This is a genomic window from Bradyrhizobium sp. Kon58 (genome assembly GCF_055807455.1).
This window is the reverse complement of the sequence record NZ_JBVVOT010000041.1, coordinates 1-52034: the sequence shown is the minus strand read 5'-3', so window position 1 is coordinate 52034 and position 52034 is coordinate 1. Positions and strand designations below refer to the sequence as shown.

Sequence of the window (52034 nt, the reverse complement as noted above, 5' to 3'; positions counted from 1 at the left end):
ATCTCCTTGATCGTCTTGCCCTTGATGAAGTGCTCGCGCCTTATCCGGGCAATCGTCTCCACGATCAGCATCCCCAAGCGCGTCGATGTTCTGTTCGCCATCGAGCGCGAGATCAACAGACTTCCTGCGCAGGAGCGTTTGCGTGTGCGCCAGGAACGTAGCCGCCCTTTGATCGTCGAGTTGGAGGCGTGGTTGCGCGAGCAGCGCGCCAAGCTCTCCAGGAACAACGACACGACCAAAGCGATCAATTACTGCCTCAGCCGCTGGGGTGCATTTAGCCGCTTCCTTGATGACGGACGGCTTTGCATGTCGAACAATGCTGCTGAGCGTGAGCTACGGTCGGTCGCCGTGGGACGAAAAAATTGGACCTTCGCCGGGTCGGATGAGGGCGGCCGGCGTGCGGCTGCCATCTACAGCCTCATCGCCACCGCCAAGCTCAATGACATCGATCCACAGGCTTGGCTTGCCGACGTGCTGGCCCGTCTCCCGGATCATCCCGCCAAGCGCATCCACGAACTCATGCCCTGGAATTGGCGATCTCAGAACCTCGCTCACGCCGCATAAGCGCGGTCAGCCATCCGCTCAAGATGCCTAACCAGGGGCCATCACCGGATGCGTACGTTCAATGACAGGCTAATCGCCTTGTTGAGATGAACACGAACGCCGTGAGTTTCGCTCCTCTCATCTCGGCTCAGTGCCCCGGAGGTCGATCTGCAGCTGCGGTCCGACTGCGCTCAAACTGCGTCTCGCCAGCGCTTCCGCCTTCAGCGCCTTGGCGAGAGGGCTACGGTGTTGCAGTGACCTGCCTCAGTCCGTCGGCGCCGACCCAGCGGGCTCCTCGAACTGGCCGTAGAGGGCGTCGAGAAGAAGACGAATTTGTTCTGATCGAATATTCGTTTGCTACCCGGCTGCGAAGGTAACGTCCAATGCGAGGGTGGATTAGACAATGATAAACCTTGCCAGGATGGGGATGACCTTTTAGAGCTCGGTTAGCGTGGCTTCCCTTTTCGGCGAAACGCCGTGCGGCTCCAGTGCTTGTCTGTTGATTTATAACGGACGGGGCAGTGGATGCCGATCACGCGTTGGAGATGGCCGAGATCGAGTACTTGAGTTCGTCGAAGTAGGCCACCGGGGCGTCCGCTTGCCCACTCCAGCGCAAATGCGCGGGTCAGGAGACCTGGGCCCGTCGAAAGCCAAACCAGATCGGTATCGCCGCGGTTCATGGCCGCGGTGCCCATATCGAGGGCGCGGACGATGACAGGGTGCTCCGGCGTCACGGCGATGAAATTGTTGCCGATCGAACCGTAGTTCTCCTGATGCAGTGCCAGTGTCGCCTCTGGATGAAGATAGCTGTCGATCGGTGCAAGGGATCGGTCGTCGGCATCCGCATAGATGCCGCCTCGCGCCGCAAGCCAGGCGAGGCGGAACAGGTCGGCCTGTTGAGCCGGTACGACGGCGCGATCGTAGGCACGAAGGACCTGCACACCGAATTCACGCCTGAGGAATTCTCTCGCGCTGTCATTATCGAAACAAGTCCAGCGGTGACTTGGGTTGAATTCCCGCCACGATCCCATCAGCTCAGTCACATCTTTCGGCGGATCCCGATCCCAGAATTGCACGATGTGCCGCGGGATTGGACTCTGAGCTCCCGGATCCGATTTTGGCGGTATTGCAAATCGGCCATTTTGGCGCAGCGCGATCGCCAGAAGCATCGCAGCTGGCGTGTAGTCCGGATAAGCCGCGAGCATCGCTCGCAATCGGCCGAATTGAACTGCGGGATCGCCAGACATGATGCTTTGCAGTTCCGCCAAGGCATCGGCATCCAGGACGAACTCGTCGAGCAATTGTCCGACGTGATTTTGCGACGGGCTGAGGGACTGACCTTTGAGGAGAAGCGAGGATCTGCTGACACGAATGAAGTTCGCGAGCGCTTTCCGTGATGTATCGATGTCGAGGCTCATCAATGCCGCGCGCGCGAGCTCGAAATGGGCCCATGCATCGCTGGGATTGAGGCGAATGGCCTCCTGATAGGCCGGGATCGACTCGCCGTAGGCGAATCTGGCCTCGGCAAGCTGCCCGCGAAGCAACTCGACCCGCGCGTGGTCGGTTACGCTCGAGGCCGGCGTCGGGCCATTCAACTCCTGCTCGGCCAGCACGTAGTCGCCGGTCATGGTCGCAATCTGGACCTTATGCGACCAGAGCCAGAAATTTGGACGCGGCGCCTCGGCCAAGGCCTGATCGATCGTCTCTTGCGCCCGGGTCCATTCTCGCAGTTGGCGCAGCAGCTCGATTTCCATCCCAGCCATCTCGGGATGCGATCCGAGCCGCTCACGAGCTTCTGCGATCAAGCGGAAAGCTTCATCGCGCGAGCCCGCTTCGAAAGCAGCTCGCGCACCGCCAAGCCATGCCCAAACATTTGTAGGATGTGCGGCCGCTGCGCGGCGATAAATCTCCAGGGCCCCTTCCGCATCGTCGCTTTGCATGGCCAATTCGGCGAGCCCGATTAGGGCTCCGACGTGATCGGCCTCGGCGATAAGGGCTTGATCAAGCCATTGTGTCGCAAGCTGCGGGCGGCCGAGCGCACGCTCCTCGCTCGCCGCTTCAACCATCGCCTGGGCATTGTCCGGGTGATGGGCGATCAGCTGCTTGAACACCACCAGCGCCTCGTCCCGGCGGTCCTGCCGGCGCAGCAGCTGCCCGCGTTGCATCAACGCACGCGCTTCCGTGGGAGCCGAGGCAAGCACTCGATTGATGACCGCGGCACTCTCGTCCAGCTGGCCCAGATCTCTCAGCTCGACGGCCACATCAAGGAGCCGCATTTCGTTGGCTGGCTCAGCAGCCGCCGCCCGGCGGAACGACGCGAGCGCGGCATCGCGATCTCCGCGCCGCCGATGAATGTTGCCGAGAGCCCCGTAACTCTCGGCGTGATCGGGCTGGCTGGCGATGACCTGCAAGAACAGCTCGGCCGCTTCGTCCAGCCGGTATTGGGCGTCAAGCAGATGACCAAGCGCCACGCGGGCGCCGCCATGGCCTGGTTGTGTGGCCAGCACCTCGCGCAGGGCTGTCTCGGCCTGATCTAACTGCCCCAGGCGGCGAAGTGCGTAGCTAAGGCCAACCAAGGCCGACGGATTCCCCGGCGCGCGCGTAAGCGCTTCCCGGAAACGCTCAACCGCTTCGGTCGGCCGGCCGAGCTTCAAGAGCACGTGACCGGCCTCGATGGGCGCGTTCGGATGCGCCGGATCGTCTCCCTTGGCCGCATCAAAAGCGGCCAAGGCCTCGTCGCTGTGTCCGGCGCTTCGGAGCGCATAGCCCAGTCCAAGGTGCAACTCTCGTGATGCCGGCCAATCCCTCAGGGCGTCCCGGTATTGGGCGGCGGCGTCGTCAAAACGTCCGAGATTTCGCAACGAATTGCAGATCTCTTGCCGAATATAGAGTGCCCTTGGATCGACATCGCGAGCACGGTTGAAACAGTCCAGCGAAGCCCCATGGTTGCCGCGGTCTCGCTCGCTGATGCCAAGCGCGTGCAGCGACCCGGCATTTGTGGGTTGCAGGTCAACCGCACGCCGGAACGCCTCTGCAGCAGGGTCAAGCCTTGCAGCCTTGCGATGCAGCCAGCCCATCGCGACCCATGCACTGGCATTCGCAGGCTCCTGCTCCAGGACTGCGGTCAAGACCTCGAGGGCCTCGTCGAGGGCGTCGATGTCACGAAGAATATGACCGAGTTCTATACGATAAGTAATGTCGGTGGGGTCAACCGTAATGAGCTTTCGAAACGTTTCAGCCGCTTCCAGATTGCGGCCCGATTGCTTCAACAGCCGCGCGAGAGCCGAGATATGTCCCGCATTTGATGGGCCCTGCTCGATGACGTCTTGCAACAGGGCAATGGCGTTGTCGATACGGTTGGTATCGCGAAGGATGTTCGCAGCCTCGACCTTCGCGGCAGTGTTCGTGGGGCTGGTCTTTGCGGCCGACAGGAACGCGTCAAGCGCCTGATCGCTGCGGCCCAGCGATTTCAAAGTGTAACCGAGCCCCATGGATGCGCCCGCATGACCGGGCTCGAGTTCGAGGACGCGCTGAAAGCAGCGCTGGGCCTCCGCGAGATCACGTAGATGCCTAAAGGTGTGACCCAAGCCGATCAGGCCTGACTTGTTGTCGGCATCAAGCGCAAGGCCGCGCTCGAAGGCATCCCGTGCCTCGGGGATCTGGACGAGGTGAAGATGATCATAACCGCATTCGATCGCAGCGGTTACGTTCGAAGGGTCAGCATCGGTTGCTCGGGCAAACGCCGCCAGCGATCCGACACGATCATTGGCTTTCCGGAGTTGCCGGCCTTGCTCGATCAAGCTCCGCGCAGTTTCGGCGGCGTCGGGAGCTGAAAGTCCGGCCAACTTCTCGGTTGCTTCGCTATTTTCTAATGGACCTTGCATCGAATGACTTAGATGAGGGGAGCCAATATGGCGGATCATCGAACCTATTTAACACGGCCCTAGCTGAGGAAAATGGACCGGCGTCAGAAGGTTAATTGCGGCCATGAAAATGAACTTTACGTTCGGCTCTACCATGAATAGAGGATTGATATACCCAAAAACGGGATTGGACTTAATACTAGCAGGGGGACTGAATGGCGGTGCATCACTCGGTGACCGCCGTATACCGCCTGTAAGCTGGAAATGAATGCCGACAACCCTCGGGATCATTGTTCCCTATCGCGACAGGTCGGAACACCTTGCGGCACTCATTCCGCACTTACTGGCCTTCTTTGCTCGGGACACGCTCTGCTCGACAGTTGCCGTCCGGATTATGGTTTCAGAGCAGGCCGGCAATCTTCCCTTCAATCGCGGTTTCGTTAACGACGCTGGATTTCAGGCAATAGCGCCGGACGTCGATTATGTCTGTTCCCATGACGTAGACCTCTTGCCCGAAGAGGCGGACTATCGCCTGTCAGAGAGGCCTGCGATGGCGATATCAGACGGGCTCAACTCTAGCTTCACCCCGGAATTTGTTCGGCAGCTTTTTAGCGCAGTCGTTTTAATGAGCAAGGAGCACTTTAGCTCGCGAATGAACGACTATTGGGGATGGGGATTCGAGGACGTGGATCTTCGAGAGAGGCTGCTGCGGGTTGGGTGCAGCACCGAGCATCGCCCGGGTCGCTTCAGGCGCTTAGCTCATGTTGATGCCGGAAGCTTTCCGGATGGCGAACCCACGCCAGCGCATGTTAGAAACAGACTTCGTTATGTGGACCTTTGGTTTGAGCAAGTCGCGCAAGGCTTCATTCGCAAGCGCAAAACTGATGAGTTCTGGAAGCGCGATGGTTTATCGAATTTAGCGAGCATTCAGAAGGTGCATTCGCGGCGTCACTTGGAGCACAGCGGCAAAATTGTTGTGGAGCACATCTTGGTTGAACCCCTCCATCAGCCGCAACCGGCAGAGGGCTAAAAAAGTCAGCTTAGGACTGATGCCGCAGATCTAAAGCTTTATGCCTACGCGCTTGGCCGTATAGCCCCGCTCCAAAATTGCGGCCCACCACGGCTTATGATCGAGATACCACTTCACGGTCTTCTCGATTCCGCTTTCAAAAGTTTCTTCGGCGCCCCAGCCAAGTTGTCGCTCGAGCTTTGAAGCGTCGATTGCATAGCGATGATCGTGGCCGGGACGGTCAGTAACAAACGAAATGAGCCGACGGCGCAATCCATCGCTTGTAGGGGCCATGTCATCAAGAAGGTCACAGATTGTCTGGACGACCTGCAGATTGGTACGTTCGTTACGGCCACCGACGTTATAGGTCTCGCCGATGTTGCCGCGTTCGAGAACCGTGGTCAAAGCCTTGGCATGATCCTCGACATAGAGCCAGTCGCGGATATTCTTGCCATCGCCATAGACCGGCAACGGTTCGCCGGCGAGACCCTTGATGATCATGTGCGGGATCAGCTTCTCCGGAAAGTGAAACGGCCCGTAATTGTTCGAACAATTCGTCACCAACGTCGGCAGATCGTAGGTCTCCCGCCAGGCGCGTACCAGATGATCAGACGAAGCTTTGCTGGCAGAGTAGGGGGAGTTCGGGGCGTAGGCTGTCGTCTCCGTGAAGAGCCCCTCATCGCCCAGCGAGCCGAAGACCTCGTCGGTGGATATGTGGAGGAAGCGGAACGTCGCACGCTTCTCGGGAGACAGGGTTCGCCAATGGCGTAGGGTCTCCTGCAGGATCGTGAAAGTACCTACGATGTTGGTCTGAACAAATTCATCTGGACCATCGATTGAGCGGTCGACATGGCTCTCGGCGGCGAGATTCATCACCGCGTCGGGTTGATACTTCTCGAACAACTTGCGAAGTGAGGCGCCTTCGCAAATGCACTGCCTCTCGAACTGATAATGCGGATTGCCTTCGGCGCCAGGTAAGGAGTCGAGATTAGCCGCGTAGGTGAGCTTATCGATGTTGACAACGCGCGCATGTGTATCGCGCAACAGATGTCGCACCACGGCAGAGCCGATGAAGCCGGCCCCCCCAGTCACGAAGATCGTTGAGCCTTTGAAGCGCATCTGGAGCGCCCTCCGTGATTGAAATTACTGTTGGAAAGAGCGAGCAACCGATTTCAAGTATTCCCCGTAACTACTCTTGGCTGTCTTCTCTGCCACTTTCTCGAAAGCTTTCAGAGAGATGTAGCCCTGCCGCAAGGCAATTTCCTCGGGGCAAGCGACCCGCAAACTCTGGCGCTGCTCCAGGATCTGTACGAAGTGACTGGCCTCCACGAGAGAGGCATGCGTACCCGTATCAAGCCACGCAAATCCGCGCCCGAGCACCTCGACAAAGAGATCACCGCGCTCGAGATAAGCGTTGTTGACGTCGGTGATTTCGATTTCTCCGCGGGCGGACGGCTTCACATTCGCGGCGATGTCCAGGACGTCATTGTCGTAGAAATAAAGGCCCGTAACCGCCACGTTAGATTTGGGTTGCTTGGGCTTTTCCTCAATTGACAACGCTCGGCCGGTGGTATCGAGCTCGACGACACCATACTGCTCCGGCGTGTTCACGTAATAGCCAAACACCGTCGCGCCCTTTTTTCGAGCCCCGGCGTGGGCGAGCATCTCTGGAAGGCCATGGCCGTAGAAGATGTTGTCGCCTAGGATCAGGGCGACCGAATCCTGGCCTACAAATTCGCGGCCAACGATGAAGGCGTCAGCCAGTCCACGGGGAGCGTCCTGGCTTTCGTATGAGAACCGTACGCCGATGTCTGATCCGTCGCCGAGCAGGCGTTGAAACAGAGGTTTGTCCAGAGGGGTCGAAATGATCAGAATGTCGCGAATACCCGCCAGCATCAGCGTGGAAAGGGGATAATAGATCATCGGCTTGTCGAAAACCGGAAGCAATTGCTTGGATACAACGGTGGTCACGGGGTAGAGGCGCGAGCCAGTTCCGCCGGCGAGTATGATGCCCTTCATGGCCCTCTCACAAATTTACCAATTAAAACGTATCAGATGGAATAGCCGGCACAAGTTCGCTATAGATCTAGAGTAAACAAGGTTTTCGAGCCCCTCATATATCACAATGAATGTTATTGCGACTACGCTTCCTGAGGTTTTGGTTATTGAACCCAAGCTATTTGGCGACCAGCGGGGCTTTTTCCTCGAAACCTACCGGTTCGACCGCTACGCCGAACACGGTGTCAGCCGCCCGTTCGTGCAGGATAACATGTCGCGGTCGTCCTATGGGGTGCTTCGCGGCCTTCACCTACAAAACCCCTCGACACAAGGCAAGCTCGTCAGTGTCGTGCGGGGCACGGTATTGGATGTTGCCGTAGATGTCCGTGTTGGAAGTCCGAATTTCGGGCGGCATGTGGCGGTTGAACTTAGCGAGGAAAATCGCAGGCAATTGTGGGTGCCTCGAGGTTTCGCGCACGGGTTCGCGGTGCTGTCTGAAACGGCGGATTTCTTTTACAAATGCGATGATCTCTACAGCCCAAAGGACGAACTTGTCGTCCGATGGGATGATCCCGCCATCGGGATCGATTGGGGCATTCCCAACCCGTCATTGTCGCCGCGTGACGCGGAGGCGCCTTTGCTCGCGGACGTGAAGAATTTGCCGACTTACGGGCAAGTGTAATGCGAATCCTTCTGACCGGGACCAGTGGGCAGGTTGGTGGAGCGCTGTTGCCTCTGCTGAATACTTCACACGTGGTCTTGGCGCCGCAGCGTGCGGAACTCGATCTTTCTCGGCCTGAGACCGTAGCTGAAGCGTTAGATGGTCTAGCGCCCGACCTCATCGTTAATCCAGCTGCTTACACAGCTGTCGACAAGGCTGAGGATGAGGCAGAACTCGCTCTGCGCGTGAACGCAGCATCTCCCGCCGCCATGGCCGCTTGGGCCCGTAAACGTAACGTTCCCCTGATCCATTTCTCTACAGACTATGTCTTCGATGGATCCGGCGAGACACCCTGGCGCGAAGGGGACAGATGCGGACCCCTCTCAAGTTATGGGCGTAGCAAGTGGGAGGGAGAGCGAGCAATCCAGGCATCTGGCGCAGCCCACCTCATCCTGCGAACGTCGTGGGTGTACGCCGCACAGGGAACAAACTTCCTTCGCACGATGACGCGTTTGGCGCGCGAGCGTGACGAATTGCGGGTGGTGGCGGACCAGTTTGGCGCCCCAACGGCGGCGGCTTCAATCGCAGAGGCGACATCGGCCATCATTGATCGACGCACAAACACTACGGATTTGGCCGAGGATTTCGCGGCGGCAGAGGGGCTCGTCCATCTGGCAAACGCCGGCACGACGTCCTGGCATGGCTTCGCAACAGCGATCGTGGATGGCCTCAAGATGAGAGGTCAGGCAGTCAAGTCTGCGACGATTCACGCCATCGCGACCAGCGAGTTTCCCACAAAAGCAATCAGGCCTGCCAATTCGCGGCTGGACACGTCAAGGCTCCGCCAGGCCTTCGGTGTGTCGATGCCAGGTTGGAGCCAGGCTATGCACCGTGAACTTGATCGTTTGATTCGGCTGGGATAATTCGGGTGCTTCTCAAGATCCGGGGGCTTCTGCCGTTGATCGTCATCGGTCGTAGCGAGCAGATGGTTGGCAAAGCTAACTCCCGCTGATCTGCCAAAAGGGGCGAGCACGCGATGGTGAAGCTCTCCGAGCTGCTGGTGCTCGAGTCGAGTCGATCATGAGCCGCCTCAAACCGCAGCATCGAACAAGTCAGCATCGAAGGTCGACGTTCGACAGGATCATGGGTTATTTGAGTTTTAAATCTTCGAGTGTTGTTCCTGCCGCAAGTAAGTCATGTACCCATCGCGGCTGACTACCGCGTCCACACCACGTCTGTGACGGGTTGTTTGGGTTTCGGTATTTTGGACGGACACGCGGATATGGCTTCCGCGGCTTGGTCAGGTGAGATTTTAGATTGGTTCGTTGTTGGATCGTCTCGCTAATTTCATGATGATGAAGCAAGAGGTCGTCCAACGACATGGATTGATAGTCCCTCATCGCTACCTCCCCGATGCAAAAAAAATACTTATGAGATGATCCCTTGGTGGGCGTACGTGACCAGCGCGTGGCCCGGTAAATCGGAAACAAGACTGAAAGAGTCCGCAGTGTAGTCGCCAAGAAGAGTCAGGTGAGCGACTTCTGCTCCGTTTGCGATGGTTAGCGTGCCGCCGGTGTTCGCATTCTGGACGTAACTGATAGTGGCTGAATCGGGGTTGAAGTTGTTCAACTCGATAACGTTCAAATCGTTGAACCCTGAAATCGTACCGTTGAAATGGAAGGCATCTCCGAGCGACAGGGTGCCGCCACTAGCCAGGCCAAAAACCACGTTGGCATTTGAAGCGGCCTCGAACTCAAGCTGGCCTGGGCCATCGATAATCGCTGTGCCGTTTCCGCTAACGACATCTTTGACCGTCAGATTGGCAGCATTTGCCCAGAGGAAGCCCGAATTGTCGACTGCGCTGACAACGATCAGGCCTCCTGGTCCAGAAGCCTCCAAAATTCCCGCGTTGTGGATCACATTCGAGCCAGTGTCGATGGTAAGCGGTTGGTTGCCTGTCGCGTTGACGTTGCCGGCGTTGATGAAGTTCAGTTGTCCGTTGCCCAATTGGCCTGCACCGGAGATGATGTTGTCCTCGTTGTTCAGGGTGACATTCGGGCTCGTTCCCGAAATGATGTTGCTGTTATCATCCGAGAGCAAAAATTGCCCGCCCCCCTTAAGCGTCAATCCGGGTTGAATGAGCTGCACGATGGTTTCGTCGCCTGCCGCGCTTACTAGGACGGTGCCGGTATTGTTCATTTCTCCACTGATCGGGAGTAAGGCTCCGTCAGAAACTGACATCGTACCAACATTGCTGAACGCTGGTGCCAGATCGAAAACGAAATTGCTTGCCGTTAGCGAAGACGATGAGATGCCGGATAGCGAAATAGATTGCTCGTCACCCAACGCAATGACGGCGCTGCCGGAGACATCGTCCAGCATGTGCGCTTGAACGGCGCCGAAGTCGGTGGCGGAAAAGCCGATCAGATCGATTTGATCGGCACGAACATCAAAATTGTAGAGTAGGTCATGACCGATAGGTTGCGAGAACACGATCAAGTCATGACCGCTCGCCGCCGTAAGAAAATCGTCGCCTGCATAGGCGAAGATCGGTGTTCCTTGGGCGTAAGCTTCAACATTGTCAGCGACGACGTGGTTCGTACTTGTACCGTTCTGCGTGGTTACCACTTCAGTTATTTTCAGAAGCGCGGCGCCTTCGAAAGTACCCGGTGTTGTTATCGACAGAGATCCGGGATCGGCTGTTTGCTCCGACCAAGTACCATCAGCGCTTCGAACTCCATGGGTTACGATCCAGTCGTCCGCAACGCCGGCGAGTGTGACAGTGAATGTGGCGCCAGATTGCAAGAACGGGTCGGCTAAACCGAGATTGATTTCGGAGCCAGCGACGCCAGCCGGAGCTCGATGCGGCGGATCATCATCGCTGATCGTAATTGTCACGACCTTGGCAGTGCCATCAATGGTCTGAACGGTGAAGGTGTCTTTGAGATGTTGGCCTTCATCGAGCCTGTGTACCGTCGGGTTTGAATAATTGAGCGTATAGGTCCAAATGCCGGACGCCGTCAGTTGATAAGTGCCGTAGCCGTTGCTGGTGGCCGACCCGGCAGGCTTCGGTATGAAGGTATTGGGAGTATTGTCGATGTCGGTGTCGGTTACTTTGCCGGTATCTATTAACTTGCCGCTACCCGGGCCGTCATCGGGTATCTCCACGTTGCCGCTCAGCTTGCCTGAGATCACCGCGGCATCGTTGCTTCCAGCAATGGTAATGTCGATCAGTTGAGAAGCGGAACTGTCGGCCGATTTCACAGTCAAGGTGTCGTGCACAATCTGGCCGCCGGCGAGTGCCTGGACCTTGGCGGCGGAGTTATCGAGCGCGTAGCTCCATTCGCCGTTGGCAGGATGGAAGGTGAACGCGCCGTAGGTCCCGGCGAGAGATGCTGGGGTCTGGAAGTGGTCTTGCCCGGTGTCGATGTCCTGGACCGTGAGCGTACCACACGCGGTCAGTTTGCCGTCTTCCTTGACTGCGCCAGTCGCTGTTCCGGAGATCACCGCGGCATCGTTGCTGCCGGTGATGGTGACGTCGATTAGCTGCGAAGCGGTGCCGTCAGCCGACTTCACAGTCAGGGTATCCTGGACGACTTGGCCATCGGCAAGCGCCTGGACCTTGGCGGCGGAGTTATCGAGCGTGTAGCTCCATTCGCCGGTGGCAGGATCGAAGGTGAACGTGCCGTAGCTGCCGGCGAGGGAGGCTGGCGTCTGGAAATGGTCCTGGCCCGTGTCGACATCCTGGACCGTGAGCGTGCCGCACGCAGTCAGCTTGCCGTCTTCCTTGACCGCGCCAATTGCTGTTCCCGAGATCGCCGCGGCATCGTTGCTGCCGGTGATGGTGACGTCGATCAGCTGCGAAGCGGTGCCGTCAGCCGATTTCACAGTCAGGATGTCGTGGACGACCTCGCCGCCAGCAAGCGCCTGGACCTTGGCGGCGGAGTTGTCGAGCGTGTAGCTCCATTCGCCGGTGGCAGGATCGAACGTGAACGTGCCGTAAGCTCCGGTGAGGGAGGCTGGCGTCTGGAAATGGTCCTGGCTCGTGTCGACATCCTGGACCGTGAGCGTGCCGCACGCAGTCAGCTTGCCGTCTTCCTTGACTGCGCCAATAGCTGTTCCCGAGATCACCGCGGCATCGTTGCTGCCGGCGATGGTGACGTCGATCAGTTGCGAAGCGGTGCCGTCAGCCGATTTCACAGTCAAGGTGTCGTGCACAATCTGGCCGCCGGCGAGTGCCTGGACCTTGGCGGCGGAGTTATCGAGCGCGTAGCTCCATTCGCCGTTGGCAGGATGGAAGGTGAACGCGCCGTAGGTCCCGGCGAGAGATGCTGGGGTCTGGAAGTGGTCTTGCCCGGTGTCGATGTCCTGGACCGTGAGCGTACCACACGCGGTCAGTTTGCCGTCTTCCTTGACTGCGCCAGTCGCTGTTCCGGAGATCACCGCGGCATCGTTGCTGCCGGTGATGGTGACGTCGATTAGCTGCGAAGCGGTGCCGTCAGCCGACTTCACAGTCAGGGTATCCTGGACGACTTGGCCATCGGCAAGCGCCTGGACCTTGGCGGCGGAGTTATCGAGCGTGTAGCTCCATTCGCCGGTGGCAGGATCGAACGTGAACGTCCCGTAAGCTCCGGCGAGGGAGGCAGGCGTCTGGAAATGGTCCTCGCCCGTGTCGATATCCTGGACCGTCAGCGTGCCGCCCGCAGTCAGCTTGCCGTCTTCCTTGACCGCGCCATTAGCTGTTCCCGAGATCACCGCGGCATCGTTGCTTCCAGCAATGGTAATGTCGATCAGCTGCGAGGCGGTGCCGTCGGCAGACTTCACAGTCAGGGTGTCGTGGACGACTTGGCCATCGGCGAGCGCCCGGACCTTGGCGGCCGAGTTGTCGAGCGTATAACTCCATTCGCCGGTGGCAGGATCGAACGTAAAAGTGCCGTAGGCTCCCACGAGTGAAGCCGGCGTCTGGAAGTTACCCTGTCCGCTATCGATGTCCTGGACCATCAGCACACCGTGCGCTGTCAGCCCGCCGTCTTCCTTCACCGCACCGGTTCCTATTCCCGAGATCATCGCCGGATCGTTGCTTCCGGTGATGGTGAGGGATAGAGCCCTATGAAAGATTTCGGATCCGACTCTGCTATCAAATTCGATTACAATCACGACGTTCTGATTGGCGCCAAGAAAAGCAAACTTTGCCGGATCATAGCTGATTGCGCCAGTGGCAGCATTGAGAGTTAGAAGCTTTGCCAGATCGGCGCCGAGTGGAGCGGCGGGGGGCCCGCTAACAGATTTGATTGAGCCGGTTCCTGCGATGTATGGAACGAGAACATCAGCAGGGTTGGAATCGGTGATGATAACCTGATCGGCAATTGTGAAACTCGCTTTGTCTGACGCAGGAATCACATCGACAGATTTGATCGAGATGAACGGAATGAACAGTTCGCCTGTTTGATTGAATGCAGCCGTTTTTTCGGGGGCGATCGCAAAGTTAAAATTCGGGATACCGGCTTGGCCGCCTGCACTGTTCATCGCCAGACCACGGCTGTCGGGGATGACCGTGTCGGTGAAATTCGTCGTGAGCCTGGTGTTGCCCGAATTTGCGCTGAATTTCAGTGAGAACACGTCGGATATGAGCTTCTGAACCTCCGGCGACAATAATGCATTGGAGACCGAGACATTGCCGCCGCTGATCTGGATCATCTGTCCAGCTTGGTTGACTGTGCCGATCGGCAGCAGTGTGATCTTGTCGAACAAGACGTAGGAGCCTGTCGTGCCGTCGGGCTCGACCAGAACCTGGAAATTGGCCTGGGGCTGCGGATCTCCGCCACCCAGCGGCACGAAGAAGCTGATCTGGGTTAGCACCGCCGTCCCACGGATGCCCATGGTCGCAACCGGAGTATCGATCTTCATGTCGCCGTGTTTGGCGGTCTCACCAGCGACGAAGCTGATTGTGCCCGCGACCAGGCTGAGCAGCGACGAGTTGCTCGATCCATTGGGGTCGTAGATCATCTCGTTCAACACCATCCTCGCGTTTGAGGACAGGCCAAACACTGTGCCGTCGATGAAAGTGACCCCGAGGGTCGAATCCGACCCGGTCACAAGCACGTCGCCCTTCTGGACGTCGTCGCCATTGTTCAGGATGACCGGTACGCCATTGCGGATCGCGGTGGCACTCCCCGCCAACTTCGTGATGTGTCCAATAATCTGGGCCGAGGCCATGCTGGGCCCGGCCTGAGCATACTGAATTTGGCTGGTGAGCGCGTTGACAAGATCTCCGCTCAGATGAGCACCATCAGGGGAGGTGAGTGCTAGGCGCTTCTCGCCCCTGAAATAGTCCTGAACAATGAACTCATGCCCATCGTTCGACAGGATCAGATCAACCCCAGCGCGCTTGTACTCGCCGTGAAATAGCAGATTAGGATCAGGCACGGTGAGTGCCCCATCGGGCGGGTGCCCGTGAGCCACTGCGGTGAATGAATCGACGTGCCCGAAGGCGAGGGGGCGAAGCCCCTGGCTCTCCATAGCAGGACGCGCGGCGTCAAAATTGCCCGTGTAATTCAATTGAGCACCGCTAATAGCTATTAAATAAAGAAAATTATCTTCAAATTTTGTATCACTCCTACGCTGCCATAGAAATCAACCAGTACGTGTTTGATTCAAACGCGTGTCCCGATGCGACAGGAATGCTTACATATGTTGCCGAGGTCAGGCCTGCCTTGCAGTCGTTCTGTTCGTTCTAGTCTCCGAAGATTCGTTATCCTCTCGGCGTTTGCAGCACGACTCGACGACTCGGTTTTATCGCTTTGCATTTGCTTCGATGGCGAGGAACACTAGAACCAACACGCTCATAGTGACCGTGAGCACAAGCTGATCCTGCGAGCTCCGTCCACAATGGACCAAGCAGAGTGCCAGATCGGATTTCCGAGGCAGCGGCCATCGGCGATTGATGAAATGTAATCAAGTGGAGAATCAAATGAAGGTGCTTACCATGGTGTCATTCCTTGCCATCTTTACATCTTCGTCTGTTTGCGCGCAGAGGGCAGCGGAGTCGCTACCGGAGATCACAGTTGATTGCTATCAATCGTTCGCCAGCAAGACGCAGTTTCCTGAGCACGAAGACAAGGACATTGGGATCAGCAGCGATGTTTTTGAAAAGCCGTTAGTGCGATACAGGATTCAGGTCGTCGGAAAAACAATACTCAAGATCATCAGGGACCCGGATCGACCGGCATTTCGAACTGAATACGGCAAGACTGTCTGGGAAATGAGAAGTGATTTCACCAACAAGCATCAGATTGTCGCCTGGAGAGAGGACAAAACGGGTGGAATCGTAAGGCTTTTTACGTTCGATTTCGTGGATCTACTATTGAGCACGGTTGACGTTGCACCCGCGCGTGCTACCGCCGCCGGAATAGAGCTTCACGTCATGAAATGCAGTAACACTCAATCCTAAGCATTTCAGCGAACGTCCTGCCACTATGTTTGGTCGAATGGCGCCCCGGCTGCCAACGAGGGAAGCAGGCAGTTCAGTCCTCCAAGGTTTAACCAATCTGGTGAAAGCGATTGGGTCTTGGTTCTCGAAGCGGCATCTCCGCATTGACGGATCCGCCTGAGGACTGTTCTTTTCCTTGCGGCGTTCGATCCGGCTCGGAGGCGGCCTTAGTGCTCTCCGCCTAAGGTTAAGTCGCAGGGGCACCGCGTTCTGCCAATCCGCGCGCGATGTGACAAGCGCTGGCGTCTTTATTTCGCTCGTTTGCTCGGCGGTGGCGTCTTGGCTCGGAAACACGGTCTGATCGTTTGCGGGTAAGTTCGCGGAGACTTGGGTGTAGCAGCATCAGTCTTAGCCTGTGGGGACAATCCGGACAGGTGTCGCCTATCCAGGCCAGCACGTCATGCATCTCGGGGTGTGCCGCGGCAGAGGAAATGCCGTCAGTCGCTTTGATGATGGCGGCCAAGTCGGTCGCCTTCCGCAGGGGAATGAAGGGGACTTCATTCCACTTGAACGCAGTCGTCTCGTCTTCAGTTGCTGATCCCTCTTCGGCTTCGCAAGCGCCGATTGCATCACCTCAGCCCACGCGGCGGATGCGCGCTAATTGGTCGATGGAGCGTAGAGAGCCGTCTCGGCAGGCCAGAGGGTATTAACAATGAAAAGTTATTAACGTGAAGTTGCAAATTATCTCAAGTTACGTGCAATTTGTATCAGCGTCTATCAGTTAATTATACAATTCGGTATGAGCGCATTGGGGCGAGAGTTAATACTGGATTTCGAGGATTCGACGATGGTTGCCAAAACGAGAGAAGAATTTAATTTCGCGTACCAGTTGGTGAAAACGGGTGGGAACTACAAGCTGGTTGACGCGGATACGAGTTCTGCCGGGGTCGATCCCATTGCGATCGGCGTTAAGGCTATAGATCAATCCGGTGATGATCCGCTTGCCAACGGCGACAAGGTCAAAGTCAAAGATGTTGCGAGCGGGAATCTCAGCGAGGGCAACAAATACACTTTTATCGGTACGGCCGAGCTGTCGGGCACCGAAGGCATCATCATCCAGGACAATCACGGCAACTTCTTTTTTCTGACCGATACGGCCTATTCTGGGAATTTGAACGGCCAACACGGGCGATTGACGAATGTCGATACAAGTGCCGAGGTCACCTTCTGCTTTATGGCCGGCACTATGGTGCGCACGCGTGGCGGTGAAGTCGCAGTCGAGACTTTGGAACGGGGCGATTTAGTGCTCACCCATGATGGGCGTGCCGTCCCGGTTGATTGGCTGGGCGAGCAGACGGTCTCGCTCAGGTTTGCTGACAAAGCACGTGTGCTTCCAATCCGGATTCGAGCTGGCGCACTTGGAGAGAACACCCCGTCGCGTGATCTTCTGGTTTCGCCCGATCATGCATTGTTGGTCGAAGGTGCATTGGTTCAGGCTGGGGCGCTCGTCAATGGCACGTCAATTTGCCAAGAGACAGACGTTCCGATGGTCTTTACGTATTACCATGTTGAGGTGGAGGATCACTCTCTGATCCTGGCGGAAAATACCCCTGCCGAGACGTTTATCGACAATGTCGACCGCCTGGGGTTCGATAACTGGGCCGAGCATCAAGCACTCTATCCCAATGGCAAACCGGTGAAGGAATTGCCCTATCCGCGAGCGAAATCGCATCGCCAAGTACCCATTAGGATTCGCGTGATGCTCTCTGCGAGAGCGCAATTGATGGGATTGACCGGCGAAAACAGATCGGTCGCTTAATCGAGCCATTTGGGTATTTACTGAGCGGGCACTCAACTCTGAAGTTTTACTTCATCACGTTGGACCCGCTCAGATCTTTTCTGAAGTCGCTGACTGCATGAATGGCTGGACTATGCGGCACTGATCTGTGAAAGCCATACGCTCAGCGAGTTCACCTCCGTAAGCTCGGCCTTGAGAACGTTGTCTGAGGAACCTTTTGCTGCTCTTTGCCGTGCCTGGCGCGGCGTTATCCCATACGTGTTTTGGAAGAGCCTGTTGAAACTGCTGATGTTCTTGAAGCCCAAGCCGTAGGCGATCTGCGCAATTCGCCGGTCCGAATGTTCGATCGCAGCGATCTGTTGGTAGGCATGATCGAGCCGTGCCTTGCGGATGTATCCCGCAATCCCGCCAATCGGTTCAAATAGTCGATAGAGTGAAGCCCGGGACAAACCGAAGGTCCTTGCGATCGAGGTGGCGTCCAATGTCGCTGACCTCAGATTTCGATCAATGTATCGTCTGATCGTAATAATCGGGGCAGAGGGAGAGGCGGAGATAAGGGGCTTGGAAGCTTCGAGGTTAGGAACAATCGCCCGAGCGGCAAGCTCGACAACGCCGCTGGCTGCCGCATCTATTTCATTTTGATTCACGTGGCCGGCAACTTCCCTGAGTGAACGCAGCGCTGCGCCAATCACCGAGGCTGCAGCGGACGCTTTCTGGAGGACCAGCCCGTGCAATGCGGTTTCGTCGCCAATTGATGTCAAGAGACGACGGCGCGAAACCCAAAGCGTAATTTCGGTTGTAGGTCCGCCTTGTACTGATGTCTGTCGTGTCATGACTTGTGACAGGTCGCAGATGAACACATCACCCGCTTCAGCGACAAAGTCGGTTGAGTTCAAGATTCCTGCGGTCGTCCCGGAGAGTACGTAGGTTATCGCGAACTGATCCAGTTTGGAGCGGGAGATAGTGTCCAGCGTCCGAACGAGGGTTAGTCTCGACGCCGAAGTGGTCGTCAGCACATATTTGTTGCTGACCAGAGCCGCGAAGCCCCCCTCAAAATCAGCCATTTCAGAAGGGTTGGCTGCAAGGTCAAAAACCGCACCCATGAGTTGCCGCCACTTGCTGAAGGGATTCTTCCGCAGGTCGCTGGGCAGTTCGATGCTGCGCGCAGGCGTGCTCAACATGGGCGAAATCCATCAAATCGTCTCACGTATAAGCCATTTTGTTCAAATTTACTACATTTCGTCTCATAAGATTTGCGTTTAGTTTAATTGGGCGAACCCGCGATTGATGGGCTTTTATCAAATTGCTAGCAATCCTCATGGCTTCGCTTAATTAGCAGTTAATCGGAATAACGCGATTTAATTTGGAGATTTGAATGACGACGTTTACCGCAACGAATGCAGTTCAGACGCTCACGGGCGGGACCGCTGCAGATACCTTCGTTTTTGCCACCGGGACGGCCCAAGCGGGTGACGCTGTAGTTGGAGGTTCGGGCACCGACACAATCGCTCTCGGCTCTTCAAATGAGACGATTGACCTTTCCGTCGTGTCGATCTCCGGGATTGAAAACATCTCGCAGGCTGCGACCAACAGCAGTGACACTGTCACGATCACTGCGCAGCAATTGTCTGCACTTTCGAGCATCAGTCTGGGAACCGGATTCGACACCGACACTCTGAACGTCAATGTTAGCGGAGCGGTCGACATTTCAGGCGGCACGACCGCCACGTTGTCCAGCATCGACACCATCAATGTTAATGGCACAACCGGGGCGGATACGCTCACGCTCACCGGCGCACAGTTGAACAACCTCTTGAATGCGCCCAGCTCGACCAACATCAATCTTGGAAGCGGCAGCGACACGATTGTCTTGAAGTCGACATCCACGTCGTTCAATTCACTTGGTAATTCGAACCTCACGGGCGTTGAGAATATTTCAACCGTCGGTGCGGCCGGCGCCGTGACGTTGTCGCTCGCCAATCAGACCGAAGGCTTCACGATCACGAGCGGAGCCCAAGCCGATACGTTGACTGGCGGCCAAGGTGGCGACACGTTCGTGCTGACTGCCGATAACGTGCGCGACGTGCTTAACGGCGGTGCTGGATCCGATACAGCGGACTACTCCAATTATACTGCCGGACTGACCGTTACGTTGAATACCTCGACCGCTGCCGTTGTTACTGGCTCAGGCTCGACAACGACATTGTCGGACACGATCGCGAATATCGAGAATTTCATCGGTGGTTCTGGCAACGACACAATCAATGGTGATAGTGCGGCCAATGCGCTGAGCGGTGGTGTCGGCAGCGATACCATCAATGGCAATGCTGGCGACGACACGTTGACCGGCGGTGCCGGTAACGACTTCATTCATGGCGGGATTGGTACGGACACCGCGGTTTTCAGCGGAAACCGCTCCAACTACACCGTAACCTTCAGCAGTGCTGGCCATTTCTTCACGGTGACCGACAACCGTGCCGGGTCCCCGGATGGCACCGACTTGGTGTACTGGAACGGCTCCAACACAGCCAGCAACGACTCCGTTGAGAACCTTAAGTTTGCGGACCAAACCGTCGTTATTTGCTTCATGGCCGGCACCATGGTGCGGACGCCTGGCGGCGAAGTCGCGGTTGAAAGCCTGAAGCGTGGCGACCTGGTCGCCACCCACGACGGTCGGATGATGCCGGTAACTTGGCTCGGTCGTCAAACGGTCTCGACCGTCTTTGGTGATCCTCTCCGCGTCCTTCCCGTGCGCATCAGGGCCAGCGCGCTCGGCCTTAACGTGCCGGCGCGTGACCTCCTGATCTCCCCCGACCATGCAATCCTGGTCGATGGGGCGTTGATCCAGGCCGGCGCTTTGGTGAACGGCACCTCGATCACGCGGGAAAAGAACGTTCCGCAGGTCTTCACCTACTACCACGTTGAGCTGGACGACCATTCGCTCGTTCTGGCCGAGAACACGCCGGCCGAGACGTTCGTTGACAACGTCGATCGTCTCGCCTTCGACAATTGGGCCGAGCATCAAGCGCTTTATCCGGAGGGCAAGGTGATCGAGGAGCTTCCCTATCCCCGTGCGAAGGCTCATCGGCAGGTTCCGGTAGCCATTCGCGTGAAGCTGGCGGCTATTGCGCAAGAGCTCGGCTACTATGCTTCTCAGGCTGGCGTCGCCTAAGGCGGCAGCACACCTTGGACTTCAACGGCGGCGCCCGGGCGCCGCCGTTTGCATCAGGCTTGCATTCCATTCCTTCGAGGGGCTCGCTTTCCCTACGGCTACCGCTCCAACATTCGCTCATAAACCGCTTCAAGATTGCGAGCGAAACGGCCGACGTCGAAAAGAGCGCAGACATCCCTCAATCGGCGCGCGCGGTCGCGATAACATCCTAACAGGCCCGGGTCGCGAGCGAGACTAAGCGCCAGTTGCTCGTATTGGCCAAGATCATCGGTAATGAGTTCCGGAAGCCCGGCGGCTTGCAGCAGGCTGGAAGCGACTCGCCCCGCAAAGCTCCGGCCGCGGCATGTCAGGACCGGTAACCCGGCCCATAATGCGTCACTCGTTGTGGTGTGGGCATTCACCGGAACTGTATCGAGAAACAGGTCCGCGAGCCGGTGACGGGCCAGGTGCTGATCGAGCGGTTTCCGCTCGGCAAAGATGAGGCGGCCAGGATCGATGCCGCGAACGGATGCTTCTCGCTTGAGATTCCGTGCCGCCGCATAATTGCCGCGGAGGAGCCAAAGGACGCTACCAGGCATCGAGTGGAGGATCCTACACCACACATCGAAAACGTCTTTGGTTATCTTGTAGTTGTTGTTGAAGCAGCAGAAAACAAAACGCTCAGCAGGTAGGCCTTCTTCCTCTCTGGAAGGCGTTCGTTCCGCAATGATGCGCTTCGAGTCGTTGACCTGATAGCTGTCGGGCAGGTGGACAATTTTTTCGGTAAAGAACGGCTGCTGGTCAATGGGTAGAACAAAGCGATCGGCAATTACATAGTCCAAGAAATCGACGCCGGTGGTGCCAGGATAGCCGAGATAGCTGACCTGAATGGGGGCAGGTCGGTGACTAAAAATCCCCAGCCGCGAATCCGCCGTGTGTCCCTTCAGATCAACCGCAATGTGAACATTCAGCTCACTCACGCGCGCGGCAATCTCGTAGTCGCTCTTTTCTGGAACGCTTTCGAAGACGTCGAAAGCAGAAGCCAACCGCTTGCGCGTGGCGCTCCCATCATCTTTTCCATAGCAAAGGCCGACAATCTCAAACCGAGAGCGATCGTGACGCTCGAAAAGCTCCGCCGCTAGATAGGCCGTTGCATGCTCGTGGAAGTCCGCGGACAGGTAGGCAATCCTAACCTTATCCGTAACGGCTGTTGTCTTAGGTCCGATGGGCTGGACAACAGGCACCGTTTGTTTGGCGAACCTCTGCGCGCATTTCAGTTGCAGAGCTGGATCGTCGCAGTACGTCAGAAACGTGAAAGGTGAGGGTGCGGCCTCGCCGGAATTAACAGCTTGCAGCAACGCGGGTTCTAGTGCCGTAGTACGGTCCCAATCGCAAGCAGCTCGCGCGCACATAGTGAGCGCGTCAAGCGCATAGGGAGATTCCGGCCTCACAGATAGCGCGCGCTCGTAACTAACGACCGCCTCCTCGTCTCGGTCGAGGGCAGCAAGCGCGTGCCCCCGCCCAAGGAGAGCATCGAAGTGAGAGGGATCGAATTCGAGCGCCAGATCATAGCCGGCCAATGCGTCCTGCAGTCGCCCTAGCCGTTTAAGTACGCTGGCGCGATTGCAGGTTGCCAAAACATGCCGTGGTGACAGGGCGATAGCAGCGTTATAGGCCGCGAGGGCCGCTTCCAGCCGATTTAGGTCCGAAAGGGCGTTGGCGCGATTGTTGTGGGCGTCAGCGAGCCCGGGGGCAAAACTGATGGCAAGATCATAGCTTTCCAGTGCTGCGGCATACTTTCTCAGGGAGCGGAGCGCGTTACCTCGGTTGGTGTACGCGTTAACGTAGTCGGACCTGAGGCGGATCGCGTCATCGTAAGATTGTACGGCCTCCGCGAACCGTCCAAGATCAGCTAGGACGTTTCCACGATTGCATAATGTCTGTACGAGATCCGGCTTCAGCAAAAGTGCCCGGTCGGTTGCGGCTAGAGCTTCGCTGAGCCGGCCGATCTTGTGGAGAATAACGGCGTAATTCGAGTGATGAAACGCCGTGGCCTGAGCTGTAGCTGACGCTTGGTCGAGCAGTGTCAGTGCCTCGGACGTGCGATTCTGCTGGTGTCGAAGAACCCCAAGAAAGTGAAGAGCATTCACGTTGACCGGCTGCTCGGAAAGAATTGAGGTATAGATTGCCTCGGCCTCGACGAGCCTGCCTGCCTGATGCAGCTTAATGGCCGCTTCGACCGAATGAGCGGGGCTCATAGCCGGGATCGGTTGGCGTTGCTGGTCGGTCGCTCAGCAATTTTTTGCTGCAAAGCGAGCAAGACCCGTCCCATGACCTCGCCCCAATCACCCGTTGCTCTCTGCCTGAAAAGACGAGCTGTTGGATACCACGGGCTATCCTCCCGGTCCAAAAGCCATCGCCAATCCGGAATGTAGGGAAGTAGTATCCACACGGGCAATCCAATGGCGCCGGCAAGATGGGCGATACTCGTGTCGACCGAGATCACCAGATCCAATGCGGCGGCGAGCGCTGCAGTATCGGAAAAATCGATGATTTCATCGGGGAAATGCCTAGCCCCCGACGTTTCGATAACATGCAAGTCACCGCTGGAAACGTCTTTTTGCAAGCTGACGAGTTCAACGTTCTCCCCTGCAAGACTTAGGTACTTTTCAAGCCCTATGGATCTGTGTTGATCCAACTTATGCAGCGGATTGCCTGACCATGCGATGCCGATGCGCATCTTGCTCGTTGGTCCGAGCCGGCTTTGCCATTGTGCCACCTTGTGCGAAGCAGCGTATAAGTAAGGTGTATGAGCCGGGATCGTTGATAGCCGCGTAGCCAATGCGAGCGGAAGGCTGAGCAGAGGCGAGCAAAAATCATGATCGGGTAACGGACCATCCCTGTCGATGACCTCGAACCCGGGCCGAAGGCTGGATAGTAAACCGACTAGCGGTGGTTCGACTGCTAAAATAACTCTCGCCCCGTGAGCCGTAACGAGATTTGCATACCGACAAAACTGGATAGTATCGCCAAAGCCCTGCTCAGAATAAAGCAGGATAGTTTTGTCTCTGAGATCCTCTCGTCCAAGCCAGCGCGGCTTGCTAAATTTCGTCCGCAGTTGATCGCGCTTATCCACCTTCCATCGCCATTCGTATTTCGTCCATCCTCTTTCGAAGTCGCCAAGCAAGAGCCTGGTCAGCGACTCATTGAAATTTGCGTCGGGATGGGCAGGGGCCGCCATTTGCGCAGCCTCGAAACATTCGAGCGCGTCGTTTACGCGTCCAGTCATTTTAAGGCCGTAGCCGAGATTATTCAGCGAGGACGGGGCATCCGGCTGGAGCGCGACCGCTCGTTCAAAGCACGCGATGGCTTCCTGGTGTAGTCCGAGGTTAGACAAGGCCTGGCCCCGGCCACTATGAGCTGCTGCGAAGGTCGGGTGAAGGCGAAGCGCTTCTTCAAACCACGAGGCTGCATCTTGATATCGCTTTAACGCGGATAAAGCGTTGCCTCGATTATTGCATATTTCTGCAGAGCTTGGCTTTGCCTTATAAGCCCGTTCGAACAACTCCAGAGCTTCCTCTGGTCGCCCCAAGTCAAGCAGCGTCGTCGCTATGTTGTTTGCGAAGGCGGCCGAGGTCGGCTCGAGAGTGCTGGCTTTTCTATAGCAGACGAGAGCGCGCGTGTGCTGTTCGAGTCCACGATAGGAATTGCCAAGTCCGTTATGAGCCTCCGCCATATGTGGATGCAACGCCGCTGCTCGCTCGAGTAGAGCGGTTCCCTCATCAAAACGCTTCAACTCGTTCAGAATCATTCCAAGCAAAACCAGTGCGTTGCCATCATCGGGTGTCAGACTCAAGATCTGCTGGCACACTAAGAGCGCCTCGTCGCGGCGCGACAGACCGAGCAGAGCCGAAGCCTTGTTTCTCATTGCATTCGTGTAGTCAGGCTTGAGTTCGATAGCCCGGGACGCACTTTCAGCGGCTTCTGAGTAACGCTTTAGATGATTTAGGGCGAACGCTCGATTGTTGTGTGTTTCGGGAATTGATTCGTCGATCGTCAGGACACGGTCCGTGTATCTTACCGCGTCGGCATATCTTTCCTGGTCATTGAATACAATCGCGCAATTGTTGAGCGCGTCCAGGAGATCGGGGCTAATCGAACATGCGACTTCAAATGCTTCGAGTGCTTCGCTGTTCCGATTCAGTGATCGAAGTGCCCTGCCGCGAAGATTATGAAGGCCGGGATCGCGAGGAAAGCTGCGTAGCGCTTCGGAGAAGCAATCTAGAGCGGCTGCTGGATCTCCTCCGTTCAAAAGCATCAACCCTTTTCCTTTCAAGGCAGGGCCATAACCTTGTTTGCTTGCGATCGCTTCGCTGAAGGAGTCGAGCGCCTCATGGTTTCGATTAAGGGCTCCAAGAATGGTAGCACGACTATTCAACAGACTGGCATCTCGGCGCGCTGCGATAGCTCGCTCGATTAGTGTCAGAGCTTCACCGTGACGCCGCCGCCCGTGCTCGATTATTGCGAGGTGATGTAGTGCGACGATGTTCGCCGGGTCAACGCCAAGTGCTGCCGCGAAGAAGGCTTCCGCGTCGCTATGGCGTCCCTCGACAAAATGCGAGGTCCCCTTCTGCAATACGTCCTCTAAGGTTAGCTGGGTCATTGCTAACAGACGCCCTATGGCCGATGATGTCGCAATATTCTGATATCAGGAATTTCAGTCGTTTTCACTCAACCGCCTTGAAAAAGAGCTCTGATAGTGAACGGGAGCGGCACTAACTTCACGCCTAAGGGGTCATTGTAAACATGGTTAGAAGGTCTTTCGCAGCTCGTCACGTTGTTGGGGTACTTCGGTTCGAACTCGCCCGAGAGCAAACCATCGATTTACCGAAATCAGGTGGCTTTTCCTTGGATGCCTGCCGCAGATAAACTGAAGAGCAGCTCGCTTGCCGAGCCTAGTTCCAAAGTTGGAACGCGGATTTCTATTGCACCGAAATTCCGCTCCTGCCTGGTTGGGCCTACCGGGCAGGCCTTTGTATCATTAGAAATTTTCATCCCGGGGCTGGATTTCACGTACCGGTTTTTTGACTGCATTGAACAAACTTCAGACTAGGCCGCCGCAAGGCGGCCTTTCTTATGCCCGTCGGTGTGCCGATGAGTCCAATGTTCTTTCGCCGGCCTTTTGAGGTGTAATCGCCGAATTTTCGACCGGCGATTTGATCGGGGATACGGCGCGATACCACGCGCCGTTACAAGCAAGGCGCTTGCCTTTGCAGGTGCTCCGGAGTGACTTGGCCGTCATCCGGGACACGGAAGACTTACTTCGAGCTCTTTGCCGGGACCAGTTTGGTCTAAAATTGGTTCGCGGCAGACCTGATCCTCGTTGCGGCTCGCGGTTGCACCGGCGCCCGTCTGCGGCAATTGTCAATCTCTCTCAAAAATAGTGAGCGCCGGTACTGTGCGGCATTCAATAGACTTTCGAACAGCACGAAGATCTCACGCGCCTGCACATAAACCTCCATGCTAATAGCATGCTGATCAAAATCGTAAGAGGCTAGGCGCCCTTCGATAGCCTGTCTTGCAATCGGATCCAGCCGCCACTCGGCTGCGTTCCGTATGGTGTAGACTTCGGCGTCCCCTCTGCATCCAGGAGCAATGCCCGCCAGGTCGACCCGGCGGAGCGCTGTCTCGATCGCCTTTTGGCGATGATCTTGCAAAAGCCTATGGCGCAACACGCGGTAGCGTAGGATCTCCCAGGAAAGTTCAGCAATGTCGATCGCGAGCAGCCACTCGATCGCGGATTGGGGTGCGATGTCCTTGAAAACGGCGCCACGTAAGGCCTCGTATTGCTCAACGCTTTCGCCCGGCAAAAGGAGAGGCGCAGGGCAGAGGACTTCGAACTCAACTGGCATAGGGGCCCCCGGGCGACGGTGGAAGATGGGCAAAGGGACCAGTCATTGGATCACGCCTCCGGCCTGGCATGGGCTTGAGCGGTGATCCCGGTTATGTCGGGCGCCGCGTGCTCGTGAGCTGGACTTGCGACCCATAGCTCCTTGGCCACCTTTAGCGGTTCGATGTGCATGTCGGCCCACCATGCCCTTTCATTGCCGCGCCGATGCAGATCCTGGTGATGTGCGCGGCAGAGGGGCACCGTAGCCGGCTCGCGAAGCATGCGCCTGTGCGGAACGCAACAGGTCGGCCTATTTGTATCAGCGGCCGAGCAACTACTGCGCTGGGGTAGGTTGAGGTAGGCAGAGTGCCCGGCCGCCGGATCGCGGGGTTACCGCGACCGGGCATATCATGATCGCGCTTCGGTCAAAGATCTGCTTATTTTCGAAATCAGAAGATTAGATCATTAAAACGGGATGTGTCGCCTAACGAACCCACTTGATGGCAAACCAACCGCTGCCGCGCGCCCCTTGGCCGAAGCCGAGCTCCTGAAACGGCCCCGGCCACAGTTGCGATCGACCCGCAGGATGCAGGCATGCGGGTCTTCATGAGCCTGATCTGGCGGCGCGTTGTTCAGGAAGCGGCTAGAGCTGCCGGGGATCATCGCTTTTGCATGGGGCGCTCGGCTACGCTTCGGCCGGTGCCGTATTGATCTTGACGACCGATCAGATGACACGCCCTGCTACGATCGAAATAAAAACCCGCCGACCTTGGGGGCCGGCGGGAGTTGCAGATAGCGAGAGGCGGACACCAATCGCTCCGGTTTGTTTACGACTGAATGCAGAGCCCGTGAACTGCTCCTCTCCATTCATCCTTAATGTCTTTATAATAATCTAAGCTTTGGGACGGGGCCGTGGGGGACATACGCGGCCTTGTGCTTGGGGGGAGGCCCGCCAACTGCCCAGCCCCGGCGGGCCTTCCCTCACCAGTTTCACGCACGTTAAGCACAGCTCTGGTTGCCTCCGCCGCGCAACAGACACCCGGATTTTTTCGACGATCAGGCCGCAGCGGCCCCCCCGCCGCGGCCTTAGTCGTGAGAGCTCTCTAACGTAGACCGTCGGGCCTCAATTCAGTTGCGGCGTAGCTCCTCAACAATAGCGCGCTGCTGATCGATTCCTCTTCAACCAGCCGCCGAACTTCCTCAGCGCGACGGATTGGGTCGAGACTTGTTGGGCGGGTCCGCTCTAACCCAAGGGCGGGCTTGTCGGACGCTATGCCGCTCATTTTAGGTCGTCGCATTTTTTCCGGCCTTAGCCACCGCTTCGATCAGAACCGAGCACTTTTCATATTCCTTCGCATCGCCGGCAACAGTCCCGCGAAGCTCTCGGCATTCGCCGCCGTCGAAGAACCAGCTGGTGGAGCCAACAGCGACGATCACTTTGCATTTGGGGCACGGCACCTGCATCGGCGCAATATGCACTCAGAGTCGGTTCGTTTCCAGTCAGTAGCCCAGAGAGAAGCAGGTCAGGAGATCTGTCCAAAGGGGAGGCATGGTAGGCCTGAGGCCCCAGGCTATCTTCCTAAGGTGCTTAGTGCGCATACACACCAGGGGGCGAAGCTGTGGTCCAACCGTTCGTGCCTGCCGCCCGGCCAGAAGAAAGCCCGCCAACCGCAGCGCGGTACTCGGCAGCACTTAAACCACCCTTCCAAAATCGTTGCCTTGCTTGGCAACCTCCTCAAGCTTCCTCGGCGGAAGCAGTCAGCTTCCTTTCAAGATAATGGATGTGGGGTGCGGGCATAATGGTGCGGTTGCTTGACCGTCAGTCCGCTCGATACTGAAACCAACGCCTAGCCCACTAAATTGGTGAATATGGTGGTCTTTGTGCGTGATTAGAACGCCCGGCCGCAACTGACGCCCGACGCATGCTTTCTGTTTTGCCATTGCGCAACAATTTGGATCCGGATCAGCAGATAACGGTTGGGTGAATGAAGCCATAAACTCCTCGCTCGAAACAGTCCTGATACGACTGGAGCTGGAGTTTACCTCTCTACATTGAAGGGGATTTCAAATGATAGCGCTCAAATTAGTTGCAATCGTGCTTGGTGCAGGCGTTTTCTTCTCTTTGTGGTCCGGCGATCTCGGATCCGACGTCGTCCTCGCCATCATGGCTTGCCTGTCCTAGCGACATATCCGTCACCCTCGCGGCCGGTGCGCTCACATTAAGTGAGAGGCACCGGGCCTGCCGATCTACGGCTTTCCCCCTGAGGTTCGGCTGCGTAAGCACGAAACAGCCTTAGCAACAACCGTCGGACTAGCGCGCTCGCCAATCCGATACGCGAGCGATGTCACTCCCGGCTGGCTCCCAACCAGAGCGCCTGAGGGCAAGATTGGCGGACGTCTTCGCTGCTCAGTCAACGAACTTCACGCCGATCCGGCTGCCGCTCGACCATACCAAGCAACAGTTCTTGATGGCGCGGTTGTTCTCGATCATCAACTTGAATTGCGGTCTTGCAGATCGCGGGTCTGCCAGCTCAATCGCAGCTCCTTCTTCCGAGATGTTGAGCACGCGGCAACGGACACTAGATCCATCGCCGAATATGTAGGCGATCTCATCGATCTCCGCGCGGTCGTGTTTTCGACGCTCGTCCACTGATCAGATCTTTCGATGGTCGTGTAGAAAGGAGATGCCAATCTCCTCGCCATTGACCCATGCCAGCTCGCAGCGCCGATAGGCAACTCCTCTGGTTGACAGCACCAAGAAGAATTCCTTCAGGGCTAGTCCGTCGAGACTTTCGATATGGAGCTTCGCACCTGCCTGGGAAACGTCAGTCATTTTACAAGGCCGGCTCCAGGTCCCGTCGATAGCAAGGATGTGAACATCGATGGGTCGCGAGAACACAACCCGCGATGATTGACGATTTTCCCTGTCAGGGCTAGATGACATCTTAATATCGAATGCCGCTTCATTCGCTCTGTTCCGCCACTTGTTGGATCAGTTGAAACTGTCGAGTGACCTGCAGCGCTATATTGGATCGCTCCCTGCGGAGCGCGGCCTCTTGTTCAGAAACGTCGTGCCCGTCTCTTTCGAGAACTTGGATCAGGATCTGCTTGTCTTCAACCGCCCGATGGCGCGCGGCAATCTCCTGCGTCAAACTGGCCAACTCCAAGTCAATTTCCGAGGGCATCGCAATCTCCTTGCCAAGCAACATTCGCTTAAAAATCGGAAATTATCTGTTATTTACTGCAAAACTCTTACCTCGCGCGTTTGGTGACCTGCTGGTCAAGAGCTGATGCGGTAAGGCGCGCTCCACGCCATCGCGCTGCCGGGCTGGCGCCAACCATTGGCCACGCTGCAGGACGCCCAACCGGGGCGATTATAATAATTCAAATAATTTAAACTAATGCATCGAGCTTACGCCCCAGGGTCCAATTTTCGCCAAGCTCGAATGGCTTTCTGGCGCAGGGGCAGGACCAACTCCGTAGGAGTCCTGCATATGTTAAGACCAGTTTTTGTCGCGTTTGTATTGGTCATTATCGGGGCCACCGCTACAGAAGCGCGCCGCATAAATTATAATGAAGCGCCTGAGTGCAACGTCACGATGCCCTGCGACTTTTCGTTCTCGCAACCAAATCTATTCAGCAATTCACGACGATCGCAGGCGCTTCAGGCGGCGCGCGCTCGGAGGTCGTACGCTGAAGCCTCGGCAGACAGAGGACAAGTCGTTGGTAGCCGGCCGGCAGGCTGCCCTCACGCTTTCTGCGGATGCGGTGCATCCATCAAGGTATTTGGTCGCATCGTACTGGACTTAAATCTCGCATCCAATTGGCTACGATTTCCTCGCGTAACGCCGGCTCCGGGAATGGTTGCCGCGCGGCATGGTCACGTGTTTGTCCTAGAGCAGCATGTTGGCGGCGACGTACGGATGGCATACGATCCCAACTCGGGAGGAGGCGCCACGAGAATCCACGCGCGTTCTCTACGAGGTTATACGGTCGTCAATCCTCGCGCCTGAGGCGATCGCTCGGCCGGTGGGTCGTTGGAAAACGGCCTCCGGCTGAGCGGCGACAGCATCTATCAGCAGGCTCACCTTCCGCTCGTGCGCGTGACCAACCGCGGACTGATGGGTGGGCTACTCTTTGCTCATCGTGCAGTTAAACTGTTGGGCGAGGTTCATTTTATTGTCCGCGAAGCACCGTGGAAACTTCTTCTGGGAAACTAGGCAAAGCAGTTTGATTAGGCCGCAAATCCGTGCTGGAATCGGATCCGCTCAGTACAACCCTCGGCAAGCAGGGGGTACTAGACGGGGGGAAGATTGATGGCTAGGCACTTCGGTTTAAATTCTACATCAGCGGCACGGTCAGCGTTCGCGGGGACCTCGAGCACTTCGCTGGACCGGGCTGTGTCGGCATCGGCATCGAAGAGTCATTTTCCGGACAATTCGCCAATGATAAGGCGCTCTTCCCCGCTCTCCGAATTGCTGTACTCGCCGGCGAGCTGGCGGGGCTCCCGTGTTCGACGATCCATCTCAGCAGATTAGAGGTCTCCAGCACCGGCCCGGCACCACGATAAGCCCGAAACGCAGGCTGCTGCGTGGGCTGGCACCTGCGCTCAGACCCAACCTCTTCAGCTGACAGGAAGAGGTCGCTGGCCTGGACAGAACAGCACCGGCCGCGATCGTCGTGACATTCGCATTCTGTGGCTCATCGGCAGTCCAAGCCGGAGGCATCTTCGCGGAGCTATCCCGATCCCGAAGCAAGGGAGCCGCTTAGCGCTTGCATTTGAACGGATACTTCTAGGTATCGCAATCGGCAGCCAACCTGAGCTTTCTCAGGAGCGGCGCAAACCCATCGGTCGAACATTCTTTTGCTACGCTCGCGAGACGTTTTTCGGCGGGCCGCCTGGCGGATTTTTTTGCGCTGCTTGCAAGCTTTTTGGCTTCCGGCTGCGAAGCGTAGCGATCGTGCCAGTGACGAGGAACGAAATCAGGCGATGGTTTTGGTCGGATTATAGGGGAAGCCGGTCGGGGCTCTTGCTGCACCGCCACGAAGCTCACCTCGGTTATTTGCTTGGGCAGCGCGACAGCACTCTCCACAAGAGTTGGCAACCTGTCAGATTTATTAGTGGTTACAGTCGAAATAGGTCCAACAAACGCAAGCAGCGCATCCGACTGAGGGGGTGCATCCGACCTACGGCCCCCAATAACAATCGAACAGATTGCAACTGAGCCAAGTATCCCGAGTACAATAGTTTTTGGCATTTGCCAGTCCCCGCATTGGCAACGTTAACAACTTGCCACGAATTGGGTCTGGAATGAGGCCAAATTGCTCATTTTGGTTAATTTAAGAACAGAGCATTGAATCGTATGAATGCGGCCGGCGGGATCCGCAAGCAAGTGGCAGCGCCAGCCCCAAGTCCGAATTGACGGCGGCTCAAGGGCAAGCCAGCGTAGGACTGTGCCGCTGGTGTTTGAAGAGAGTAGGGCGCTTACTCGCGTTGGAATGTGCGCCGGATATTGCATTACCTCTTCCAAGCCGCTGTCTCTTCAGTCGGCGCCCACCAAACGCAGGCCTGGTGTAAGGCCGCTGGCATGTTGGTCCGATGCAGTGCAGACCTGCGCAGCTAGCCTTTCAACGGCCCGCCCGTAGACGCTGCAGCCGTGGCGCGAGAGGCTGTCCTGGCCGCGCGTGATCACCATCAGGATTGTGGTCCATTCCTCGCCGGTCAGCGTCACCCCGACGGCCCTCAGTGGGAAACTGTTCATTTCTCACTCTCCTTTAGTCCTTGCCGAGAACCGAATATCGAACTGCTCGGCACAATGAGCAAGCTTGATGCTGCTCCCGCGCGAACTGGCCAGAGGCGAACTAGGCTTTCATAGCGCGGCAGACTTGCTCCCGGCGCTCAACGCGCTTGCAGACATACTCATAGTGCAACGCGCTTTCATCCACGAATGCAAGTCTCCGGTGAGGACGAAATGGCATCGCGTCGTTGGACATCCAATCCTCGCCTCTGGAAACAGGCACAGCGGAAGCGAAGTGCCTCCCGCTCGAGAGCCGAGTGGCAGCCCATTTTGCGCGGCGCCCGCACCTGCATTGCGCTTGGCCTGCGCGTTCGGGAAGCTACCCGGTGCCTGGAGTTTTGTCTCAGCAGTGCTTGTCGTTGCGCCAGCAGCGCTCTTGCCAGTAGATGACTGATTGATGCCGCCTGTGGTCGTGGTCTGGCCGGTCCGGCGTTTGTGGAGGATAAGTGCCAGCTCCAGTCTATCCGGTCGCGCTCTAGGCTCCCCCGTTGGAGGCTCCGGAATTGGCTGGAGAACCACCACCGCCTGCGCCGCCGGCACCGCTTCCACCTCCGCCTTGAGCGAATGCGGTTGCCGAAAGAGCCATCCAGGCGACCGAAACAACTATCGGTGTCCGACCATGCTCTATCCTTCCAATTTGGACAGGCAATCATCGGAAGGCAGGGGAGTTCTAATGAGATGCCCTGGGCCGCAAGGATTTGCCCACACGTGGCAAGCAGCGCAGTAGCGTGACCTAGCGCCCGTTCTACTTCGGCAAAGCTAACCGAAAGAAATCAATCACAGCTAGTGTATGAGGCGCCGCCGGACTGGCGCAATCGCACGGGCATAAGGGACCAGCTCGTGTGAGAAGCGGTTTTTTGATCGCTCGAACCTTCGCCGTGAGAACACAGCACGGTGCCGGAGTGAGACAAAGCTGGCCCGCGTCTGCGGAGTTCTCCCCACCAAAACAGGTTGCTGAGACTTTGAGATCCGCCGAGCGTAGTCCGTTTCGCACGAATTGTCGTCCGGCTGCGCGTGGATTGCTTTTGGTGCCGACCGCGAAGGGTAAGGTTAATTGTTCCTTTCGATTGTAGGTAACAATTTAACTATTAAGGTCGTTGGGGTGGAAGCTGAACAAGGGGCTGAAATGGTGTTTGCATATTGCCTTATCGGAGCGAGGATTTCGGTCCTTTTGGCCGGCATAATTGCTGTCGGCCTCCAAAGAAATCCATTTCATCCAATCGCGCTGCCGTAGTGCGACACAATGGGCGCTGACGTTCTCGCCGGAGCCGTTGGATCAACTGTCCAAGCCGCGGCGCCCTTAATGGTAGTGACGAAGGAATTTGATGATGGCTAATTGGGAAGCCGAGCTGGAAGCGATGCTGGCGCAAACCAACGAAATTGCGCGGAGGGGTGCTGCGTCAATTGTACCAGGCAAGCAACTTACATCGCCCGTTGCCGCTGTGCCTTTGCAAGGGAATATTGAAGCGGTATCGCCAACAGAACGGAAGTCTACGGAGCGCGAGGAGATCGAAAAGCGCATTGAGAGCTTCCGCGCTCATCAGCGCCGCTTTGCTCGTGAGCGAGAAGACTACGCGGCGGAAACCATCGCCCGGATGCGGACGCTCGATCCGAAGATAAACAAGTAGGAATTCGAACCGGATGATAGGGGAGAAAAGTGCAAGTAGATGGACGTCGCCTGCTATGGCAGGGATGTTTCTGTCGTTGCTGGGCTTGCTCACAGGACTTGGGGAGCAGCACTAACATTTTAGACTTGCGGCCCATCTCGAAGGCCTCATGAACGGAATATTTTTGTGGGCGCTCGAAGGATGTTGGACGCAAGTTCGGCTATCAGCCGGGTTTGAGCGCGTGACCTTCGCTGCGCTGGTGTCATAGCCGTTTGATATCGAACGGAGCGAACCCCGTCCAGGGAGTGCCGCCATCCCCGATCAGACGGGGCGCTCGCGACCACCCCAAAGCACTAGGCAAGCAGTCGTCAACTTCAGAAGGCCGACAGACACAAACCCGGAAGTTGCCAGCAACTCTTGCCAAGCCGGCGCGCTGGGGGCTGCCGCGGTGATCGGCGAAAGCGCAGCGGTGCCCAAGACAGCTGCCAGGGCCGTTGTCGCCCAGTTGCCGTCCCGTAAGTTACTGATTGTGGCGGCCTGGATCGCGCTGGTCGCCATTGTCTTTGCGACCTTGTTGCCTGTCAGCCTCCGACCAGACACCGGCTATGTGAGGCCGGAATGCTTCGTGGCCTACGGCTTGCTGGGGGCACTCTTCGTAATCACTTATCCTTAGCACTTAGCACTTCGCGCGTGTCATGATCTTCATCCTCGGGGGTCGCCGTTTCACTCGAGTTTTTGCAACACTAACCCCCGATAGGCATCAGCACCTTAGAAAAGATCGGTGGCGGAACAGTAGGCTGCAGCCTCGCTCGGCTTGCTCAGTTGTCTTACGGCCGCCGCCTGAGAGATTGATACTGACAGCTCACTTAGTCAGGCCAACCCGCAGTTGACGTTGCCGCCACCCAGTATGCGGAGATAGTGAGCTTCACCGCGGCGGATGTCGCTTCAATCCCATCGTCCGGCCGGAGTGGCCCTAGAAGCCATCGAGCGAGGGACGAACTGAAGGAACTCCCGCCATTGATCGACCGTTATCGGGCAAACCACTGGAGATTGTTCCCATGGTACGGCAATCCTTTGTTGCAGCAGTCGCGTGCGTTGCTCTGGCTTCAACCGCTCTCGCTCAAGGTGGAGGAGGTGGAGGTGGGGGCGCCGGAGGCGGATCGTCCGCAGCTGGAGGCGCCTCCTCCAGCTCGGGAGCATCATCCTCGGGGCCGTCCGGCACGGGTAGCCTATCTCCTGCAGGCGGCCGGTCAGGCGCACCCGTCGCAACTTCCAACAATCCGACCTTTTCCGGTCAAGGGGTGACCACGCCTCTGACCGCCGGTGCCGCTCGCTCCGGTGCAACCACGACCAATCCAGCAGCGGTCGGGACAGCAGGCGCCCAGTCCAACAATACCCTCAGAGGCGCGGGCACCGCCCCAAACGGAGTTCCCATTGGCAGTCCCGGCTCAGGGAAAGGCTCCCCAGAAAATCCCTGGTAGATTGAAGCCCGCTCTCTCGCGGGCTTCTTGCTGATTGCGGCTTCGGCATCGTTGGCGAGAGTGGACGGTAACCTTGCCGCGTTACCTTGATTTTAGCGGATGCTTGCACGGGGCACGGCCACCTAACAGGATTGGAACGCGCCAGTCGTCTGACCGCGTGAGGCCAGAATTTTCAGGATTGGCGAGGGCCGCCAGTGGATATTGGCTGGAAAGCTGGCGGCCCACCTTTTCCTGTGAAACTACGCCGCGTCGGTGCCGTTGCGCGAGCCTGGCCTCGCTGCCTGCGAACGTAACGAAACCGAAGCGAATTCGCGAACTAAAAAGCTTGTATCGTCCCGGCGAATTATTCCGGAACTTGCCTGTCAAGGGTACGCGCTGGCATCACGCTTGCTCAGTCAACATCAAGTGTCAGTCTCAATGTTGAGGCTGTCTCAGGTTGAGGCGAAAACGATGCAAGACATGTCCCATTCCGGCATCACCGGAGAAGTGCAGCTCAGCGCGCTTATCGCCGATCTTTGGTGGCGCATCGATCTCATGAATTCCGACATTCTCGAAGAAGAAGCAAAAGCTAGGGTATTTGACGTGCGCCAGCCGACCTATCCTTTGCTTGCGCTAAACCTCCGATCCCGCCGCGACAACCTTATTTTGACGATCAACGCTCTTGAACATCGCGCAAGGACAGCGCGAGCTGCGTGAGCGAGCCGACGGCAATCTTCGTTAACCCGGTGCCAATGCCGAACGGGCCTGCTTTTGATCATGCGTGCAATTCAACTCGGGCGAGGTTCAATCCAAGGTTTGCAAGATGCTGCTAAAGCTTCTGGGGAACCCAGCAAAGCTGATTGTTTGGGCTGCAAATCCTTGCTCGGATTAAATAACGGGACGACGCTCGGTAAGCAGCCGGTAGCTGATAGGAAGAAGATCGATCGCTAGGCACTTCGATTTGGAGGCTACGTTTAGCAGCACGCTTAGCCCTCACAGCAGGTGGAGCACTTTGAACCTCCTCCGAATGAGTGGACCTGTAGTAGGCTCATGGAGCCCGGAGGTGTCGAATGGAACGTCAACGTCGGTCGTTTACTGAGGAGTACAAGCGCCAGGCCGTCGAACGGGTAGTGTCGAGCGGTCGCTCGATCTCGTCGGTAGCCAAGGAACTCAGTCTGCGCGACTCGGTGCTGCGACGCTGGGTCGATAAGCTCCGGCAGGAGCCGGCATCGGCGGCGTGGCGCCCCCCCACGCAGGCGACGCCGATGTCGGCGGACCAGGCTTCGGAGCTCGCCCGCCTGCGCCAGGAGAACGAACGGCTGCGCAGGGAGCGCGACATTTTAAAAAACTGTCCAGGGCCGTTGCGCGCCTGTGCGGGGTAGAAACAGCACTGTGTTATCCTCTGCGGCTGGGAGGGTAGCGGCCGTCAGCTTATTGGAGGCACTGTCCCCGTTAAAAAACGTGGTCCATGGGTGCATGCGGACTTGAGAGTGGTGACGCCGCTTCGGCTGCGATCCCGAATAGGAAGATGACGATTGGCATAACCCAGACCCTTCCGCTCATGAGTGAATGGAGGATTTGCGATGCCCCAGAGGACGACCGGTGACCGGCCGGAATTGAAGCCAGTCAACGTCAGCGCGGCCGCCATCGACATCGGATCAAAGATGCACATGGCTGCGGTGAACCCGGACTGCACTGACATTCCCGTGCGCGCGTTCGGCACATTTACACAAGATCTCCATGATCTGGCGGATTGGTTTAGCGCATGCGGCGTGACCAGTGTCGCGATGGAATCCACCGGGGTCTATTGGATCCCAGCCTATGAAATCCTGGAGCAGCGTGGATTTGAGGTTATTCTGGTCAACGCCCGGTACGCCAAGAACGTGCCCGGACGCAAGACCGACGTCAGCGATGCCGCGTGGTTACGCCAGCTTCATTCCTATGGACTGCTACGAGGCAGCTTCCGACCCGATGCCGAGATCGCAACACTGCGGGCCTATTTGCGGCAGCGCGAGCGGCTTGTGGAATATGCCGCCGCCCATATCCAGCATATGCAAAAGGCCTTGATGGAGATGAACCTGCAGCTCCATCATGTCGTCTCGGACATCACGGGCGCCACTGGCATGCGGATTATCCGGGCCATTGTTGCAGGCGAGCGCAATCCTGATGTTTTGGCAACCTATCGGGACGTGCGATGCCATTCATCCACCGAGACCATTCGCGCGGCACTGGTAGGGAACGACCGGCACGAACATCTCTTCGCCCTGAGCCAATCGCTAGAACTCTACGACGTCTACCAGGCGAAGATGCTGGACTGTGACCGCAAGCTCGAAGTCCTGATCGCCGCGCTAGGAAATAAAGGGGCAAAGCCGGTCGGGACGCTATCCAAGCCGCGCATCAAGACCAAACAGATCAACACGCCCACCTTTGACGACAGGACCGCGCTGTACGGCGTGCTCGGCGTCGATCTGACTGAGATCCATGGACTGGGTCCGTCGCTCGCATTGAAGCTTATCGGCGAGTGCGGCACGGATTTGAGGGCATGGCCGAGCGCCAAGCACTTCACGTCCTGGCTCTGCCTTGCACCCGGCAACAAAATCTCCGGCGGCAAAGTGCTTTCTTCGCGCACCCGGAGATCTTCCAGCCGGGCTGCCGCACTGTTGCGGTTGGCGGCCACCACGGTGGGGCGAAGCGATACGGCGCTCGGAGCATTCTATCGTCGCCTGTCCCTACGTGCGGGTAAGTCAAAGGCGGTGACAGCGACCGCCCGCAAGATTGCGGTTCTATTTTACAATACCCTCCGGCACGGCATGAGCTATAGGGATCCAGGTGCCGACCAATATGAGCAACAATATCGCAGCCGCGTTCTCGCCAACCTTCAGCGCCGGGCCAAATCTCTGGGCTTCGTGTTGCAGGCCATTCCGACGGACACCATCGCGATCTTTGCCGGAACCCGGACATGAGTTTTCGCTTCATCGAGGATCACCGCGAGACCTATCCGGTACGCTTGATGTGTGCCGTGCTCGAGGTCTCGCCGGCCGGCTATTACGCATGGCGCGATCGCCCGGTGAGCGCGCGTGCGGGCTCCAATTCCACGCTCCTTGCCGAGATTCGTCAGGTCCATCACGACAGCGGTCAGCGCTATGGCAGCCCGCGGGTCCATGCCGCTTTGCGGACCCAGGGCCGTGGCGCCAGCCGCGGCCGGATCGAACGGCTGATGCGTCGATATGGCATTCGAGCGATCATGGCGCGGCCCCGTCGGGTTCGCACCACCGACAGTCGTCACGATCTGCCGATCGCGCCGAACCTGATCGCGCGTGACTTTACCGCCGCAGCGCCAAACCGGGTCTGGCTCGCCGATATCACCTACATCCCGACCGCGGAGGGCTGGTTGTACCTGGCGGCCGTCATGGACCTGTTCAGCCGAAAGATCGTCGGCTGGCGATGCGGGATCATATGCAGATCGAACTCGCATCCACCGCGCTGACGATGGCCATCCAGCAGCAGCGGCCGCAGGCCGGATTGATCCATCATTCCGATCGCGGCGTGCAATATGCCTCACGCGCCTATCGCAAGGTCCTCACCGGCGCCGGCATCGTCGCATCGATGAGCCGCAAGGCCGATTGCTACGACAACGCCCCGATGGAGAGCTTCTTCCATACCTTGAAAACTGAGCTGGTCCATCATCGCGATTACAAGACCGGCGCCGAGGCCCAGCGCGATATCTTCGCCTTCATCGAGGGCTTCTACAACCGAACCAGGCTCCACTCCGCCCTCGGATATATTGCCCCGATCGAGATGGAGCTAAAAGCCGTTTAAACCCGTCCACTTTTTCGGGGGAAGATCAGTGCTGAGCGAGCGTCTCTGTTAGGGCTGGCTCGAATGCTATCGGCTTTCGGACTAGGGTGATTGAAGCCAGAAAGGCTCACAATGCCGAAAGAAGAGAAGCCGTGAAGCAGAGCCGTTAGTAATTTTCTGCTCGCGCGACTAAGTAAAAGACGCAAGGCTGCAACACGGGCTTGCGTCGAACCGGGCTTCGGAGGGTCAACGCAACGGCAAGAGCTACGTTGAAGCTGATCCATCCCGCCAAAATCGAAAAGATCGACATGGGTCACCTAGCTGCGATGAGGCGAAAGGGCGTGCGCGCGTTCCCGCAACTTGGAGCGGTAGTAAATCTTAGCGATTTATATCGCGGGCTGCATTCCCGGATTATTACGGGCGACTGTCAAAACCCGACAAGCCTCGCTCGGGTCTGTCTGGTAGAGAGGGGAGCACGTTGCCATTTTTAGATGGTAAAGTTTGGATTATTGCCGGTATCTCAAGGTTGTAACAAAGATGTCCTATGTCGTCATGCCGCCAAATGGGAACCTTTTAAACCAACGATCTTGCAGAGACGCGCCAATCATCCGCTTGGCCCGCTACAAGATACATCGGTTGAAGCCGCTCGGGCAGGCAGCCCTGTTCCGCGCCTCTCTAGTCGTCCCACGGAGAGGACGTTGGCAACTTCGCGCTCCGACCTGCCGAGATGCGCCTCGGACGCGTCCCAGCTTGCAGAGGAATGATGGGCGGCTCCGATCTTCATCACAAGCCCGCAAACGAAACGGAGGCTCTCCCACCAAAAACCCTCCGCTAAAGTGGCTGTTCCTCGCTGTTAGCCCTACCTGGACGTCTTGGTTTTGCTTCGCGCGCTGCGAGGGCGCCGGTGGGCTCTGCTGGCTTGCAAAGGCTTCATAGCCGCCTTCCTCTTCGAAATCGTCGGCGCCCCGGCGTCTTCGCGTCGTTCTAGCAAGCCGATAGAGCGCCTGCACGCCGGCGCCCACGCCGATGACCTCCCGCTCTGTTGGATCATTCATGGTTTTGTAATACTTTCGCCGCTCTCTTTGTCCGATGCTCGGCTTTATTGCGCTTTGAGCGAGGCGAACACATGCTTAAAGACGGCGAATATATCGCATGGTTTCAGACCGAGCGCGGTTCGGGCACCGGCCGTGTTCATCTGAGGAACGGCGTTATCACAGGTGGCGAAACAGTCATGAGTTACGGCGGAACGTATCAGATCGCCGGAACACGATTTGCGGCAACGCTGACGACGTGCCGACACGCTGATGGACAGCAAAACGTTTTCGGTGCTGACGAAGTCGAAATCAAGCTGACTGGCACGGCCGCTTCGAACTACGCTTCGTGCTCTGGCGAGGTTGGGGGGGCTGTTTTTTCAGGCAACCCTGATGCCCGTCCAAGAGGAGAAAAAGCGACCGGACTGGAAGATCAACCCAACACACTTCCATCCCGAACGGCTACCTAAACCCAACGTTCGCTAGGCCGACGGTCTGGCGCACGGCTTTGACACAAGGCGAAGCTTCGCTGGTAAAGTCGGCAGATCAATAGACAATGCCGTGGGATTTCGTGTGCAGTTCTGCGAATTAGAACAAGAGATAATTAGTCGAAGTAAGAGTATTACATAAAAAACCTGAACCAAATGAGTTGCACATGACTGAATGGGGATCGCTCGAACCGATCCTTGAAAGGTGCGCCGTTATCATCGCGCCGCTGAGGCTACTCCCGAGGAGATATTTAATCGGCGCCATCGTCAATTCCTGGATCACCTCCGGCATGCAAAATGGACGCACGCATCCAAGATGCCTGACCCACCACGAACAAAGAAAGCGCTTCTGCTAAACGGATGGATCGAGCGTCGTGAAACGCCTGATGGCACTGAGTACCGCATCACGCAAAGAGGTCTCAACGTAGTCCGCCCACCGAGGTGACCATTGCAGCAGCGGGGGCGAGCTTTGTGAGTGTTAAACGATCCATCTAGCGCCATGGTCCAATGCTCGTGCGAAGCTCAAGAACTTGACCAGCGTCGGGCGCCGCTGTGTTTACGCCGTCTTCCACACGGCGGTGAACTTGCGCGCTGGTGCCGGCGCTGGGTCGGCGCGGTCAAGTTTTCGTCAATCTCGGCAAGTGGCGCCTTGGCTTGCCGGCCTCTGGCTAGGTCGGCGAATTGTCCAAAGTGAACACTTGAGCGGCGGGGTCGGGGGAACAGGCCTTCGCGTGTCGCAAAGGCCGGTCAGACAAAGGCTTGGACTGATAAAGACGATGTCGCTAAAATGTTACTAGGGGGACCCCTGGGGAGCAGCGCTTAAATATGCTTTAGCCCTCGTGCCGCTTTCATTACTTTCACGGTTGCTTTTGAGATTTCCGTCGCTTTTGCCGCAGTCACGACATCCCGGTATTTCGCCGCAATGCAATCAAAGTCTCCAAGGCTGGTAGCTTTGGCCCCAGCAAGCACTGGTTAAGCGCGGTCACGAGCAAATGATCCGCGCGGTTGCCGTCGTCACGCTTGCTACAACATGGCTGGTCGCTTGCTCGCGTGAGGAAGACGTCACCAACTCAACAAATGCATGCGCCGCAAAAATGTACTCGTCTTTCGATCCAAAAAATTTTGATCAATGCGTCAACGCGTGCATCAGATGCGACAAGGGCGTGATGACGACGTGCTCAACGTCATGTCGACTGAGGGGCGCTCGCTGATCTTGCGCCGCTCTCTGGTGCTTTGATCCTACCGGCGGGCCATAGTGCCGCTCGAAGGAGCGGCCGGTAACCTCGCCTCGTTACGTTAATTGCACCAAGCGCTTGCGGGGTCGGGTGACTGCGAAGCAGTATCATTTCGCCAGTCGTCTGACCACGCAAGGCCAGAATTTTCGATTGGCACGGGCCGCCAGTGGATACTGGCTGGAAAGCTGGCGGCCCACCTTCCGCGAGGGGTGGCGCCGGCTGCGACGGCGTGCGTTCACAGGTGTGAACCCGTCCCGCTCCAGGGCTTCAGGAGCGTATTGCATCGATCGTGTGGGCAATCAGAATTGCGACACTGACACCGATGAGAATGACTAACATTCAAATGAACACGTTCGTCTCTCCCGGCCTGGAGTGAACGAGCTCAAGCGTGCACAGTCAAAGAACAACGGGCGTCAATCTTACCTCGACAATCAGCTGAGGACTTGCAGCAACGGTTGCGCCCGCTATCGGCCCTACCGCGGCTTCGTGCGTCCTTACGCCTTCACTCGCCGTGTGGCGTCCAACTGCTTCCCAAGGGACTTCCTGTCGGTTGCAGTGCTTTGCAAACGTTGATAACAGGTGGCGGCCGTGCACTTCGCTTGGGGTAGGTTGAGGACGCTCAGGACACGGCCGCCCGGTCACGGGGCGGCCGTGACCACTTTCAGCATAGCATGCGTTGCTTAAATTTGTGTCGGTGAGGGGAACTGTAAGGTTCACCACGCGAGCGTTATTGTTCGCTTATGGCAATTTGAATATTAAACCGCATATTTTATCCCCGTTATTATCTAATCTAACCTGCAGGCGCTTCGGCGACACTGCCCTCAGTGATGAAGCGGCGGTTTAAACGCGGCCTCGCCTCCGCGAAGAAGCCATATCCTCTGCTGGCGAAGTCGCCCTGAAACAAATCGGACCGAACCTAAGCCACGTCTCAAGTGAGAGGATGCGATCATGTTAGTGCTGATGAACCTGATCTGGCGACGCCTTGCCTACACCATGCTGACCGGCATGAGGTTGACGCTGGTCCGGAAGTGAACCGCGAGGTCGAGAACAGCCCAGAGCGGAGCGCTAAGCTCCGCGTCCCGAAGCCGTTGTGACGCGAAACACGGGATTTCGCAAATGCGTCAAGCATCCGGTTCGCCGGCGGACGCGCAAGCCACATCAGGGTATCCCTGTACGGCAACTACGCTGTAACACTAACAGCAAGCCTCGCGGACCGTAAACTTGGCGCCTACAAAGGCATCGCGGCGCCAGACCATTTTGCAGAGCGTCATCGCAGGCACTCCGTCAATCAGCAGCTCAAACTCTTTCGGTATGACCCTTAGTCTTGGAGAAAGATGGCGACGCCTCCCGACGACACGTCACGAACATGGCACGAACGAAATCGGGTGCGGCGAAGGTCACAAATCGCGGGCTTGTGGGGCCACTTCGGCTCAAGGAACCATCGGCTCCGAAGAAGCTGGTCCATGTTAAGGCTTATGATGGCGCGGCGGGTCCCGATGCGCCCGATCCACTGCTTGTTGCCATCGGTCGGGTAGCGTCGTACACGGCTGTATCGTGGGTCAAACAACCGCCGACTGATTTCAGCCCAACGATCATCTGTTGTAGTGCGAACTTTCGACAAGTCGTTCTTCGCCGGGTCTTCATAGTAATGCGGTCGCGGATTTGGGTTCCGCTGAAAAAGATCAGTCGTTGTTTAATGATTTAATCTTGGACAGCTCTAGTTTAAATTCGTAGAGTTTAGATATTTCCTTCCCTTGGCGGGTGGCGTGGAGCAAGATACAAATGAAAAAGCTGACCTTGTCCTTACCCTCTGCGGCCGTTTTGACTTTTATTCTGATGACGGGTTCGCCGACAGCGAGCGCCTGCAATGGCAACGGGAATTGCTCCAACGCGCCCGGCCAAATCCGGGGAGCGCCCGGACCGATTGCAGGCGCCGGCCTTCCTCTTCTCGCGATAGGATATGGCGTGTATTGGCTGGTGAGACGCCGTCGAGCTCGATAGTTGCGATTGCTCGCCATTGTGCTGATCGCGAGCGAATCGAAGCGACCAGACGGGAGCGGTGGCCTACGAGCACGCGAAGCGGCCCCGCTAACAGATCTTCGCCATTTTGGGTAAGCGCCGCGCTGTCCAGCTGGTAGGAGCGGCGGCGATGCTGGTTATGAGAGCGCAATCGATGGGTGATCGCCATTCGAGGCTGCAAACTTCTTCCAGCTTGCACTCGTCGGCAATGACGCCGTTGTCCGCCGGCCAGTTAATCGTCGTGCAGGCCGACGCTGGCCCGCGACTAGCCGGTAAACGTGGCGTGGTTCTTGGGACAGGTGCAACGCGCACACGGGTCAGGGTTCTTCTCGACGGCTCAAAGGGCCCCATCACGTTGCATGAGCGGTTTCTGGGGAAACGTTGAGGTGCCAACAACAGCTTGGCTGCTGGATACGAAGCCAAGCTGCATAACCTAGGCCAAAGTTTATCTCCTATAAGAAGGCACTTGAAAAGGGTGTACTGTCGAGAGCTGCGGTTGGTTGCAATACCGAGGCAAACGGCGCCGCCTAATGGAAGTAGGGGAATAAACGGCTCGGTGAACGAAACCAATCGCCCCGTCCCCTTGAAGCTGCCTGGAAACGATCATGGCTCATCCTCGCCCTCACTGGACGAGAGGGTCTTCATATAATTGCACTCAAAGCATTTGTGCTCGCCCAAGGTACGGAGATTTGTTTTGGAATTGTTCGTGTGACTTCGGCTGCGGCTTAGCTTTGGCAATTTGTTGCCAGCCTCACATAATCATTCCGCTGCTTCGCCCGGCCTTTCCGGCCTATTCAGCCTTCGGCAGACGATGCGGGATCGGCAATTCCCCGCGCCGGATCGCTTCGAACTTGATGTTGCAAACCGCCCTTCAAACGGGTCCAAAATCTAACGGGAAGCGGCCCTGGGGGTTTGCGCGGCCTTGCTCAGGAAGCGGAAGTCGCCTACCTCGGTAGTTTTAGCGGGCCTCCCTATGTGCACGAAGGCCGCAAAATTTAAGCTCCTGTAATGGAACAGCATTTTGTTTGCACAATGGGCTGGCTTTGCACCTAGACCCCTTTCACCCGGATTTTTTGACAATGCGCGGGCCGCAGTCTGCCCCAGACTGCGTCTTGTTCAACTGTTGACCTGCCCTGCCGATTTCCTCCAGTTGAAGTTAGAGTCCGGCCTTCTGAAGGACGGACAGATGAAGCGAGCCAGGTTTACGGAAGAGCAGATTATTGGCGTGCTGCGTGAGCATGAGGCAGGTGCGAAGGCTGCCGATTTGGCGCGGAAGCATGGCGTCTCTGAAGCGACGCTGTACAATTGGAAGGCGAAGTTCGGCGGTCTGGACGTCTCCGATGCCAAGCGGTTGCGGCAACTCGAGGACGGAGAACGCCAAGCTGAAGAAGCTGCTGGCCGAGCAGATGCTGGATGCTGCAGCGCTACGCGAGCTTTTGTCAAAAAAATGGTAGGGCCCGTCGCCAAGCGCGAAGCCGTCGCGCACCTGCAGGCCGTCATGGGTCTGTCGGAGGCGGCGGGCCTGCGGCATCGTCGGCGCTGACCGCAAGATGGTTCGCTACCGATCGTGCCGACCGCCGGACACCGAACTACGCGGCCACTTGCGCGAGCTTGCTAATGCCCGTCGGCGGTTCGGCTACCGCCGGCTGTTCGTGCTGCTTCGCCAGCAGGGCGAGCCGTCCGGGCGGAACCGGATCTACCGTCTGTATCGAGAGGAAGGCCTCAGCGTGCGCAAGCGCCGAGCCCGCCGCCGCGCCGTGGGCACCCGAGCGCCGATACTGCTCGAGGCTCGGCCGAACGCCCGGTGGTCGCTGGATTTGTCCACGACCAGTTCGCCAGCGGCCGTCGCTTCCGGGTCCTGAATATCGTCGATACGTGACCCGGGAATGTCTGGCGACCATCCCCGACACCTCGATCCCGGGGCGGCGGGTGGCACGCGAACTGACGGCGCTGATCAATCAGCGCGGCAAGCCGGGCATGATCGTCTCCGACAACGGCACCGAGTTCACCTGCAATGCCATGCTGGCCTGGTCGAAGGAGAACAACATCGACTGGCACTTCATTGCGCCGGGCAAGCCGATGCAGAACGGCTTCTGTGAAAGCTTCAACGGCCGGATGCGGGACGAGCTTCTCAACGAAACCTTGTTCTTCGGCCTCGATCACGCCCGCGCCAAGATTGCGGATTGGGTCGGCGACTACAACGGCCAACGCCCGCATTCCTCGCTCGGCTATCTGGCCCCTGCGGCCTATGCCGCCTACCTCACCGCAACGTGCGATCGGCTGCGCAACCCCGACCAGCTCCGCCGATCGCACGTTGCTAACACCGCGCCAAACGGCGTAACATCCGCCGAGACTCTAACCGCTACTGCGTGAAACTTCAGGGGCAGGTCACTCCAATTTTCCGGAGGCTTGATGACAAACGAACATTGCCTGACTGTGCGTGCTGCTGGAGCATCGCCAAAGATACGAGAACCGTCTGGTGGACCGATCGAGCGGAAGGTCGGAACCAAATTTTGCTTCGAAGAAGCTAAGGCAAAACAGGCTTTCGCCATCGCTTGCGACAGCTTGGACATCGCGTGCCAAGACGGCTAGAGCAAGAGCGTTTATGTTGAGCTGCTGCCGGTTTGATCTGGCGGGCTTCGCACTACCAGTCCGATGTAGGTTGCCTTCAAGGCGGGTTCCTGTCGTCGAAAAGTTATGGCAGGCAGGCGGCGGTCGCCAGTGCCACGTCGTAGCCGAAGTCGCCCGAACAATTCCAAAATGCGATCCCGGCACCAAGGGCGAGTACAAACGCTTTGAGTGTAATCATCTGAATTCCCCTCTCTTCGAATGACGGTAGGACGAGCGCGAGGAGTTTTGCACATCAGTGATCGGCCGAATTCGCCTGGACCACTATCGAGCCCTTGGGACCTCATTGACCTTGAAGGGTAAATCAGCTCTTTGCCGAGAGGACATGACCAGGGTACGCATCCAAGATCCGTAGCCCGCGAGCTTGTTGTCGTTCCGACCCGCCCTGCGGTTATCGCGGTCGGCTAAGCTCTGCCAGACCTACCTCAGTCATGCGATATTCGAGGCCAGCCTTGGTGGAGCGCTGTTCGAACCAATTATTTCGGAGGAGGACAGCCGTCACTTTGGCACGTTCGGCAGCTTCGAACCGAGCACCCAATCGCGATCGCGAGAAGGCCAAGATGTTTCCGGTGATGCTGAGTGAAGATTGTGCTTTGCGCGACGGCGGACGTCTTGCAGTATGGCTTCAAGCCAGCGGTCTGTTTCCATCATGACCATCCTTTCGCATCGCACTATTGAAGAGCAGTTACGCGTCCGGGAAAACACGGCAAGTCTTTTTAAATGATTTGAAGACATTCTTTCGCGGCATGGATCACGAAGAGGTATCGGCTTGGTTTGCACCGGCTCTGAGGCGAAGCTATGCGCGTCTAGCGGCGTGGATGGTGCGCGGTAATCGTGAGCCTGAGCGTAGCCGCATACCAGAGCCGCCGCGGGTCGAACGGCCGGCCCGAACTCCTGATGCACCGCGGCGGCCTGCACCGCCGCGCGCCTAAGTCTGCGAACGCTGTAACCGATCATGACGAACAATCGAACTTTGACGCGTCCATGGCTGCCAGACGAGGAAGCCAAACTGCTTCTCCTCTTTAGCGGTGGCGCGTCGGCTGGGGAGGTCGGCGAACAGCTGGGCCGCACGCGGCAGGCGGTTTACGCTCGCTTGCAGCGCTTTCAAAAACAGCGGGGCCGAACAAACAAAACGAGTGGGAAATCTTTCGCACAATTGGTGAAGTGATGTCTTTGCCGATGCTCCATGTGCGACTGAATACGCCATCTCCTTTAAGATGAGCCTGTTTAGGTTGGGCGAAGGGGTCGGCAGAAGAAAGGGCCGCCCCGCCGGGCGGCCGGTTCGACCAGTGTATCTCACGCAAGTCAAACGATTACGTAAATCCAGTCCCGGCTAAAAGTAGCTTGGGGCCCAAACCTCTGCGCCAGTGAGCCGAGTAGCCCGCCGTTATGTTTGAGCAATCTTTCGTTGTGGCCCGAATCTGTTGTTCCGCTGCGGACCTTCGCTGCTGTGGCAGCGGCGCCCTGAGCTGCGTCTGCCGGCCACTCAGCACTGCTGTCCCCGCCTAGCCCTGATGACCAGTGGAAAGATCGTAAATTCATTTGCTTATTTATCTCAAGTTACAGTTATTTTGTTTCGGCGTATATCAACGGCGTTGGCAATCCGTTATGAGGAACTTGGGCTAGGGTAAATATTGGATTTCCGAGGTTATCGCGATGGCTGCAAAAACGAGTGAGGAATTTAATTTCGCGTACGAGTTGGTAAAGACGGGCGGAACATTTAAACTCGTCGATGCTGATTCCTCGTCACCTGGCGTCAACCCGGTCGCGGTCGGGGTCAAGGCGGTAGACCAGTCCGGAAATGATCCGCTCGATCACGGCGACAAGGTCAAAATCGGCGACGTCGCAAGCGGCTCGCTGAGCAACGGCAACAAATATACCTTCATCGCGACTGCGGATCTCGCTGGCCATAACGGCATCATTATCCAGGACAACCACGGTAACTATTTCTTCCTGACGGATACCGCGTATTCCGGCAATTTGAACGGCCAACACGGCAGGCTGACGAATGTCGACACAACTGCCGAGGTCACATTCTGCTTCTACAGCGGTACGCTGATCCGGACGCCCCACGGTGATGTGGCTGTAGAAGCACTCAAGCGTGGCGACCTCGTGCTGACTCATGATGGACGCACAGTCCCAGTCGATTGGGTCGGCATTCAGACGGTATCGACCGTCTTTGCCGATAAAATGCGGTCGCTGCCGATCCGCGTTCGGGCAGGAGCTTTGGCCGACAATGTGCCGTCCCGAGACTTATTGGTCTCTCCCGATCACGCGCTGTTGGTGGACGGCACGCTCATCCAAGCTGGCGCGCTTGTGAATGGCGCTTCGATCGCGCGAGAGACCGCGGTCCCATCGACGTTCGTCTATTATCACGTCGAGGTGGAAGATCATTCGTTGATCATTGCAGAAAATACCCCAGCGGAGACGTTCATCGACAACGTTGATCGTCTTGGCTTCGACAATTGGGCCGAGCATGTAGCGCTCTATCCAAACGGCAAGCCGGTGAACGAGTTGCCGTACCCTCGCGCAAAATCGCACCGTCAGGTACCAGTCAGTATTCGCATTGCGCTGGGTGCAAGAGCTCAAACCGATATGCCGCAGGACGCGCAATCTGTTGCGTAGTGCGGCAGGTCACAAAGAGGCGGCTTTAAGTCGCCTCTTTTTTTGCCTCTTTGTGATAGCAGTGTTCAGAATTTGGGATCGTCCGGCCCGGCACGTCAACACACATTTGGTTCCAACTCGCCGAGCCATTGGTCGGTGTTGTTATCGGCGGTGGCGTATTGCCCTCAGGCCCGAACGAAAACGGCCAGAGCCGGTAGTCTTGTGTGGGGACGTCGCATGATGAAAACGCAGAAGCGATCATGTTCTCTTAGTTGGGCGCGGAGGTGAGCAATGCTCCCCGCCCCATGTGTAAGATTATCACGGCCGGGGCATCGGGGTGCACCTGCACATCGACGCCTACTATGTCACATCTTTCATGTGAACCTTTGCTATAGTCCGTCGGACCCAATTGAAGCGTCCGTTTCAGCTGTCGATCTGGCGTTAGGTGATTTGATTTTTGAAAAGTCCCATTATTTGAGGGGGCGTATCATGAGTGAGCGCGGTCAGCGCGATCGTATCGTTCTTCTGAGGCAACTCGTTGGGGCTCTCAACTCACAATTTGCCGAACTGCAAGAGCTTCGAGCCCGAGTTTTAAGGGCAGAGCAGGGTGCAGTGCGTAGGTCCTCCCGAGACAGAGCCAGTGGTATAATCGTATCATCTCGTGCGAAGTCATCGTCGGTAATCGAAGTCGCTGGTGTCAGAGCTATTTGCGCCTGACGTGCGCCTTCCCGAATGGAGGAAGTCGTCAGCAGAGCAATTTACTGAGGCAGCGATGCCGCCGATTTTAAACGGCGCGCGTCAGTTGAAGTTGCGCCTTCAATCGTCACGAGGCGGACTAATAGATCACCGTCCCTGACTGTCTTGACTTATTCGTTGTTCCGTCTTTTAAATCTGACAGATTTAGTTTTTTAATTAACGCCGCTCCAGCAGTTGAGCGGTCCTAATTTCCAGCTGGATCTCGAAGGGCGACTTGAGCAGCTTTGCGGATTCGCTCTCGTTCGCTCGGTCGCGCACTTCCTGTAAGTGATAAATGCTGCACAGACGCGCTACAAGAATGTGGCGATTGGAATGCCGGTTGCGCGCCTGCACGAAGTTGGTGGCGGATCTCGAATAGATCCAAGGGATGGATGTTCCAGGTTGCACCGTGCGAGTGGATCCCGGGGTGTATCCGCCTGGACGAAGCACTGATCCACTGGCCTGGTTCTCCCCCCACGCAGAATCTGCGCGCTAGTGAAACGCTGGGATCATCGCCGCAGGCCGAACGATCGCCGGGGTCCAAACAATTAACATTAGAACAAAACCTCTTTTCAGACAATTGAGCAGATGCTAGTAAGATCAAATTGATTTTTACAGATTTCTGTTGGGGGGCGATTTGAATACCCCATTGCAACCGATGTTCGACGCCGGGGCCGAGTTAGTCTGGGGGTCCATAAGTTCATCCGCTCACGGCTCAGCCGATACGGTAACCATTTCCGACGCGCATCTCCTGTTCTCTGGCGCGTACGCACGGTCGGGGCGAGATCTAGTTATTTCGGATTCTGACCACCGCCTCACAATCCAAGGTTACTTTCACGGCGAAAAACGTCCTTCGCTGGTCTCAAGAGACGGCGCGCTAGTCGATGCGAGAGTTGTCGAAGCGCTAACTGGTTATCAAACCCTCGCTCAAGCCGCGGGAAATGCGGCGTCGGCTGTCAAGGTGATCGGCCATGTTGCAACAGTAACGGGAAGCGCCAGCATCGTTCGCAATGGCGTTACTATCGAGGCAAATAATGGGGACGTCGTCTATCAAAACGACGTTGTGCAGACAGGAAGTGGCTCGACAATTGGTCTGGTTCTGATCGACGGCTCAACATTCAACTTGAGTGCTAACGCACGGTTCATGTTGAACGACTTGGGATATGACGGTCAGAATAATGCGAATGGCACCTTGGTCAGTCTGACCAATGGCTCGAACCATTCTCTGTTCACACTTATGCAAGGTGCGGTCAGTTTCGTCGCTGGTCAGGTTGCCAAGACGGGTGACATGCAGGTTGCGACCCCGAGTGCCGTTATCGGAATCCGCGGCACGGCAGTCCTTCTCAACGTCGATTCAGTGGACGGCCAGGTCTCAATCTCTGTTGCGGATCAGCACGATGGTCAGATCCATTCGGTACAGGTCTTCAAATGCGTTCCGGGGAGTGTACTTCAAGGCGCCTGTGTTGCGGGAGATTCAATCGGGATCGTTACCAGCGACGGCCCTTCGCTAAGCATAACGCCGACCGCCAATCTCGAAGTTGTCACCCAAGTTATCAGCAAAAGCCAGAGCCAGGTTGCGCAGGAGTTCATCGCGTTTCAGCAGGTGTTGACGACCTACGACATTGGAAAGCAGCTGGCTCCGAATACTCCGCCGCCCAGCGACGGCAAGCGAGGCGACGTCGACACTAAGTCTCTACAAAAGTTCGCTGGCAGTCCCCCACCGTCACCCACCGAGGCCTCGACTACCGTTATTGTAGACGACGTGAAGGGACAGGTTAGTGGCGGATCGATCACTCCACCCACGGTAACGCTCGCTCTGATTACCGGAAGTTCTTCGTCGGCAACGAAGCCACTTGTCCCCGCATTGGACACCACGCAAGCTGCCGTTGTGGCGCCATTCGGAGCTGTGATTATCAGCAACACAGGCGGCCCAATCAACCACGGTAGTCAGACGATCAGTGGAACCGCCGGTGCCGCCTTTGTTGGAACGACGGTGACGCTGTATGATACCTATGACGGTGTCACCACTCAGATTGCTTCAGTTACCGTTGGCTCTGGCGGCGCTTGGAGTACGGCCGTCACACTGGCAGGTGATGGTACGCACAGTATCGTCGCCCGTTTCCCCGACGCCAGTAACAATCCGAGTGTGCCCGTTGTTTTTACGTTGGACACCACGGCCCCAACGGTTGCGATCACCAGCACGGGCGGTGCGACCAACCAGGCAAGCCAGACCATCACCGGCACGGTCGACGTGGCCGATGCCGGCGCGACCGTCACCATCCTTGATGG

The 52034-nt window shown here is 57.2% G+C and carries 29 protein-coding genes and 2 pseudogenes; 16 read left to right on the top strand and 15 right to left on the bottom strand.

Translation table 11 applies throughout. The features are described 5' to 3' along the window. Positions 1-564 (top strand): IS66 family transposase (locus AC0L20_RS36325; RefSeq protein ID WP_473295168.1); only part of this gene is annotated, 564 nt, incomplete at its 5' end. Positions 565-989: 425 nt separating this feature from the next. Here the strand turns inward: AC0L20_RS36325 and AC0L20_RS36320 are convergent. Next, complete coding sequence (locus AC0L20_RS36320) at positions 990-4466, bottom strand: tetratricopeptide repeat protein (RefSeq protein ID WP_473295167.1); 3477 nt, start codon at positions 4464-4466, stop codon at positions 990-992. A gap of 208 nt (positions 4467-4674) precedes the next feature. On the opposite strand from AC0L20_RS36320, the gene AC0L20_RS36315 reads away from it, so the two are divergent. After that, positions 4675-5436, top strand: a complete 762-nt coding sequence (locus AC0L20_RS36315; protein ID WP_473295166.1) for a galactosyltransferase-related protein — start codon at positions 4675-4677, stop codon at positions 5434-5436. Positions 5437-5466: 30 nt separating this feature from the next. Here AC0L20_RS36315 and rfbB read toward each other — a convergent pair whose 3' ends face one another. Next, positions 5467-6534: a dTDP-glucose 4,6-dehydratase gene (gene rfbB / locus AC0L20_RS36310; protein ID WP_473295165.1), complete on the bottom strand. Its 1068-nt coding sequence runs from the start codon at positions 6532-6534 to the stop codon at positions 5467-5469. A 24-nt stretch (positions 6535-6558) separates the two neighbouring features. Continuing rightward, positions 6559-7434: a glucose-1-phosphate thymidylyltransferase RfbA gene (rfbA, locus tag AC0L20_RS36305; protein WP_456765766.1), complete on the bottom strand. Its 876-nt coding sequence runs from the start codon at positions 7432-7434 to the stop codon at positions 6559-6561. A gap of 106 nt (positions 7435-7540) precedes the next feature. Here rfbA and rfbC point away from each other — a divergent pair, with 106 nt between their 5' ends. Both rfbC and rfbD read left to right on the top strand, forming a co-directional pair. Next, the gene (gene rfbC / locus AC0L20_RS36300; RefSeq protein ID WP_456765765.1) at positions 7541-8095 is read left to right on the top strand and encodes a dTDP-4-dehydrorhamnose 3,5-epimerase; all 555 of its coding nucleotides are present in this window, start codon (positions 7541-7543) and stop codon (positions 8093-8095) included. Then, entirely contained in the window at positions 8095-8997 is a 903-nt protein-coding gene (gene rfbD / locus AC0L20_RS36295) for a dTDP-4-dehydrorhamnose reductase (RefSeq protein WP_456765764.1), read from the top strand. Before rfbC ends, rfbD begins: the two co-directional genes overlap by 1 nt. A gap of 225 nt (positions 8998-9222) precedes the next feature. On the opposite strand, the gene AC0L20_RS36290 is transcribed toward rfbD, so the two are convergent. Together AC0L20_RS36290 and AC0L20_RS36285 are read right to left on the bottom strand one after the other, a co-directional pair. Continuing rightward, a complete protein-coding gene (locus AC0L20_RS36290; protein ID WP_231171148.1) occupies positions 9223-9456 on the bottom strand; it encodes an H-NS histone family protein in 234 nt (77 codons plus the stop codon). A gap of 46 nt (positions 9457-9502) precedes the next feature. Further along, on the bottom strand, positions 9503-14632 hold the full coding sequence (locus AC0L20_RS36285) for a VCBS domain-containing protein (RefSeq protein WP_473295164.1): 5130 nt from the start codon (positions 14630-14632) through the stop codon (positions 9503-9505). Positions 14633-15044: 412 nt separating this feature from the next. On the opposite strand from AC0L20_RS36285, the gene AC0L20_RS36280 reads away from it, so the two are divergent. Then, a complete protein-coding gene (locus tag AC0L20_RS36280) occupies positions 15045-15524 on the top strand; it encodes a hypothetical protein (RefSeq protein WP_473295163.1) in 480 nt (159 codons plus the stop codon). An 826-nt stretch (positions 15525-16350) separates the two neighbouring features. Beyond that, entirely contained in the window at positions 16351-17322 is a 972-nt protein-coding gene (locus AC0L20_RS36275; RefSeq protein ID WP_473295162.1) for a Hint domain-containing protein, read from the top strand. Positions 17323-17432: 110 nt separating this feature from the next. Here the strand turns inward: AC0L20_RS36275 and AC0L20_RS36270 are convergent, their stop codons facing one another. Then, complete coding sequence (locus AC0L20_RS36270; protein WP_473295161.1) at positions 17433-18482, bottom strand: helix-turn-helix transcriptional regulator; 1050 nt, start codon at positions 18480-18482, stop codon at positions 17433-17435. Positions 18483-18676: 194 nt separating this feature from the next. Between AC0L20_RS36270 and AC0L20_RS36265 the strand changes: the two genes are divergently transcribed. Continuing rightward, positions 18677-20473, top strand: coding sequence for a Hint domain-containing protein (locus AC0L20_RS36265; RefSeq protein WP_473295160.1), 1797 nt, complete (start codon positions 18677-18679; stop codon positions 20471-20473). 98 nt (positions 20474-20571) lie between these two features. Here the strand turns inward: AC0L20_RS36265 and AC0L20_RS36260 are convergent, their stop codons facing one another. The 8 genes from AC0L20_RS36260 to AC0L20_RS36225 form a co-directional block, all read right to left on the bottom strand. Then, a complete protein-coding gene (locus tag AC0L20_RS36260; protein WP_473295159.1) occupies positions 20572-22710 on the bottom strand; it encodes an O-linked N-acetylglucosamine transferase, SPINDLY family protein in 2139 nt (712 codons plus the stop codon). Continuing rightward, a complete protein-coding gene (locus tag AC0L20_RS36255) occupies positions 22707-25115 on the bottom strand; it encodes a tetratricopeptide repeat protein (protein ID WP_473295158.1) in 2409 nt (802 codons plus the stop codon). The genes AC0L20_RS36260 and AC0L20_RS36255 overlap by 4 nt, the downstream gene beginning before the upstream one ends. A gap of 688 nt (positions 25116-25803) precedes the next feature. Continuing rightward, positions 25804-26364: a hypothetical protein gene (locus AC0L20_RS36250; protein ID WP_473295157.1), complete on the bottom strand. Its 561-nt coding sequence runs from the start codon at positions 26362-26364 to the stop codon at positions 25804-25806. Between the two features lie 1262 nt (positions 26365-27626). Then, a complete protein-coding gene (locus tag AC0L20_RS36245) occupies positions 27627-27821 on the bottom strand; it encodes a hypothetical protein (protein WP_473295156.1) in 195 nt (64 codons plus the stop codon). 928 nt (positions 27822-28749) lie between these two features. Continuing rightward, the gene (locus AC0L20_RS36240; RefSeq protein ID WP_473295155.1) at positions 28750-28992 is read right to left on the bottom strand and encodes a PilZ domain-containing protein; all 243 of its coding nucleotides are present in this window, start codon (positions 28990-28992) and stop codon (positions 28750-28752) included. Between the two features lie 3 nt (positions 28993-28995). Further along, on the bottom strand, positions 28996-29286 hold the full coding sequence (locus AC0L20_RS36235) for a PilZ domain-containing protein (RefSeq protein WP_456765756.1): 291 nt from the start codon (positions 29284-29286) through the stop codon (positions 28996-28998). Between the two features lie 19 nt (positions 29287-29305). Next, on the bottom strand, positions 29306-29527 hold the full coding sequence (locus AC0L20_RS36230; protein WP_473295154.1) for a hypothetical protein: 222 nt from the start codon (positions 29525-29527) through the stop codon (positions 29306-29308). 2358 nt (positions 29528-31885) lie between these two features. Continuing rightward, positions 31886-32104, bottom strand: coding sequence for a hypothetical protein (locus AC0L20_RS36225; RefSeq protein WP_473295153.1), 219 nt, complete (start codon positions 32102-32104; stop codon positions 31886-31888). Between the two features lie 1364 nt (positions 32105-33468). Between AC0L20_RS36225 and AC0L20_RS36220 the strand changes: the two genes are divergently transcribed. The 6 genes and pseudogenes from AC0L20_RS36220 (at position 33469) to AC0L20_RS36195 (ending at position 40506) form a co-directional block, all read left to right on the top strand. Then, on the top strand, positions 33469-33768 hold the full coding sequence (locus tag AC0L20_RS36220) for a hypothetical protein (RefSeq protein ID WP_473295152.1): 300 nt from the start codon (positions 33469-33471) through the stop codon (positions 33766-33768). A 1910-nt stretch (positions 33769-35678) separates the two neighbouring features. Continuing rightward, complete coding sequence (locus AC0L20_RS36215) at positions 35679-35924, top strand: hypothetical protein (RefSeq protein WP_007606727.1); 246 nt, start codon at positions 35679-35681, stop codon at positions 35922-35924. Positions 35925-36277: 353 nt separating this feature from the next. Then, entirely contained in the window at positions 36278-36589 is a 312-nt protein-coding gene (locus AC0L20_RS36210) for a transposase (RefSeq protein WP_473295151.1), read from the top strand. Between the two features lie 201 nt (positions 36590-36790). Continuing rightward, positions 36791-38170 (top strand): IS110 family RNA-guided transposase, encoded by a 1380-nt coding sequence (locus tag AC0L20_RS36205; protein WP_473295150.1) that lies wholly within the window; start codon positions 36791-36793, stop codon positions 38168-38170. Continuing rightward, positions 38140-39026, top strand: a pseudogene (locus AC0L20_RS36200) (IS3 family transposase); the annotation flags it as partial. The gene AC0L20_RS36205 and the pseudogene AC0L20_RS36200, both read left to right, overlap by 31 nt. 1105 nt (positions 39027-40131) lie before the next feature. After that, positions 40132-40506 carry a hypothetical protein gene (locus tag AC0L20_RS36195; protein WP_473295149.1) on the top strand — a complete coding sequence of 125 codons (375 nt, stop codon included), beginning with the start codon at positions 40132-40134 and terminating at the stop codon, positions 40504-40506. A 2935-nt stretch (positions 40507-43441) separates the two neighbouring features. Here the strand turns inward: AC0L20_RS36195 and AC0L20_RS36190 are convergent. Continuing rightward, on the bottom strand, positions 43442-43777 hold the full coding sequence (locus tag AC0L20_RS36190; protein WP_456765742.1) for a hypothetical protein: 336 nt from the start codon (positions 43775-43777) through the stop codon (positions 43442-43444). Positions 43778-44964: 1187 nt separating this feature from the next. Between AC0L20_RS36190 and AC0L20_RS36185 the strand changes: the two are divergent. From AC0L20_RS36185 to AC0L20_RS36175, 3 genes and pseudogenes are all read left to right on the top strand, one after another. Continuing rightward, a pseudogene (locus AC0L20_RS36185) lies at positions 44965-46151 on the top strand (IS3 family transposase). A 1911-nt stretch (positions 46152-48062) separates the two neighbouring features. Then, the gene (locus AC0L20_RS36180; protein ID WP_456765741.1) at positions 48063-49031 is read left to right on the top strand and encodes a Hint domain-containing protein; all 969 of its coding nucleotides are present in this window, start codon (positions 48063-48065) and stop codon (positions 49029-49031) included. Between the two features lie 1351 nt (positions 49032-50382). Next, positions 50383-52034, top strand: a 1652-nt coding sequence (locus tag AC0L20_RS36175) for a FecR domain-containing protein (protein WP_473295148.1), incomplete at its 3' end; no start/stop codon positions are given.

Coding starts and splice junctions, on each gene's coding strand:
- AC0L20_RS36320 (WP_473295167.1), bottom strand. CDS start 4,466: ATGATCCGCCATATTGGCTCCCCTCATCTAAGTCATTCGATGCAAGGT.
- AC0L20_RS36315 (WP_473295166.1), top strand. CDS start 4,675: ATGCCGACAACCCTCGGGATCATTGTTCCCTATCGCGACAGGTCGGAA.
- rfbB (WP_473295165.1), bottom strand. CDS start 6,534: ATGCGCTTCAAAGGCTCAACGATCTTCGTGACTGGGGGGGCCGGCTTC.
- rfbA (WP_456765766.1), bottom strand. CDS start 7,434: ATGAAGGGCATCATACTCGCCGGCGGAACTGGCTCGCGCCTCTACCCC.
- rfbC (WP_456765765.1), top strand. CDS start 7,541: ATGAATGTTATTGCGACTACGCTTCCTGAGGTTTTGGTTATTGAACCC.
- rfbD (WP_456765764.1), top strand. CDS start 8,095: ATGCGAATCCTTCTGACCGGGACCAGTGGGCAGGTTGGTGGAGCGCTG.
- AC0L20_RS36290 (WP_231171148.1), bottom strand. CDS start 9,456: ATGTCGTTGGACGACCTCTTGCTTCATCATCATGAAATTAGCGAGACG.
- AC0L20_RS36280 (WP_473295163.1), top strand. CDS start 15,045: ATGAAGGTGCTTACCATGGTGTCATTCCTTGCCATCTTTACATCTTCG.
- AC0L20_RS36275 (WP_473295162.1), top strand. CDS start 16,351: ATGGTTGCCAAAACGAGAGAAGAATTTAATTTCGCGTACCAGTTGGTG.
- AC0L20_RS36270 (WP_473295161.1), bottom strand. CDS start 18,482: ATGTTGAGCACGCCTGCGCGCAGCATCGAACTGCCCAGCGACCTGCGG.
- AC0L20_RS36265 (WP_473295160.1), top strand. CDS start 18,677: ATGACGACGTTTACCGCAACGAATGCAGTTCAGACGCTCACGGGCGGG.
- AC0L20_RS36260 (WP_473295159.1), bottom strand. CDS start 22,710: ATGAGCCCCGCTCATTCGGTCGAAGCGGCCATTAAGCTGCATCAGGCA.
- AC0L20_RS36255 (WP_473295158.1), bottom strand. CDS start 25,115: ATGACCCAGCTAACCTTAGAGGACGTATTGCAGAAGGGGACCTCGCAT.
- AC0L20_RS36250 (WP_473295157.1), bottom strand. CDS start 26,364: ATGCCAGTTGAGTTCGAAGTCCTCTGCCCTGCGCCTCTCCTTTTGCCG.
- AC0L20_RS36235 (WP_456765756.1), bottom strand. CDS start 29,286: ATGTCATCTAGCCCTGACAGGGAAAATCGTCAATCATCGCGGGTTGTG.
- AC0L20_RS36230 (WP_473295154.1), bottom strand. CDS start 29,527: ATGCCCTCGGAAATTGACTTGGAGTTGGCCAGTTTGACGCAGGAGATT.
- AC0L20_RS36225 (WP_473295153.1), bottom strand. CDS start 32,104: ATGAACAGTTTCCCACTGAGGGCCGTCGGGGTGACGCTGACCGGCGAG.
- AC0L20_RS36220 (WP_473295152.1), top strand. CDS start 33,469: ATGGCTAATTGGGAAGCCGAGCTGGAAGCGATGCTGGCGCAAACCAAC.
- AC0L20_RS36215 (WP_007606727.1), top strand. CDS start 35,679: ATGCAAGACATGTCCCATTCCGGCATCACCGGAGAAGTGCAGCTCAGC.
- AC0L20_RS36210 (WP_473295151.1), top strand. CDS start 36,278: ATGGAACGTCAACGTCGGTCGTTTACTGAGGAGTACAAGCGCCAGGCC.
- AC0L20_RS36205 (WP_473295150.1), top strand. CDS start 36,791: ATGCCCCAGAGGACGACCGGTGACCGGCCGGAATTGAAGCCAGTCAAC.
- AC0L20_RS36195 (WP_473295149.1), top strand. CDS start 40,132: ATGCTTAAAGACGGCGAATATATCGCATGGTTTCAGACCGAGCGCGGT.
- AC0L20_RS36190 (WP_456765742.1), bottom strand. CDS start 43,777: ATGGCGAGCAATCGCAACTATCGAGCTCGACGGCGTCTCACCAGCCAA.
- AC0L20_RS36180 (WP_456765741.1), top strand. CDS start 48,063: ATGGCTGCAAAAACGAGTGAGGAATTTAATTTCGCGTACGAGTTGGTA.